This is a genomic window from Tsukamurella asaccharolytica (assembly GCF_007858435.1).
GTDB classification, from domain to species: domain Bacteria; phylum Actinomycetota; class Actinomycetes; order Mycobacteriales; family Mycobacteriaceae; genus Tsukamurella; species Tsukamurella asaccharolytica.
This window is the reverse complement of sequence record NZ_VIGW01000003.1, coordinates 403,078-459,195: the sequence shown is the minus strand read 5'-3', so window position 1 is coordinate 459,195 and position 56,118 is coordinate 403,078. Positions and strand designations below refer to the sequence as shown.

General features: G+C 70.9%; 55 protein-coding genes and 1 pseudogene (2 of these 56 cut by a window edge). 31 read left to right on the top strand and 25 right to left on the bottom strand.

Annotated elements, in window-relative coordinates:
• Positions 1-857 carry the 3' end of a bifunctional acetate--CoA ligase family protein/GNAT family N-acetyltransferase gene (locus FK529_RS08440; RefSeq protein ID WP_146560518.1) on the top strand. The gene continues 1,855 nt to the left of window position 1, outside the view, so 857 of the gene's 2,712 nt are visible here — the last part of the coding sequence; its start codon lies off the left edge, out of view; the stop codon is at positions 855-857.
• A 34-nt stretch (positions 858-891) separates the two neighbouring features.
• On the opposite strand, the gene FK529_RS08435 is transcribed toward FK529_RS08440, so the two are convergent.
• From FK529_RS08435 to FK529_RS08425, 3 genes are all read right to left on the bottom strand, one after another.
• The gene (locus FK529_RS08435) at positions 892-1,893 is read right to left on the bottom strand and encodes a sigma-70 family RNA polymerase sigma factor (protein ID WP_231702997.1); all 1,002 of its coding nucleotides are present in this window, start codon (positions 1,891-1,893) and stop codon (positions 892-894) included.
• A gap of 112 nt (positions 1,894-2,005) precedes the next feature.
• On the bottom strand, positions 2,006-3,484 hold the full coding sequence (locus FK529_RS08430; protein ID WP_146560517.1) for a DUF7782 domain-containing protein: 1,479 nt from the start codon (positions 3,482-3,484) through the stop codon (positions 2,006-2,008).
• On the bottom strand, positions 3,485-3,820 hold the full coding sequence (locus FK529_RS08425) for a DUF3099 domain-containing protein (protein WP_146560516.1): 336 nt from the start codon (positions 3,818-3,820) through the stop codon (positions 3,485-3,487). It lies immediately after the preceding gene.
• A 38-nt stretch (positions 3,821-3,858) separates the two neighbouring features.
• On the opposite strand from FK529_RS08425, the gene FK529_RS08420 reads away from it, so the two are divergent.
• Complete coding sequence (locus tag FK529_RS08420) at positions 3,859-4,095, top strand: DUF3039 domain-containing protein (RefSeq protein WP_068525069.1); 237 nt, start codon at positions 3,859-3,861, stop codon at positions 4,093-4,095.
• A 4-nt stretch (positions 4,096-4,099) separates the two neighbouring features.
• Here FK529_RS08420 and FK529_RS08415 read toward each other — a convergent pair whose 3' ends face one another.
• Positions 4,100-5,374, bottom strand: coding sequence for a YihY/virulence factor BrkB family protein (locus FK529_RS08415; protein WP_231702996.1), 1,275 nt, complete (start codon positions 5,372-5,374; stop codon positions 4,100-4,102).
• Between the two features lie 151 nt (positions 5,375-5,525).
• Here FK529_RS08415 and FK529_RS08410 point away from each other — a divergent pair, with 151 nt between their 5' ends.
• Entirely contained in the window at positions 5,526-7,217 is a 1,692-nt protein-coding gene (locus FK529_RS08410) for a DEAD/DEAH box helicase (protein WP_146560514.1), read from the top strand.
• A 94-nt stretch (positions 7,218-7,311) separates the two neighbouring features.
• On the opposite strand, the gene FK529_RS08405 is transcribed toward FK529_RS08410, so the two are convergent.
• Positions 7,312-7,527 carry a DUF7455 domain-containing protein gene (locus tag FK529_RS08405; protein ID WP_146560513.1) on the bottom strand — a complete coding sequence of 72 codons (216 nt, stop codon included), beginning with the start codon at positions 7,525-7,527 and terminating at the stop codon, positions 7,312-7,314.
• Positions 7,528-7,719: 192 nt separating this feature from the next.
• Between FK529_RS08405 and FK529_RS08400 the strand changes: the two genes are divergently transcribed.
• The 3 genes from FK529_RS08400 (at position 7,720) to FK529_RS08385 (ending at position 11,630) form a co-directional block, all read left to right on the top strand.
• A complete protein-coding gene (locus tag FK529_RS08400; RefSeq protein WP_231702995.1) occupies positions 7,720-8,604 on the top strand; it encodes an EamA family transporter in 885 nt (294 codons plus the stop codon).
• A 258-nt stretch (positions 8,605-8,862) separates the two neighbouring features.
• Entirely contained in the window at positions 8,863-10,872 is a 2,010-nt protein-coding gene (locus FK529_RS08395) for a M13 family metallopeptidase (protein ID WP_166436398.1), read from the top strand.
• Positions 10,873-11,210: 338 nt separating this feature from the next.
• A complete protein-coding gene (locus FK529_RS08385; protein ID WP_146560511.1) occupies positions 11,211-11,630 on the top strand; it encodes a TA system VapC family ribonuclease toxin in 420 nt (139 codons plus the stop codon).
• A 134-nt stretch (positions 11,631-11,764) separates the two neighbouring features.
• Here the strand turns inward: FK529_RS08385 and FK529_RS08380 are convergent, their stop codons facing one another.
• Complete coding sequence (locus tag FK529_RS08380; RefSeq protein WP_146560510.1) at positions 11,765-12,922, bottom strand: acyl-CoA dehydrogenase family protein; 1,158 nt, start codon at positions 12,920-12,922, stop codon at positions 11,765-11,767.
• Between the two features lie 19 nt (positions 12,923-12,941).
• Positions 12,942-13,574, bottom strand: a complete 633-nt coding sequence (locus FK529_RS08375) for a TetR/AcrR family transcriptional regulator (protein ID WP_146560509.1) — start codon at positions 13,572-13,574, stop codon at positions 12,942-12,944.
• A gap of 167 nt (positions 13,575-13,741) precedes the next feature.
• On the opposite strand from FK529_RS08375, the gene FK529_RS08370 reads away from it, so the two are divergent.
• The 11 genes and pseudogenes from FK529_RS08370 (at position 13,742) to FK529_RS20815 (ending at position 23,988) form a co-directional block, all read left to right on the top strand.
• Positions 13,742-14,959, top strand: coding sequence for an acetyl-CoA C-acetyltransferase (locus FK529_RS08370; protein ID WP_146560508.1), 1,218 nt, complete (start codon positions 13,742-13,744; stop codon positions 14,957-14,959).
• 197 nt (positions 14,960-15,156) lie between these two features.
• Positions 15,157-15,909, top strand: coding sequence for an SDR family oxidoreductase (locus FK529_RS08365; protein WP_146560507.1), 753 nt, complete (start codon positions 15,157-15,159; stop codon positions 15,907-15,909).
• A gap of 4 nt (positions 15,910-15,913) precedes the next feature.
• Positions 15,914-16,720: an SDR family NAD(P)-dependent oxidoreductase gene (locus tag FK529_RS08360; RefSeq protein ID WP_146560506.1), complete on the top strand. Its 807-nt coding sequence runs from the start codon at positions 15,914-15,916 to the stop codon at positions 16,718-16,720.
• The gene (locus FK529_RS08355) at positions 16,717-17,706 is read left to right on the top strand and encodes an NADPH:quinone oxidoreductase family protein (RefSeq protein ID WP_146560505.1); all 990 of its coding nucleotides are present in this window, start codon (positions 16,717-16,719) and stop codon (positions 17,704-17,706) included. The genes FK529_RS08360 and FK529_RS08355 overlap by 4 nt, the downstream gene beginning before the upstream one ends.
• The gene (locus FK529_RS08350; RefSeq protein WP_146560504.1) at positions 17,703-18,413 is read left to right on the top strand and encodes an HAD family hydrolase; all 711 of its coding nucleotides are present in this window, start codon (positions 17,703-17,705) and stop codon (positions 18,411-18,413) included. Before FK529_RS08355 ends, FK529_RS08350 begins: the two co-directional genes overlap by 4 nt.
• A gap of 11 nt (positions 18,414-18,424) precedes the next feature.
• On the top strand, positions 18,425-19,177 hold the full coding sequence (locus tag FK529_RS08345) for an SDR family oxidoreductase (protein WP_146560503.1): 753 nt from the start codon (positions 18,425-18,427) through the stop codon (positions 19,175-19,177).
• A 25-nt stretch (positions 19,178-19,202) separates the two neighbouring features.
• Complete coding sequence (locus tag FK529_RS08340) at positions 19,203-19,655, top strand: MaoC family dehydratase (protein WP_146560502.1); 453 nt, start codon at positions 19,203-19,205, stop codon at positions 19,653-19,655.
• Positions 19,655-20,671 (top strand): phosphotransferase family protein, encoded by a 1,017-nt coding sequence (locus FK529_RS08335; RefSeq protein WP_146560501.1) that lies wholly within the window; start codon positions 19,655-19,657, stop codon positions 20,669-20,671. Before FK529_RS08340 ends, FK529_RS08335 begins: the two co-directional genes overlap by 1 nt.
• A gap of 1 nt (position 20,672) precedes the next feature.
• A complete protein-coding gene (locus tag FK529_RS08330) occupies positions 20,673-21,905 on the top strand; it encodes an acyl-CoA dehydrogenase family protein (protein WP_146560500.1) in 1,233 nt (410 codons plus the stop codon).
• 319 nt (positions 21,906-22,224) lie between these two features.
• Positions 22,225-22,995, top strand: a complete 771-nt coding sequence (locus FK529_RS08325; protein WP_146560499.1) for an SDR family NAD(P)-dependent oxidoreductase — start codon at positions 22,225-22,227, stop codon at positions 22,993-22,995.
• A 127-nt stretch (positions 22,996-23,122) separates the two neighbouring features.
• Positions 23,123-23,988 (top strand): annotated as a pseudogene (locus tag FK529_RS20815) (enoyl-CoA hydratase-related protein).
• Positions 23,989-23,995: 7 nt separating this feature from the next.
• Here FK529_RS20815 and FK529_RS20700 read toward each other — a convergent pair.
• The 7 genes from FK529_RS20700 to FK529_RS08290 all read right to left on the bottom strand — a co-directional run bounded on the left by FK529_RS20700 (position 23,996) and on the right by FK529_RS08290 (position 31,333).
• Positions 23,996-24,130 (bottom strand): hypothetical protein, encoded by a 135-nt coding sequence (locus tag FK529_RS20700; protein WP_269432085.1) that lies wholly within the window; start codon positions 24,128-24,130, stop codon positions 23,996-23,998.
• 117 nt (positions 24,131-24,247) lie between these two features.
• On the bottom strand, positions 24,248-24,802 hold the full coding sequence (locus FK529_RS08315; protein WP_146560498.1) for a CoA transferase: 555 nt from the start codon (positions 24,800-24,802) through the stop codon (positions 24,248-24,250).
• A gap of 118 nt (positions 24,803-24,920) precedes the next feature.
• Entirely contained in the window at positions 24,921-26,228 is a 1,308-nt protein-coding gene (locus FK529_RS08310) for an MFS transporter (RefSeq protein ID WP_231702994.1), read from the bottom strand.
• 67 nt (positions 26,229-26,295) lie between these two features.
• On the bottom strand, positions 26,296-27,216 hold the full coding sequence (locus FK529_RS08305) for an SMP-30/gluconolactonase/LRE family protein (protein ID WP_146560497.1): 921 nt from the start codon (positions 27,214-27,216) through the stop codon (positions 26,296-26,298).
• A 14-nt stretch (positions 27,217-27,230) separates the two neighbouring features.
• On the bottom strand, positions 27,231-28,730 hold the full coding sequence (locus FK529_RS08300) for a CoA transferase (protein ID WP_231702993.1): 1,500 nt from the start codon (positions 28,728-28,730) through the stop codon (positions 27,231-27,233).
• Between the two features lie 4 nt (positions 28,731-28,734).
• Complete coding sequence (locus tag FK529_RS08295) at positions 28,735-29,622, bottom strand: 3-hydroxyacyl-CoA dehydrogenase NAD-binding domain-containing protein (RefSeq protein WP_146560496.1); 888 nt, start codon at positions 29,620-29,622, stop codon at positions 28,735-28,737.
• Positions 29,623-29,677: 55 nt separating this feature from the next.
• Positions 29,678-31,333: a long-chain fatty acid--CoA ligase gene (locus tag FK529_RS08290; RefSeq protein ID WP_146560495.1), complete on the bottom strand. Its 1,656-nt coding sequence runs from the start codon at positions 31,331-31,333 to the stop codon at positions 29,678-29,680.
• A 256-nt stretch (positions 31,334-31,589) separates the two neighbouring features.
• On the opposite strand from FK529_RS08290, the gene FK529_RS20550 reads away from it, so the two are divergent.
• Genes FK529_RS20550 through FK529_RS08275 form a run of 3 tightly spaced genes read left to right on the top strand, consistent with a single transcriptional unit; the run spans position 31,590 to position 36,438 of the window.
• Positions 31,590-33,077: a crotonase/enoyl-CoA hydratase family protein gene (locus FK529_RS20550; RefSeq protein ID WP_158635079.1), complete on the top strand. Its 1,488-nt coding sequence runs from the start codon at positions 31,590-31,592 to the stop codon at positions 33,075-33,077.
• Positions 33,074-33,265 (top strand): AMP-binding enzyme, encoded by a 192-nt coding sequence (locus tag FK529_RS08280; RefSeq protein WP_146560493.1) that lies wholly within the window; start codon positions 33,074-33,076, stop codon positions 33,263-33,265. Before FK529_RS20550 ends, FK529_RS08280 begins: the two co-directional genes overlap by 4 nt.
• Positions 33,262-36,438: an acetyl-CoA carboxylase family protein gene (locus FK529_RS08275; protein WP_146560492.1), complete on the top strand. Its 3,177-nt coding sequence runs from the start codon at positions 33,262-33,264 to the stop codon at positions 36,436-36,438. The genes FK529_RS08280 and FK529_RS08275 overlap by 4 nt, the downstream gene beginning before the upstream one ends.
• A gap of 227 nt (positions 36,439-36,665) precedes the next feature.
• Here FK529_RS08275 and FK529_RS08270 read toward each other — a convergent pair whose 3' ends face one another.
• Complete coding sequence (locus FK529_RS08270) at positions 36,666-37,304, bottom strand: response regulator (RefSeq protein ID WP_146560491.1); 639 nt, start codon at positions 37,302-37,304, stop codon at positions 36,666-36,668.
• Complete coding sequence (locus FK529_RS08265) at positions 37,301-38,419, bottom strand: sensor histidine kinase (protein ID WP_146560490.1); 1,119 nt, start codon at positions 38,417-38,419, stop codon at positions 37,301-37,303. Before FK529_RS08265 ends, FK529_RS08270 begins: the two co-directional genes overlap by 4 nt.
• A 108-nt stretch (positions 38,420-38,527) precedes the next feature.
• On the opposite strand from FK529_RS08265, the gene FK529_RS08260 reads away from it, so the two are divergent.
• Entirely contained in the window at positions 38,528-39,085 is a 558-nt protein-coding gene (locus tag FK529_RS08260; RefSeq protein WP_146560489.1) for a hypothetical protein, read from the top strand.
• A gap of 25 nt (positions 39,086-39,110) precedes the next feature.
• Here the strand turns inward: FK529_RS08260 and FK529_RS08255 are convergent, their stop codons facing one another.
• Positions 39,111-40,565: an RNA polymerase sigma factor gene (locus tag FK529_RS08255; protein WP_146560488.1), complete on the bottom strand. Its 1,455-nt coding sequence runs from the start codon at positions 40,563-40,565 to the stop codon at positions 39,111-39,113.
• Positions 40,566-40,784: 219 nt separating this feature from the next.
• Positions 40,785-41,528, bottom strand: a complete 744-nt coding sequence (gene ppgK / locus FK529_RS08250) for a polyphosphate--glucose phosphotransferase (RefSeq protein ID WP_146560487.1) — start codon at positions 41,526-41,528, stop codon at positions 40,785-40,787.
• A 98-nt stretch (positions 41,529-41,626) separates the two neighbouring features.
• Between ppgK and FK529_RS08245 the strand changes: the two genes are divergently transcribed.
• Positions 41,627-42,490 (top strand): inositol monophosphatase family protein, encoded by an 864-nt coding sequence (locus tag FK529_RS08245; protein ID WP_438947181.1) that lies wholly within the window; start codon positions 41,627-41,629, stop codon positions 42,488-42,490.
• Between the two features lie 13 nt (positions 42,491-42,503).
• Here the strand turns inward: FK529_RS08245 and cei are convergent, their stop codons facing one another.
• Positions 42,504-43,238 carry an envelope integrity protein Cei gene (gene cei / locus FK529_RS08240; protein WP_158635078.1) on the bottom strand — a complete coding sequence of 245 codons (735 nt, stop codon included), beginning with the start codon at positions 43,236-43,238 and terminating at the stop codon, positions 42,504-42,506.
• Positions 43,239-43,504: 266 nt separating this feature from the next.
• Here cei and FK529_RS08235 point away from each other — a divergent pair, with 266 nt between their 5' ends.
• Entirely contained in the window at positions 43,505-43,804 is a 300-nt protein-coding gene (locus tag FK529_RS08235) for a DUF4193 domain-containing protein (protein ID WP_068525100.1), read from the top strand.
• 29 nt (positions 43,805-43,833) lie between these two features.
• Here FK529_RS08235 and FK529_RS08230 read toward each other — a convergent pair whose 3' ends face one another.
• Entirely contained in the window at positions 43,834-44,325 is a 492-nt protein-coding gene (locus tag FK529_RS08230) for a DUF3093 domain-containing protein (RefSeq protein ID WP_166436390.1), read from the bottom strand.
• 23 nt (positions 44,326-44,348) lie between these two features.
• Between FK529_RS08230 and dut the strand changes: the two genes are divergently transcribed.
• Together dut and FK529_RS08220 are read left to right on the top strand one after the other, a co-directional pair.
• Entirely contained in the window at positions 44,349-44,810 is a 462-nt protein-coding gene (gene dut / locus FK529_RS08225) for a dUTP diphosphatase (RefSeq protein ID WP_146560484.1), read from the top strand.
• A 62-nt stretch (positions 44,811-44,872) separates the two neighbouring features.
• A complete protein-coding gene (locus tag FK529_RS08220) occupies positions 44,873-45,694 on the top strand; it encodes a DUF3710 domain-containing protein (RefSeq protein ID WP_146560483.1) in 822 nt (273 codons plus the stop codon).
• On the opposite strand, the gene FK529_RS08215 is transcribed toward FK529_RS08220, so the two are convergent.
• Positions 45,678-46,376: an alpha/beta fold hydrolase gene (locus FK529_RS08215; RefSeq protein WP_146560482.1), complete on the bottom strand. Its 699-nt coding sequence runs from the start codon at positions 46,374-46,376 to the stop codon at positions 45,678-45,680. The genes FK529_RS08220 and FK529_RS08215 overlap by 17 nt on opposite strands.
• 81 nt (positions 46,377-46,457) lie before the next feature.
• Between FK529_RS08215 and FK529_RS08210 the strand changes: the two genes are divergently transcribed.
• From FK529_RS08210 to dxs, 3 genes are all read left to right on the top strand, one after another.
• The gene (locus FK529_RS08210) at positions 46,458-47,150 is read left to right on the top strand and encodes a DUF3159 domain-containing protein (protein WP_158635077.1); all 693 of its coding nucleotides are present in this window, start codon (positions 46,458-46,460) and stop codon (positions 47,148-47,150) included.
• Positions 47,134-48,348, top strand: coding sequence for a class I SAM-dependent RNA methyltransferase (locus FK529_RS08205; RefSeq protein WP_146560480.1), 1,215 nt, complete (start codon positions 47,134-47,136; stop codon positions 48,346-48,348). The genes FK529_RS08210 and FK529_RS08205 overlap by 17 nt, the downstream gene beginning before the upstream one ends.
• A gap of 66 nt (positions 48,349-48,414) precedes the next feature.
• Positions 48,415-50,349 carry a 1-deoxy-D-xylulose-5-phosphate synthase gene (gene dxs / locus FK529_RS08200; protein WP_146560479.1) on the top strand — a complete coding sequence of 645 codons (1,935 nt, stop codon included), beginning with the start codon at positions 48,415-48,417 and terminating at the stop codon, positions 50,347-50,349.
• Positions 50,350-50,361: 12 nt separating this feature from the next.
• On the opposite strand, the gene FK529_RS08195 is transcribed toward dxs, so the two are convergent.
• Both FK529_RS08195 and FK529_RS08190 read right to left on the bottom strand, forming a co-directional pair.
• Entirely contained in the window at positions 50,362-51,582 is a 1,221-nt protein-coding gene (locus FK529_RS08195) for an HRDC domain-containing protein (RefSeq protein ID WP_146560478.1), read from the bottom strand.
• Positions 51,583-51,590: 8 nt separating this feature from the next.
• Complete coding sequence (locus FK529_RS08190; RefSeq protein ID WP_146560477.1) at positions 51,591-52,208, bottom strand: DUF3000 domain-containing protein; 618 nt, start codon at positions 52,206-52,208, stop codon at positions 51,591-51,593.
• Between the two features lie 95 nt (positions 52,209-52,303).
• On the opposite strand from FK529_RS08190, the gene hemE reads away from it, so the two are divergent.
• From hemE to hemQ, 3 genes are read left to right on the top strand one after another with little or no spacing between them, the layout of a single operon-like run.
• Positions 52,304-53,365 (top strand): uroporphyrinogen decarboxylase, encoded by a 1,062-nt coding sequence (hemE, locus tag FK529_RS08185; protein ID WP_146560476.1) that lies wholly within the window; start codon positions 52,304-52,306, stop codon positions 53,363-53,365.
• Entirely contained in the window at positions 53,362-54,627 is a 1,266-nt protein-coding gene (gene hemG / locus FK529_RS08180; RefSeq protein WP_146560475.1) for a protoporphyrinogen oxidase, read from the top strand. The genes hemE and hemG overlap by 4 nt, the downstream gene beginning before the upstream one ends.
• Positions 54,628-54,660: 33 nt before the next feature.
• Complete coding sequence (hemQ, locus tag FK529_RS08175) at positions 54,661-55,362, top strand: hydrogen peroxide-dependent heme synthase (protein WP_146560474.1); 702 nt, start codon at positions 54,661-54,663, stop codon at positions 55,360-55,362.
• 119 nt (positions 55,363-55,481) lie between these two features.
• On the opposite strand, the gene msrB is transcribed toward hemQ, so the two are convergent.
• Positions 55,482-55,910, bottom strand: coding sequence for a peptide-methionine (R)-S-oxide reductase MsrB (msrB, locus tag FK529_RS08170; RefSeq protein WP_146560473.1), 429 nt, complete (start codon positions 55,908-55,910; stop codon positions 55,482-55,484).
• Positions 55,911-55,919: 9 nt separating this feature from the next.
• Positions 55,920-56,118 carry the 3' portion of a glycosyltransferase family 87 protein gene (locus FK529_RS08165; protein WP_146560662.1) on the bottom strand. It continues 1,037 nt past the right edge of the window, so the window shows 199 of its 1,236 coding nt (coding positions 1,038-1,236); the start codon falls outside the window, past its right edge; it ends in the stop codon at positions 55,920-55,922.

Sequence of the window (56,118 nt, the reverse complement as noted above, 5' to 3'; positions counted from 1 at the left end):
GGGGATCCGTCCCGTCCTACGCCGAGCCCGAGCGAGCCGCCCGGGTGCTGGCCCACGGCTGGCGGTACGCGCAGTGGCGCGCCCGCCCCGTCTCCGACACCGCGCGACCCGACGGCACCGATGTGGAGACCGCGCGCACCCGCGTGCGCGAGTGGCTGCCCAGCGGCGACGCCGGCGCGAGCACCGTCACCCTGAGCTTCGAACAGAGCGCGGAGCTGTTGGGGCTCTACGGGGTCGGCGTGGTGGCGTTCGACGTGGCGTCCACCCCGGAGGAGGCCGTGGCCGCCGCGACCCGCCTCGGATACCCGGTCGCGGTCAAGGCCATGGGGGAGCGCTGGCGCCTCCGCGCCGACCTCGCCGCGGTCCGTCTGGACCTCGCCGGCCCGCAGGCCGTGGCCGACGCCTTCGTCGAACTGGCGAACGCGACCGGGGAGTCGACGCTGCACGTGCAACGCATGGCGCACAAGGGGATCGGTTGCGCCGTGGGGTACGACAACGACCCGCGGATCGGGCCGCTGCTGTCCTTCGGCCTCAGCGGCGCGGTGCCCCAACTCCTGGGGGATCGCGCATACCGGCTTCTGCCGTTGACCAACGCCGCCGCGGCCGATCTGGTGACCGCCACCCGTTCCGCCCCGCTGCTCGACGGCTTCGCCGGCGAGTCCGGGGTGGATCGTGCGGCCCTCACCGAGGTGGTGACCCGGATCGCGGCCCTCGCCTACGAGGTGCCGGAGATCGCCTCGATCGACTGTCAGCCGATCCTCGCGACCACCGACGGCGCGTCGGTGCTCTCCGCGGTGATCCGCATCGGCCACGCGAACGAATTGCTGGCCCAACAGGCGGAACCGCGCCGGCTGTAACAGCCGACGCGGTTCCTTCGAGGGTGATTCGGGATCAGCTCGCGTACGCGCGGAGGCGATCGGCCCGCTCGCCGTTGCGGAGCTTGGTCATGACCTCGCGCTCGATCTGGCGCACGCGCTCGCGGGACAACCCGAAGAGCTTGCCGATCTGGTCGAGGGTGCGGGGCTGGCCGTCGTCGAGGCCGTAGCGCAGGCGGATGACCTGCTGCTCACGCTCATCGAGCGTCGCGAGCACCGACCGCACGTCGCTGTGCATCAGCCGCGAGATGACCGCGGATTCCGCCGAGGCGGCCTCGGCGTCCTCGATGAAGTCGCCCAGCGGCGCCTCTTCATCGGACCCGACGGGCATGTCCAGGCTCACCGGATCGCGCGAGTGATCCATCAGGTCGGCGATCTTCTCCGCCGGGATGCCCGACTCCTCGGCCAGTTCCGCGTCCGTGGCCTCGCGGCCCATCTGCTGGTGCAGCTCGCGGCGGATCCGGGCCAGCTTGTTCACCTGCTCCACGAGGTGGACGGGGAGCCGGATGGTGCGGGACTGATCGGCCATGCCGCGCGTGATGGCCTGGCGGATCCACCAGGTGGCGTACGTCGAGAACTTGAAGCCCTTGGCGTAGTCGAACTTCTCCATCGCGCGGATCAGGCCGAGGTTGCCTTCCTGGATGAGGTCCAGCAGCGGCATGCCGCGCCCGGTGTAGCGCTTGGCCAGCGAGACCACGAGGCGCAGGTTGGCCTCCAGCAGGTGCTGGCGGGCGGCCTGGCCGTCGCGCACGATGAAGGCCAGATCACGCTTCTTCGAGGCCGCCATGCGCTTCTTGGTGGCCAGCAGGTGCTGCGCGTACAGCCCCGCCTCGATGCGCTTGGCCAGATCGACCTCGTCCTCCGCGGTCAGCAGAGCGGTGCGGCCGATGCCGTTCAGGTACACGCGCACCAGATCCGCGGCGGGACTCTGCGCGTCGAGATCGGCCTCGGTCAGCGGGGGCCGCACCCGATCAGCGGGGCGGGCTGCTGTGCTAGCGGTGTTGACGCGGTGTGCCATGTGGCTGCCTCCTGTTCGCCGGTACATCTGGTTCAACGGACGACGGGCGCACAGAGTTCCCGTGCCCGGTTCCCCTGACCTGCGGAAACAGTGAGACGTTCTGAGAAGTTGCTTAGAGGAAGGTTACGAATCCGTGGCGGTGGAGATCGGCGAGCAATCGCCGGGCCGGATCGGCGAGGTCGTCTTCGCCGGTCGCGGCCTCGAGTAACAGCACGAGGTCCTCGGTGGTGAGGCCGCCGCTGCAGCCGGCGAGCAGGCGGGCACCTGCGTCGTCGAGCTCATGCACCCAGCGCGGCCCGGACATCCGGGTCACGCGGACCGCCACCTCGTCCCAGCCTTCGCCACCGGCCACCGAGACGCGCTCGAGCGCGACGTCGTCGCCGAGCAGCGGGCGGGCGGCGTCCAGGTCGGCGTCGTGCAGCCACGCCATGCGGGTGAAGTGCGCCGGCACCTCGTCGCCCAGGGGATCGTCGAACGGGTGGCTCAACTCCTCGCACACGACCTCCGACGGACCGTCGATCGTACGCAGGAAGACGTAGCCGAAGCCGATGCCCGTGACGCCGGCCTCCGTCAGATGCGCCAGCCAGCGGTCGGACTTCGCGCGCCCCTCACCGACGCGGGGGTCGAGCCCCTCGTCGCGCAGCCAGGTGCCCACGTACAGCGCCGGATCGGCGACGTCGCGCTGCAGGACCCACGCGGCGACGCCCTCGGCGGGCAGCCAGGACGCGACCCGCGCCTGCCAGGCCTCCTCCCCGCGATGCACCCAGGAGGCGAGCAGCGCGGCGGTGCCGCCGGGCGCGAGATGCTCGGGGACGCCCCGCACCACCAGCTCGGACGCCCCGTCGAGGTCGAGGCCCGAATCCCGGTACGTGTGGTCCACTCGGCCCTCGCCCACGACGAAGGGAGGATTCGCCAGCAGCAGGTCGAACCGCCGGCCCGCGACGGGCGCGAACCAGTCGCCGGTGAGCACCTGCACATCCACGCCGTTGAGCGCGGCCGAGGCGGAGGTGAAATCGGCCGCCCTCTCGCTGACGTCCGTCGCGGTGACGGCCTCCGCGAACCGGGTGGCGGCGCAGGCGTGCACGCCGCAGCCGGTGCCGAGGTCGAGGACGGTGCCCACCGGTTCCCGCGGCGTGGCCCGCAGCAGCGACTGCGAGGCGTGCCCCACGCCCAACACGTGCTCGCGGTGCTGCGGGTGCGGCCGCATGAGGCCGTCGAGGTCGGAGAGGAACCACTGCGGACCGTCGGATAGGTCCAGGGGGCGCAGGCCCAGCGCGGCGCGGACCCGGGACGGATCCTGCGGGTCGGGCTCGAGGAGGCCGACGCTCACCGCCTCATCGGCCGTGACCGGAGCCAGGGTCGCGTCCACCTCGGCGCGCGGGACGGGCGCGGTGGCGAGGAACAGGCGGATCATCACGTCGAGCGGCGTGGTGCCGGACGCCGCGGCCTCCACGGGGCCGGGCTCGCCGCGCGAGAGGCAGCCGTGGGCGTCACCGAGACGGTCGGCGACGGTGGCTTCCGAGAAGTCGGCGGCGGCCAACACGGGGCCGAGCCGACGGCACAGCGGCGTCAGCCCGGGGGAGAGCCGCACCTACTCGCCGCGCGTCGAGACGGTGGTGATCGGACTGCCCTGCAGGGCGAGGCGGTCGAGCTTGCGGCGGGTGAACCGGTCGGGCTCGCCCTTACGCCGCTTCGGCCGATCGTTCGCGCGGATCACGGCGATCCACGGGATCGGGATGGAAACGCCGAGCACGGCGAGCGCGATCATCCAGTTGCCGGTGGCGGAGTAGATCCACGCGGAGATGACGAGCGCGGGAATACGGATCGCCATGATCATCAGGTACCGGCGGACGCGCCGCCGGTGCTGCTCTTCGTACGAGTCCTCCGCGTCAGTGATGACGTAGGTGTCGTCGCCCTGGTTTCCCACGCTTCGATCGTCCCACTGCGGCTGGCAGAATGAAAGTCATGAGTACGAAGACCCTGGAGAAGCCGGATGTCGATGTCGACGCCGATACCGGTACCGACGACGACACTCCCAAGTTCTTCCACTACGTGCGGAAGAACAAGATCGCTGAATCGGCCGTGATGGGCAACTACGTCGTCGCGCTCTGCGGCGAGACCTTCCCGGTGACCAAGTCGGCGAAGCCCGGCTCGCCGGTGTGCCCCGAGTGCAAGAAGATCTACGACCGTATGAAGAAGTAGCCGCTCACCGCGGCTCGACCTCGCGCACGGGCCGCGTCGGCGGCACGCGCGGGGCGTCGGTCTCGACGGTGCGCCGCGGCGGCACCTCGGTCTCGACGGTGTGTCGAGGCGCCTCGTCCCTGGGCGCCTCCGGCCCCTCAGGCGGTTCGTCGTCGGATTCGGTCCGCTGACGCCGGCGGATCGGGTCCGTCGCGCGGCGCAGGCCCTCGGCGGCCGCCTTGCCGGGGTCGGGGATCCCGGCCTCCTTGATCTGCTCGACGACCCAGTCCCGCAGCTGGTCGGTGCGGATCTCCCGGGCGGGCCACCGGTCCTGGAGCGCCGCGTTGAACTCCGCGCCGACCATGACGGCGAAGCCGAGGAAGAACGTGAACAGCAGGAACGCGATCGGTGTGGCGAGCGCGCCGTACGAGATGCCCCGGCCGGACGCGATGAACGACAGATAGACGCGCAGGCCGGTCGACGCGACGAGGAAGATCAGGGCCGCGAGCGCCGCGCCCGGGACGTGCCGGTACCACGGCAACGGCCGCGGCAGCGCCTGCCGGTAGAGCAGCGCCAGCGCGCCGACCAGCATGAGCACGACGAACGGCAGGTAGCCGAAGTCGATGAGCTGCGCCACCGCCGGGTGCCACGAGGAGGGGATGTACCGGATGAGGAAGCTCGGCCCCAGCGCCACGAGCGGCAGGGTGAACACCGCGATGACCAGGAACTCGACGTAGAGCAGGAGCGCGAAGAAGCGCTGATGCACCGCATTGCGCACGGTGTGCTGGTCGTGGGCCATGCTGATGGAATCGACGTACGACGACAGCGCCGACGATCCGGCCCACAGCGCGATGATGAAGCCCACCGAGACCACGTCGCCGCGGCCCTGCTGCAGCACCCCGTCGACCATGGGACGGATGATCTCGTCCACCACGTTGGGCGTGAAGACGCGCAGGCCGAAGGAGATGAGCCGGTCGTGGATCACCCCGATGGTGTCGGGCCCGAACCAGTTCGCCACGTAGCCGACGAGGCCCATCAGGGCGAGCAGCAGGGGCGCCAGCGACAGGGTGGTCCAGAAGGCCGCCTGGGCGCTGTGTCCGACGATCGAGTCGTCCCAGGACTTGACCACGGTGCGCCACAGGACCTGGGGCATGCCGCGGACGACGCCCCACGCGCGGGCGGGGAAGCCGACACGCCGGGGCCGATCCAGGTCCTGGGTGTGGGGACCCGGATCGTGCGGCTCGGCGTGCTTCGCCGGGCCCGATTGCCGGCTTCCCGGCGTGCCGTGTGCGTCGTTCATCATGTTCAGTCTCGCGCACCGGCGCCGATCACGCCGGAACCGGGATCGCCGCGTGTTGCGAGTAGACTGCGTCAGGGTTCACGATCGACCCGCCCGCGCCGCGAATGCGCGCCGGACGGGCTTGTCTCGCGGTATAGGGGTGCGGTTCTCGATGGCGGTTTCACTTCGTGTCTGGCAGCGCCGTGCGCTCACGAAGTACCTGACCTCGAAGCCTCGGGATTTCCTCGCCGTCGCCACACCGGGCGCCGGTAAGACGACGTTCGCGCTGCGGGTCGCCGGCGAGCTGCTGGCCGACCGCACCGTCGAGCGGGTCACGGTGGTCGCGCCGACCGAGCATCTGAAGTACCAGTGGGCTGAGGCGGCCGCGCGCAACGGCATCAACCTCGACCCGAACTTCACCAACTCGGGCGGCAGCACCTCGTCGGACTTCGACGGGGTGGTCATCACGTACGCCCAGGTGGGCATGCACCCGTACAAGCATCACGCGCGGACCACGGCGTACAAGACCCTGGTCATCCTCGATGAGATCCATCACGCCGGCGACGCGAAGAGCTGGGGCGAGGGCGTGCGCGAGGCGTTCGAGCCGGCCACCCGGCGGCTCGCCCTCACGGGTACGCCGTTCCGCAGCGACGACAACCCCATCCCGTTCGTCACGTACGAGCCGGAGTTCGGCGGAGGGCAGCGGTCCAAGGCCGACCACGTCTACGGCTATTCGGACGCGCTCGCCGACGGCGTGGTCCGCCCCGTCGTCTTCCTGGCGTACTCGGGGCAGGCGAGCTGGCGCACGAGCGCGGGCGAGGAGTTCACCGCCCGGCTGGGCGAGCCGCTGAGCAGGGAGCAGACGGCGCGTGCCTGGCGCACCGCGCTCGACCCGCACGGCGATTGGATTCCCGCGGTGCTGCACGCCGCGAACACGCGGCTCGACCAGCTGCGCCACGCGATGCCCGATGCGGGCGGCCTCGTCATCGCCAGCGATCAGTCGACGGCCCGCGACTACGCCGAGCTGCTCGAGGAGATCAGCGGCGAGAAGGTCACGGTCGTGCTGTCCGACGACCCGACGGCCTCGAAGCGGATCTCCGCGTTCTCCGAGGGAACGGACAAGTGGATGGTCGCCGTCCGCATGGTTTCCGAGGGCGTGGACGTCCCGCGCCTGGCGGTGGGCGTGTATGCGACGAGTGCCTCGACGCCGCTGTTCTTCGCCCAGGCGATCGGGCGCTTCGTGCGACTGCGCGTGCCGGGTGAGACCGCGAGTGTCTTCCTGCCGTCGGTACCGGTGCTGCTGGACCTGGCCGCGAAGCTCGAGGAGCAGCGCGACCACGTCCTGGGCAAGCCGCATCGCGAGTCCGACGGGCTCGAGGACGCGATGCTCATCGACGCGAACAAGCAGAAGGACGAGCCCGGCGAGGAGGAGAAGGCGTTCGTCTCACTGCACGCCGACGCCGAGCTGGACCAGCTCATCTACGACGGTTCCTCCTACGGCACCGCGACCCTCGCGGGCAGCGAGGAGGAAGCGGACTACCTGGGGCTGCCCGGGCTGCTGGACGCCGAGCAGATGCGTGCGCTCCTCAAGCAGCGGCAGAAGGACCAGGTGGACACCCGCACGGCCGTGGCGGAACGCCCCGCGCCGCCCCCCGAGGTCGAGGAGCGGGCGACCGCGGGCGCGCAACTCTCGGCGCTGCGCCGCGAGCTGAACTCGCTGGTCGCGATGCATCATCATCGGACCGGCAAGCCGCACGGCGTGGTGCACAACGAACTGCGCAGCAGGCTGGGCGGGCCCGTCACCGCAATGGCGTCCGCGGATCAGCTACGCGAGCGGATCGCCGCGCTGCGCACCTGGAAGTGACCCGGGCCCGCGGCGCACACCCGGGCAGAGACGGCGACGGCGCCGTGCACCCGGAAGTAGGGCGGGTGCACGGCGCCGTCGCGTCGATGGATACCTAGACCGAGACGGGCTCTCCCGCGACGGTGGCGCCCTGCGCCTCCAGCTTCGCGCGGTGCTCGGTGAAGTGATGCCCGCAGAAGAGCAGCTCGAAGCCCGACGGGAGTACCGCCCGGACCTGGGCGGCCGCCGAGCATCGATCGCAGCGGTCGGACGCCGTCAGGGGAGCGAAGGCATCGCCCGCGGGGGCCTCTGAAGTGACTGTGTTCGTCATGACTCCTCCGTTCCTCACGAACCGTTCTTACATCTCTGTATACGTCCGAGAGTACCCATTTGTTCCACCACACCGGGGAGGTGGGCGTCATGTTCTCCCAGGGTGAACATCGTCCGAGGCAGGAGAAGCCGCGGCGGGACCCGCAGGAAACGCGGGTGCGGGGCGCGGGGACCGTCCCCTAGGGTGAGGCGCGTGACACAGCTGATGATCCCGGCGATGTTCGTGATCGGGGCGATCAGCCAGTACGTCGGTGCCTCCCTCGGCGTCGGCCTGTTCGAGCAGCTCTCACCTGTCGCCGTTGCCTGGCTGCGCGGCGCCGGCGCCGGCCTCATCCTGCTGATCGCGCTGCGCCCGCGCCGCGCCGACTGGACCCGGGCGCGGCTGCGTTCCGCGGCGCTCTTCGGCACCGTGACCGTCGCCATGAACATGGCCTTCTACGAGGCCATCGACCACATCGACCTCGGCACGGCCGTCGCGATCGAGTTCCTCGGGCCGATTGCCGTGGCCGTCGCCGGGTCGCGGCGTGCCGTCGACCTGCTCGCGGCCGCCGCGGCCCTGGCCGGCGTGGTGTGCGTCGCGGGCGTCAACCTCGACGGCGCGACCGGAGGCGGTCTCGGCTCCGACGGCGCTATCGGCATCGCCTGCGCGTTGCTCGCCGCCGCGCTGTGGGCGGGGTACATCGTGCTCGGCAAGCGCGTCGCCGACGCCGGCGGCGGCATCGAGGGGCTCGGTGTCGGCCTGGCCGCGGGTGCCCTGGTGCTCGCGCTGCCGGGCCTGGGGCCCGACCTCGCAACGCGCCCCGACGCCTTCCTCAGCTGGGAGGTGTGGGTCCTCGGCCTGGGCCTCGGACTGCTCAGCTCGGTGGTCCCGTACGTGCTGGACCAGGTGGTCCTCACGCGCGTCGGCCGCGAGCGGTTCGCGCTGCTGCTCGCCCTGCTCCCGGTGACCGCCACCGGCGTCGGCGCGGTGATGCTGGGCCAGCGGCCGGGGTGGCTGGAGGCAGTCGGCATCGCGCTCGTCGTCTTCGCCATCGCGCTCACCTCGCGGCGGACGGCGACGCCCGACTCGGGTTGTTAGCGTGTCGCACCATCCGCTCCGCCGATGGGGTTAGATTCGGGTATGCAGACCGGTGATGCACAGTCTTCCGCCCATCCGCCCCGTCCGGACCGCGACCCGTTCGGCGCACCGTCGGGCGGGCTCGACCGCCGGCGGTTCCTCGCCGGTTTCGGCGTGCTCGCGGGCACCGCGGTGCTCGCCGCGTGCGGTGTGTCCTCGCCCGGGGGGAGCTCGCCGTCCTCCTCCGCGCAGCCCGCGCGACCGCTGACCGGGCCGGACATGAGCGGCGCCGCGCCGGGTGTGCGGCCGCAGGACGACTTGTTCCGGCACGTGAACGGCGCCTGGGCCGATGGCTACACGATCCCGGCGGACAAGGCCTCGTTCAACACTTTCACGGACCTGTCGGATCGCGCGCTGGACCAGCTCAAGGCCATCATCGAGAACATCAAGGATCCGCGGACGCGCAGCGACGAGGCGAACATCCGCGATGTCTACGACTCGTTCATGGATACGGGCCGGATCGATCGGGAGGGCGCGAATCCGATCAAGCCCGACCTCGAGGCGATCGACAAGGCCGCCGACAAGGCGGCCCTGCTCGATGTGATCGGCGCGCACCAGAAGCAGGGTGTGAGCGGTCTGGTCGGCTACTACGTCGACACCGACCAGAAGGACTCGTCGAAGTACGTGCTGAGCCTCGTGCAGTCCGGCATCGGCCTGCCCGACGAGGCCTACTACCGCGACCCGAAGTACGCCGCGGTGCGCGACAAGTACCGCGCCTATCTCGAGAAGACGGCCTCGCTCGCCGGCCTGTCCGACGCGCCCGGCGTGGCCGCGCGCGTGCTCGCCTTCGAGACGGCGGTCGCGAAGGGACACTGGGATCGGGTCCGCTCCCGCGACGCCACAGCGACCTACAACCCGTACCCGTGGTCCGAACTGGCGAGGCTCGCCCCCGGCTACGACTGGGACCGCTGGCAGCGGGCGGTGGGCATCAAGGCCGACGACGCGAAGAACGTCGTGGTCTCGCAGCCGAGCTCCCTGACGTCCGCGGCGAAGCTGTGGGCGGACACCGATCTCGGCACTCTCAAGGACCACGCCCGGATCCAGGTGGTGCGCGCCTATGCCGCGTATCTCTCCGAGCCCTTCGTCACGGCGAACTTCGAGTTCTATTCGAAGACGCTCAGCGGGGTCGAGCAGCAACGCGACCGCTGGAAGCGGGGCGTCGCGGTGGTCGAGGGCGCCCTCGGCGAGGCGCTCGGGAAGCTGTACGTCAAGAAGCACTTCCCGTCGGATGCCAAGCAGCAGGCCGAGCAACTCGTGAACAACTTGCGCAGCGCGTACCGCGCCAGCTTCGCGGACCTGGACTGGATGACCCCGGCGACCCGGCAAGCCGCGTCGGCCAAATTGGAGAAGATCCGCACCAAGATCGGCTATCCCGACCAGTGGCGCGACTACCGCGATCTCAAGACCGATCGCACGTCGATCGTCGCCAACGTCCGCGCGTCGGGCGAGTTCGAGAACGCCTATCAGCTGGCGAAACTCGCCAAGCCGGTGGACAAGGGTGAGTGGCTGATGACGCCGCAGACGGTGAACGCGTACTACAACCCCGGGATGAACGAGATCGTCTTCCCGGCCGCGATCCTGCAGTCGCCGTTCTTCTCGCCCGACGCGCAGGCCGCCGTCAATTACGGCGGTATCGGCGCCGTGATCGGGCACGAGATCGGCCACGCCTTCGACGACCAGGGCGCCAAGTACGACGGTGACGGCAACCTCAAGGACTGGTGGGAGCCCGCCGACCGGGCCGAGTTCGACAAGCGCACCAAGGCGCTCATCGCGCAGTACAACGCCCTGGTCCCGGCCGGCCTGCCGCCGACGAACACGGTCAACGGCGGGCTCACGGTGGGGGAGAACCTCGCCGACCTGGGCGGCCTGTCCATCGCGATCGCCGCCTACCGGATCGCCGTCGCGAACCGCGACGCCGGGACCGAGGCGGCCGCGCAGGCGAGCAGCGCGCCGTCGGCCGGCGGCGGATCGTCGGAGAGCATCGCGCCGAGCGCGGGGGCGGGCGCGGACCCGGACCTGACGCCGCTGTTCCTGAGCTGGGGCCGGATCTGGCGTAACAAGGCGCGCGAGGCCGCCGCGATCCAGTCTCTCGCCACGGATCCGCACGCGCCGAACGAGTTCCGCGCGAATCAGGTGGTCAAGAACGTGAGTGCCTTCGCCGCGACCTTCGGTGTCAAGCCCGGTGACAGGGAGTGGCTGGAGCCGCAGGAGCGCGTCAGGGTGTGGTGACGGGGCGAGCGCCACCATGTTCGTCGTGTGATCGCGCATGAGCTGTTCGCCCTGTCCATCTCGGCCCATTCTGCGATCGGTGTGTTGATGCTATGATGTGTTGATGCGAACGACCCTTGACTTGGACCCGGCGGTGCTCAGTGCCGCCCGAGCGAAGGCGGCCGCCGAGCATATTTCGCTGGGTAGGGCCGTTTCCGAGCTTGCGCTCTCCGGGCTCAGGGTTGCGCGCGTAACGCGTCGTGCCCCATCGGGCTTTCCTGTACTGTCCGGCGTTCCTGGACATCTGGTGACGGACGAACTGGTGACTTCCTATCGCGATGACGAGGCGGACGCGGGCGATGTTGCTTGACGTCAACGTGCTCCTCGCCTTGACCTGGGATCAGCATGTTCATCATGTGATCGCGCATGATCGGTTTGCCGAGCTGGATGCCTGGAGCACGTGTCCCGCCACCGAGGCGGGGTTGCTCCGGTTGCTTTTGACCGAGCACGTCGTGGGCCGGAAAGTGAGCGGCGGCGAGGCGCTCGGGCAGTTGGCGGCGATGCGTCAGGTGCGGGGTTGGGGATTCCTCGCTGACGCCGGTTCGCTTGCGGCGCCCGCGATAGACACCCGCGTGCTGATGGGGCGTCGGCAGGTGACCGACCTCCAGCTCGTCAATCTGGCGGCGTCCAACGGCACGGTGCTCGCGACGTTCGATGGAGCGATCGAGGGAGCACTGATGCCCGATGATCGGCGCTGGGTCAACGTCTGGACCGGTTGATACCGCGTTCGACGGAGTCTGTTCGAGACTGGGCAACGAGCCTGGAGAGCGTCAGTACACCGACGTTGCTGCCCCTGTTGGCGCCTCGGCGGCGGCACCGGCGATCGATGATGATCCGCCGCTGAGGCTTTCGCCTAGAGCCCCATGTCCTTGGCGATGATGGTCTTCATCACCTCGGAGGTGCCGCCGTAGATCCGGTTGACGCGGTTGTCGGCGTAGAGGCGCGCGATCGGGTACTCGTTGATGTACCCGTAGCCGCCGTGCAACTGCAGGCAGCGGTCGATCACGTCGGAGGCGGCCTCGGTGCAGAACAGCTTGAGCGAGGCGGCGTCCGCGGCGGTGAGCTGGCCCGCGTCGTGCAACTCGAGGCCGCGGTCCACGCTCGACTCCATCGCGTCGACCTTCGCCTTGCACGCGGCGAGCTCGAACTTGGTGTTCTGGAACGACGCGACGGACTTGCCGAAGATGGTGCGGTCCTGGGTGTAGGCCTGCGCGAAACGCACCGCGGCGGCGGCCTGCGAGTACGCTCCCACGGCGATCGACAGGCGCTCCTGCGGCAGGTTCTGGCCCAGGTAGGAGAAGCCCTTGTTCTCCTCGCCGAGGAGGTCCGCGGCGGGCACCTTGACGTCGGTGAACGAGAGCTCCGCCGTGTCGGAGGTACGCAGGCCGATCTTGTCGAGTTTGCGTCCCACGGCGTAGCCGTCGAGGGAGGTGTCCACGACGAAGAGGGAGATGCCGTGGCGCCGGTCCTCGGCGGTGGCCGGGGCCGTGCGCGCGCAGACGATCACGCGGTCGGCGTTGACGCCGCCGGTGATGAAGGTCTTCGCACCGTTGAGGACGTAGTGGCTGCCGTCCTCGGAACGCTTCGCGGTGGTCTTCATGCCCGCGAGATCGGAACCGGTGCCCGGCTCCGTCATGGCGATGGCGAACATGAGCTCGCCGGCGGCCATCCCGGGCAGCCAGCGCTGTTTCTGCTCGTCGGTGCCGAGGCCCGTCAGGTACGGCAGGCAGAGGGCGATGTGCACGCTGGAACCGCCGAAGGAGACGCCGGCGCGAGCCAGCTCCTCGCTGATCACGGCCTGGTACTTGAACGATTCGATGCCCGCGCCGCCGTACTCCTCGGGCACCTCGATGCCGAAGACACCCAGCTCCCCGAGCTTGGGGTAGAAGTCCTTGGGCACGATGCCGTTGGCGTACCACTCGTCGTAGTGCGGCACGACCTCCGCCTCGATGAAGGCGCGGAGGGTCTCGCGAAAGGCCTCGTGGTCGGCGGTGTAGACGGTGCGACGCATGGTGTTCTCCTCGGGTTCTCTAGTGCGGGGTGTCGGCGGAGTCGGTGGAGTCGGTGGTCCTCGCCCCGACGGTGCGCAGGGCGAGGTCGGCGTAGAAGTCGCCGATGCGATCGGGGGTGATCTCGCCGCCGTCGTGGTACCAGCGGCCGATGTCGATGCCGCTGGAGAGGACGGCGATGGTGGCCATCCGCGGGTCCGGGGTGTCGAAGGAGCCGTCGGCGACGCCGGCGTCCACGATCGCGCGCAGCCGGCGGGTGATCTCGCGGCGCAGCGTGCCGATCTCGGCGCGGTGCTCCGGGCTGAGCGCGTCGAGCTCGTAGTTGACCACGCGGACACTCGTATGCGACGACGCGTGGTGCGTCGCGAAGGCCCGCATCGTCGCGGCCAGGCGCACGGTGGGGGAGTGCGCGGGGTCGTCCACCGCGTCGATCGTCTCGATGATCCGCTCGTGCCCGACGCGCGAGAGGTGGTGCAGCAGCTGTTCCTTGGACTTGTAGTGCACGTACACGGCCGCGGGGCTCATGCCGGCGGCCGCGGCGATGTCCCTGGTGGTGGTGCCGTGGAAGCCGCGGTCGGCGAAGGCCTCCGCGGCCGCGGCCAGTAACCGCGCGCGGGTGGCGTCGGCGCGGGACGGTGCGTCGGCTTCGGTCATCGTGCCCTCCGGCGACACCGCGATGCGGAAGCTTCGCCGCGGTGTCTCTACTGTGAATGGGACCACAGCGAACGGTCGAATGACGACCGGCTCTCAGTGGTGCAGAATAAATGATACACCGCTAAGCGAGCGCTTAGTCAGTATTGGTTCAACTCGGAGGTCATTCCATGCCAGAAGCCGTCATCGTCTCCACTGCTCGCTCACCCATCGGGCGCGCTGCGAAGGGCTCGCTCAAGGACGCGCGGCCCGACGATCTCGCGGTCCAGATGGTGCAGGCCGCCCTGGCCAAGGTGCCGGGTCTCGATCCCCGCGAGATCGACGACCTCATGTTCGGTTGTGGCCAGCCCGCGGGCGAGTCCGGCTTCAACATCGCCCGCGTGATCGCTGTCGAGGCCGGCCTCGATCACCTCCCCGGCGTCACCGTCAACCGCTACTGCAGCTCGAGCCTGCAGACCAGCCGCATGGCCTTCCATGCGATCAAGGCCGGCGAGGGCGACGTCTTCATCTCCGGTGGCGTCGAGACCGTGAGCCGCTACATCAAGGGCAACGCCGACGGCCTGCCCGACACCAAGAACCCGATCTTCGACGACGCCCAGGCCCGCACCGCGACCTTCGCGGGCGGCGGCCAGACCTGGGTCGACCCGCGCGAGTCCGGCGTGCTGCCCGACGTCTACATCGCCATGGGCCAGACCGCGGAGAACGTCGCGCAGTTCAAGAACGTCAGCCGTCAGGACCAGGACGAATGGGGCGTGCGCAGCCAGAACCGTGCCGAGGCCGCTATCGCGTCGGGTTTCTGGGACAAGGACATCACCCCGGTCACGCTCGCCGACGGCACCGTCGTCGCCAAGGACGACGGTCCGCGCGCCGGGGTGACCTACGAGGGTATCGCCGGGCTCAAGCCGGTCTTCCGCCCGGACGGCACCGTCACGGCCGGCAACTGCTGCCCGCTCAACGATGGCGCGGCGGCCGTGGTGATCATGTCCGACACCAAGGCGAAGGCGCTCGGACTGACGCCGCTCGCGCGCATCGTCTCGACCGGCGTGACCGGCCTGTCGCCCGAGATCATGGGCCTCGGCCCCGTCGAAGCCTCGAAGCAGGCGCTGCAGCGCGCCGGCCTGTCGATCGGCGACATCGACCTCATGGAGGTCAACGAGGCCTTTGCGGCGCAGGTGATCCCGTCGGTGCGCGCCCTGGGCATCGACGCCGACAAGGTCAACGTCAACGGCGGGGCGATCGCCGTCGGGCACCCCTTCGGCATGACCGGTGCGCGGATCACCAGCACGCTCATCAACTCGCTGCAGTGGCACGACAAGCAGTTCGGCCTCGAGACCATGTGCGTCGGCGGCGGCCAGGGCATGGCGATGATCATCGAGCGGCTCAGCTGACCCGTGACCGCCCACGGAGCGGTCCGCGCGCCTCGGCGTGCGGGCCGCTTCGTCGTTCTCGAGGTCCGGGAGTTGTAACCTCCTTACTGTGATGAGGGTCACAGAGGTTCGCCCCTGAATGGATCCTCTTTCGGCGCGGTGTGTCGTAGGCTACAAAATAAGCGAGCGCTTAGTCAGGTTCTAGGAAGGTGTGAAGTATGACCCGATTCGCCGGGAAGACCGCGATCGTCACGGGAGCGAGCCGCGGGATCGGCCTCGCCGTCGCGCAGCGGCTGGTGGCCGACGGCGCGAAGGTCGTCATCACGGCGCGCAAGCAGGAGGCGCTCGACGCCGCCGTCGCCGAGTTGGGTGGCCCGGACGTGGCGGCGGCCGTCGCCGGCTCGGGGGACGACGAGGCGCACCAGGATCAGGTGATCGCCACCGCGATCGAGACCTTCGGCCGCGCCGACTTCTTCGTCAACAACACCGGCATCAACCCGGTCTACGGCCCGCTGATGGATATCGACCTCGCCGCCGCGCGCAAGATCCTCGAGGTCAACGTGCTCTCGACGCTGTCCTGGACCAAGAAGGTCCACGCCGCGTGGCTCAAGGAGCACGGCGGCGCCATCGTCAACGTCGGCTCCGTCGCCGGGCTGCGTCCCGCGCCCGGCATCGGCTTCTACGGCGTCTCGAAGGCCGCCGTGATCCACCTGACCGAGGAGCTGGCCGTCGAGCTCGGCCCGGACATCCGGGTCAACGCCGTCGCGCCGGCCGTGGTCAAGACCCGCTTCGCCGCGGCCCTCTACGAGGGGCGCGAGGAGCAGATCTCGACTGCGTACCCGCTCAAGCGCCTCGGCGTCCCGGACGACATCGGCTCGGTCGTCGCCTTCCTGCTCTCGGAAGACGCAGCCTGGATGACCGGCCAGACGCTCACCGTCGACGGTGGCGTCCTGCTCACCGGCGGGGTCTAGGCCGGTGGCGGCCTTCGATCCGAAGGACAAGGGCGTCGTCGTCACGGGCGCGGGCAACGGCATCGGCGAGGCACTCGCCCGCGAGCTCGCCGCGCGGGGGGCGCGCGTCGTCGTCGCGGACCTCGATGCCGACGGTGCCGCGCGCACCGCCGGCGAGATCACCGCCGCGGGCGGCGCCGCGTACGCCGCGCCGGGCGACGCGGCCTCCGAGGAGGGCGTCGCCGCGCTCGTCGCGACGGCGCGCCGCGAGCTCGGCACGATCGACGCCTGGTACGCCAACGCGGGCGTCGACCGCGGCCGCGGCCTCGACACAGCCGAATCCGACTGGGCGCTGTCGCTGGAGGTCAACGTGCTGGCGCACGTGCGCGCCGCCCGGTTGCTCGTCCCCGACTGGGTCGCGGCCGGCAGTGGCCGGTTCGTGGTCACCGCCTCCGCAGCGGGCCTGCTCACCATGCTCGGCGCGCCCGCGTACTCGGTGACCAAGCACGCCGCCGTCGCCTTCGCCGAGTGGCTCTCCGCGACCTACCGCCACCGCGGCGTCGTGGTCCAGGCGATCTGCCCTCAGGGCGTGCGCACCCGCATGTTGGAGCAGTCGGGCGATCTGGAGGAGCTGCTCAGTCACGACTCCGCGCTCACCCCCGAGCAGGTGGCGACGCAGGCGGTCGACGCGCTTGCCGGCGACGAGTTCCTCATCCTCCCGCACCCCGAGGTCGCGAGGTATTACGCCACGCGCGCGGGTGCCACCGACACCTGGCTGCACGGCATGAACAAGCTGCAGCAGCGGCTGGAGACGAAGGAGGCCGACCGATGAGGGCCTGGCAGGTACCCGAACTGGGGGAGCCGCTCGCGGTGGTCCGCGAGGCCGATCTTCCGGTCCCCGAACCGAGCCCGGGGCAGGTCGTCGTGCGCACGCTCGCGACGGCGGCGAACTTCCCCGACGTCCTCCTGTGCCGCGGGCTGTACCAGGTGAAGCCCGATCTGCCGTTCACCCCCGGCGTCGAGCTGTGCGGCGAGGTCGTCGCTCTCGGCGAGGGCGTCGAGGGCTTCACGGTGGGGCAGCGCGTCCTGGGCGCTTCCGCTCTTCCCCACGGCGGCTTCGCGGAGTACGCGGCTCTCACTGCGGCGCAGGCCTTCCCGGCGCCGGCGTCGCTCGATGACGCGCAGGCCTCGTCGCTGTTCATCGGCTACCAGACAGGGTGGTTCGGGCTGCACCGCCGCGCACACCTGCAGGCCGGCGAGACCCTCCTCGTGCACGCCGCCGCCGGCGGCGTCGGCAGCGCCGCCGTCCAGCTCGGCAAGGCCGCCGGGGCCAGGGTGATCGGCGTCGTCGGTGGGCCGGAGAAGGCCGAAGTCGCTCGCGCGCTGGGCGCCGATGTCGTGATCGATCGGCACACCCAGGATTTCGTCGAGGTGGTCAAGGCCGAGACCGACGGCCGCGGCGCCGACGTCATCTACGACCCGGTCGGCGGCGAGACCTACCAGCGTTCCACCAAGTGCATCGCCTTCGAGGGCCGGATCCTCATCATCGGTTTCGCCGGCGGCACCATCCAAAAGGCCGCCCTCAATCACGCGCTGATCAAGAACTATTCGATCGTCGGCCTGCACTGGGGTCTGTACAACAGGTACGACCCGTCCGCCGTGCAGCAGTGCCACGCGGAGCTCACGAGCCTCGCCGACCAGGGGGTGGTGAATCCCCTCGTCAGTGAGCGCCTCGCGTTCGACGCCGTCCCCGACGGCCTGCAGCGCCTCGGCGACGGCACCACAGTGGGCCGCGTTGTCTACCAGGCGGACCGATGACGAGCGCACCGTCGGACCCGGCGCGACGGGGCGCGGACAGCCCGGCCGACCGAGAGGTGGACGCCGTCCTGTTCGACTACGGCGGCGTCCTCACCCGGCCGATGCGCCGCAGCATCGAAGCATGGATCGCCGACGAGGGCATCGAACCGGCCAGCTTCACCGCCACGCTCAAGGCCTGGCTCGGCCGCGACGCCGCCGCGGGCAGCCCGATCCACCGCCTGGAGACCGGGGAGTTGCCCGAGGCGGAGTTCGACGCCGAGTTCGCCGCGGCGCTGCGCACCACGACCGGCGCACCGGTGAGCCCCGACGGTGTGCTGCGCCGGATGTTCGCCCGGATCGAGGAGGACCCCGCGATGTGGGAGCTCGCCGCTGATCTGCGGGCGGCGGGCGTGCCCGTGGCGATCGTCTCCAACAGCTGGGGCGGCGGGAACCTCTACCCGCGTGAGCGCCTCGCAGCCCTGTTCGCGCCGGTGATCATCTCGGAGGAGGTGGGGGTGCGTAAGCCCGACCCGGCCATCTTCCGGCTCGCGCTCGACCCCCTTGACGTCCCGCCCGAGCGGGCCGCGTTCATCGACGACGCGACGCCGAACATCAACGGCGCCGCCGCCCTCGGCATCCGCGCCGTGCACCACACCGACCCCGCCACCACCCGTTCGGCCCTGCGGAAACTCGTTCCCGCCCTGGCCGATACGTCCGTCCACCCCTGAAGGAGCACATCATGACCCAGCGCATCGCCATCGTGACCGGAGCCGCCCGAGGCATCGGTGCCGAGGTGGCCCGCCGCCTCGCCTCCGACGGGCACGCCGTCGCCGTCCTCGACCTCGACGAGGCCGCCTGCCGAGTGGTCGCCGACGAGATCACCGCCGCCGGCGGCCGCGCCATCGGCGTGGGTGTCGACGTCTCCGACGAGGAGAAGGTCGGCGCCGCCGTCACCCGCGTCGCCGAGGAACTCGGACCGCCCACCATCCTGGTCAATAACGCGGGCATCATCCGTGACAACCTGCTGTTCAAGATGACCGTCTCCGACTGGGATTCGGTCATGGGTGTGCACTTGCGCGGCGCCTTCCTCATGTCGCGCGAGGTGCAGAAGTACCAGACCCAGGAGAAGTGGGGCCGCATCGTCAACCTCTCGTCGACGTCGGCGCTGGGTAATCGCGGCCAGGCCAACTACTCGGCGGCGAAGGCAGGTATGCAGGGCCTGACCAAGACGCTCGCCCTCGAGCTCGGCCGCTTCGGCGTGACCGCGAATGCGATCGCCCCCGGATTCATCGCCACCGACATGACCGCTGCGACCGCCGAGCGGATCGGCGTCTCCTTCGAGGACTTCAAGGCCGCTGCGGCCAAGGAGATCCCGGTGCAGCGCGTGGGCCTGCCCGCCGACATCGCGCACACCGCGAGCTTCTTCGCCAGCGAGGGTGCCGGCTTCGTCTCCGGGCAGGTCGTGTACGTCGCGGGCGGGCCGAAGGACTAGGACCGGACAGGCGAGGGACGAGAACATGCGCGTACTCAACGGACTCGAGGAGCTTCAGGCCGCAGTAGGGGAGCACCTCGGCTACAGCGACTGGGTCGAGATCGACCAGAAGCGGATCGACCTCTTCGCGGACGCCACTGGCGATCACCAGTGGATCCACGTGGATCCGGAGAAGGCCAAATCCGGGCCGTTCGGCTCGACCATCGCCCACGGCTATCTGACCCTGTCCCTCATCCCGATGCTGGTGTGGCAGATCTACACCGTCGAGGGCACGACGATGGGCGTCAACTACGGCAGCAACAAGGTCCGATTCCCGGCGCCGGTGCCCGTCGGCTCCCGCGTCCGGGCCGGAGTCGAACTGGTCTCGGTGACCCCGGGCGGTGGCGGGCAGCAGGTCGTGGCGCGCGTGACCATCGAGCGCGAGGGCGGCGACCGCCCCGCGTGCGTCGCCGAGACCGTCTCCGTGGTGGTCTTCTGATGGCGGAGCAGCACCCGGGCCTCGACCTCGACATCCTCGGCACCTGGCTCCCGCAGCACGTGCCGGGGGCGGGCCCGCACATCGAGGCGGTCCTCCTCGCTGGCGGCAAGTCCAACCTCACGTACCGCATCTCCGACGGTGCCTCATCCTGGATCCTGCGCCGGCCGCCCGTCGGCAAGCTCTTGCCGTCGGCGCACGACATGGGCCGCGAGTACCGGATGATGTCGGCGCTCGGAGGAACCGCCGTGCCGGTCCCGGTGATGTACGCCTACTGCGACGACCCCGAGGTGCTCGGGGCGCCGTTCTACGTGATGAGCGAGATCGACGGGGTGCCGTACCGCCGCGCGACCGAGCTCGAGGCGCTCGGTGTCGAGCGCACGCGGGCCATCTCCGAGCGGCTGGTCGACACCCTCGTCGATCTGCACCACGTCGACCCCGCGAGCGTCGGCCTCGCCGACTTCGGTCGCCCCGAGGGCTTCCTGGGTCGGCAGGTGCAGCGCTGGCGGAAGCAGTTCGCCGCCGCGCACACCCGCGACCTGCCGCAGGTCGACGAGCTGTTCGCCGCGCTCGAGGCACGGGTACCGGCGGACTCGGCGCCGGGCATCGTGCACGGCGACTACCGTCTGGACAATGTGCTCGTCTCTCCGCGGGACGAGCCTGCCGCGGTCGTCGACTGGGAGCTGGCGACCATCGGCGACTCGCTGACAGACCTCGCGCTGATGGTGGTCTACGGGCGCCTGGCAAAGATCTCCGCCGACACGGTCAGCGATGTGAGCGAGGCACCCGGCTACCTCGACGAGCAGCAGATCATCGACCGTTACGCCGCCGGATCGAGCCGGGACCTCGGCGATTTCGGCTTCTACATCGCCCTCTCCTGCTTCAAGCTCGCAGGCATCGTCGAGGGCATCCACTACCGCTACGTCAACGGGCAGACCGTGGGCGAGGGCTTCGCCGAGGCCGGCCAGGCAGTGAACCCGCTGCTGGACGCCGGACTCGACGCTCTGAAGGAGAACTGACATGGATTTCGCGTACGACGCCAAGACCACCGAACTGATCGGGCAGGTCAACGATTTCATGGACAGCCACGTCTACCCGGCGGAGGAGACCTTCCACCGCCAGCTGGCGGAGCTGGACGACCGCTGGGCCTGGGATAGCGTCCCGATCCTGGCGGAGCTCCGCGCGGAGGCCCGCCGCCGGGGCTTCTGGAACTTCTTCCTCCCCGGCGAGGGAGGCGGCGGGCTGACTAACCTGCAGTACGCGCCCCTCGCCGAGATCTCCGGCCGCAGCCTGCATCTCGCGCCGGCGGTGTTCAATTGCGCCGCCCCGGACACGGGCAACATGGAGGTGCTGAACGAGTTCGGCACGCCCGCGCAGAAGGAACAGTGGCTCACGCCGCTCATGAACGGTGAGATCCGCTCGGCCTTCGCCATGACCGAACCCGACGTAGCCAGCTCCGACGCCACCAACATCGGCCTCTCGATCGTCCGGGACGGCGACGACTACGTGATCAACGGCCGCAAGTGGTGGATCACCGGCGCCATGAACCCCAACTGCCAGATCTTCATCGTCATGGGCAAGACCGCGCCCGATGCCGAGCGTCACCGCCAGCAGTCGCAGATCCTCGTGCCCCGCGACACTCCGGGCCTCGAGGTGCTGCGCGGTATGCAGGTGTTCGGCTACGAGGACAACAACCACGGCGGCCACGCGGAGCTGCGCTTCACCGACGTGAGGGTGCCCGCGAGCAACCTGATCGGCGACGAGGGCGACGGCTTCGCCATCGCGCAGGCCCGCCTCGGGCCCGGCCGCATCCACCACTGCATGCGCTCGATCGGCGTCGCCGAGCGGGCCGTCGAGATGATGTGCGAGCGCGTCGCGAACCGCACCGCCTTCGGCAAGCCGCTCTCCGAGCAGGGCGTGATCCGGGACTGGATCGCCGAATCCCGCGTACGGATCGAGCAGCTGCGTCTGCTGGTGCTCAAGACCGCGTGGCTGATGGACACCGTAGGCAACCGCGGCGCCCACACGGAGATCCAGGCGATCAAGATCGCCACCCCGCAGACGGTGCAGTGGATCCTCGACAAGGCCATCCAGGCGCACGGCGCGGGCGGTCTGTCGCAGGACTTCTCGCTCGCCGAGGCCTACGCCGGCATCCGCACCCTGCGGTTCGCCGACGGGCCGGATGAGGTACACAAGAATTCCCTCGCACGCGCGGAGCTGAGGAAGCGCGCGGCTGCGAAGCCGGCCGAGTAGTGGCCGCGGCCCGGAGGAACTCGAGGCGCGGATCGAGCGACATTCTGCTGAAATGATGCATGCACTGATATCCGAAGGTGGGCACATCGTGAAGATGCTCGGAGCGCGGCCCTGTGTGACCGAGCGGTCGATTCGGTGTCGTCGAACTCGTGATGGACGAGGACCGCGTCTTCGCCATCTTCTCTGCGCTGGGCTTCACCGGCGAGGCGTTGCGCGGTCACATCCGGGGACGGGACGGGGAACTGGGCGACCTCGTCCTGCTCCCCCATCACCTCCGTGACCGACTCCCTGCGACATCATCTACACGGAAGGACATTCCATGAGCGAGATCTTCGACCTGTTCCGGCTGGACGGCAGGGTCGCCGTCGTCACCGGCGCGTCCAGCGGACTCGGTGTCGGCTTCGCGCAGGTCCTCGCGCAAGCGGGCGCCGATGTGGTTCTCGCCGCGCGCCGGTTGGAGCTCCTCGAGCGCACTCGCGAGCTCGTCGAAGCGGAGGGATGCCGCGCGCTCGCGGTGGCGTGCGACGTCTCCGACCCAGAGGCGTGCAACATCGTGATCGCGCGCGCGATGGAGGAGTTCGGCCGGGTCGACGTGCTCGTCAACAACGCCGGTATCGCCGCCTCCGTTCCGGCGACCCGCGAGCTCCCCGAAGACTTCCGCCGGGTGATCGACGTCAATCTCAACGGCACGTACTGGATGGCACAGGCCGCGGGTCGCGTAATGGGCCCGGGCAGTTCGATCATCAACATCGCGAGCATCCTCGGAATCACGAGCGTGCTGATGCCGCAGGCGGCGTACTCCGCGAGTAAGGCGGCGGTCATCGGACTGACACGGGATCTTGCCCAGCAGTGGGGCTCCCGCAAGGGGATCCGAGTCAACGCCCTCGCGCCGGGCTACTTCCAGTCCGAGATGACCGACGAGATGCTGGCGGACGGGGTTCTGGACCGGTACGTCGTGCCGCGCACCCTGATGGGACGCCTCGGCAAGGAGGGGGAGCTGAACCCGGCGCTGCTGTTCCTGGCGTCCGACGCGAGCACCTACGTCACGGGTATCACGCTGCCGGTCGACGGTGGGGTGCTGACCAATTGAGCAGCACCACAGTGGTATCGATCGATCGCGTGCGCGCACCCGGGCGGGCGCTACTGGCGTCGGAATCCGCCGGGGCGGTGTGGGAGACCGGACGGTGTCGAAGTGACTCCAGAGGGAGGAGACGTAAATGACGGTCAACGACACGGTGGTGGTGGAGCGCGACGGTGCGGTGGTCACCCTCACGCTGAACCGGCCCGAAGCGATGAACTCGGTGAACGCGGAGCTCGCCACGGCACTCGGTACCGCGCTGACCGAGGCGGATGCGGACACCACCGTGGCCGCCGTCATCGTCACGGGTGCCGGCGACCGCGCCTTTTGCGCCGGCGCCGACCTCAAGGCGTTGTCGCGGGGCGAGTCCATCGTCGCCGAGGGGCATCCGGAGTGGGGTTTCGGCGGGTTCGTTCGCAACGCGGTGCCCGTGCCCGTGATCGCCGCGGTGAACGGGTTCGCGCTCGGCGGTGGCACGGAACTGGTCCTCGCCTGCGATCTGGCTGTCGCCGCCGAGTCGGCGGTGTTCGGGCTTCCCGAGGTCAGCCGCGGAATCATCGCCGCGGGCGGCGGAGCGATTCGGCTCGGTACAGCCTGCCCCCGAAGGTGGCGCACGAGCTCCTGTTCACGGGGCGGAAGATCGACGCGCGGCGCGCGCTCGAACTCGACCTGGTGAACCGGGTCGTCGGCGCGGGCGCCGTTCTGGCCGCGGCCCGGGAGCTGGCGAGGGAGATCGCGGCCAACGCCCCGCTCGCTATCCGGGCCACGAAGCGGCTCGCGCGGTCGATCGCCGACGGCGCCTACTCCTCGGAGGCGGACGCGAGGGAGCGCAGCAGCGCGGAGTCCGTCGCGATCCGCGCGACCGACGACGCCGCCGAGGGTACCCTGGCGTTCGCGCAGAAGCGCCCGCCGCAGTGGACCGGCAGCTGGCGCGCCCACCGCACGACGAAGCGAGCCGGCTGCGACGTCGCGGGATTGGGCTTTCCCTCTCCGACGATGCGGTGACTGGCAGTTACACCACCACGCCGGTGAGGAAGAACTCGTTGACCTCGACGATGCTGTCCACCAAGCGGATCGGGCGGCTCTCGGTCCCTGGAGTGGGGGCGAACAGCAGGAAGAAGATGCCCTGCTGCTCGAACGGCAGCACGGGCGATGCCGGAGCGCTGCACCTCCGTCTCGTGATTGTGGAGCCGGGTCTCGGTCCAGTTCCGTCCACTCGACGGGCCAGCGTGGTGTCGCGAGCCCGCGCGCATTGAGGATCCGCTTAGCTCCGGTCCGGCAACTGGCCGAACACCTCGTCGGTGCTTTGTCCCGGGAGTTCTGCGTGGCGGCGGATATAGACCGGCGTCGCTGAGTACTCGAGCGGGTTGCTCACCACGCGGATCCGCCCTTCGGAGGGGTGCTCCACCTCGGTGATCAGCCCCATCTCCCGGACGTACGGGTCGTGGGGGAGCTCGGCGATGTCGGTCACCACCCCGTACGGCATGTCGTTGTCCGTCAGGAACTCCTCCCACTCTGCGAGGGTGAGGCGAGCAGAGTGCGCGAGCACCGTCTCGAGCCCACCGCAGAAGGTCGGGCGGTCCAGCACCGTGCCGTCCCATACCGGATCGTCCGCGTCCGGGTGCCCCACGGCGCGCAGCAGCCGACGGACGTCGTGGTAGGTGTACGCGACGGCCGCGACGGCCCGGCCGTCCTTGGTGGCGAGCGCGCGGTGCGTGGCCTCGAAGCTCAGGGGATTGCCGGCTGGGCCCTCCGCGGGGACGAACACCTCGCCGGCGAGGTGCTCGATCGTGTTGAGCGCCACCAACGCGTCGGCCATGCGGCGCCGATCTCGATCTGCGCCCGCCGGGCCGGATCCGTCGCGGATTCGTCGTCGGTGTTGAACGCCGTCACAGGTACATCGTTCGGTCGTCGTGGTGCATCGGTGGTCATGTCGGTCAGTCCGTGATTCCGCGCAGGCGGGCCTTATCGCGCTTCGGGTTGGCGATGGCCAGTGCGATCAGTGCCCCGACCAGGCACATCGCGCCGAACGCCTGGAACGCGAGAGGGTAGCCAGCGACCTTGCTGGAGGCCGATTCGACGATCCGCCCGGCAAGGTAGGGGCCGTACATGCCGCCGATGGACTGTAGCCCCAGGAAGATTCCGAGCATGGCGGCGACCTGACGCGGGGGCACGATGTCCGACAGCGCGGCGTTGAACAGCGGCAGCACGGTCACGCCCAGCCCGTATCCGATCGACACCCAGGCCACCGCGAGGTACCGCTGGTCGATGTAGGGCAGCGTCAGCAGCGCGACGGCGCACAAGACCAGGCCCAGGGTCGGAACGATGATGCGCAGCAGCCGCGTGCTGGACCCTCGCTGCACCAGGCGGTCCGAGAACATCGTCATCCCGACCAGGGTGATGATGCTCGCCACCGAAGGCAAACCGAACATCGTTCCGGCCTCGACCTTCGAGAAGCCCAGCGCTTGGTTGAAGTACGAGGGGAGGAAGGTCAGCACGGACGCGACGACGGCGTAGATCGGCATGCTGGCCAGCCACGCGCCGATGAACGTCCCCGAGGTGAGGACCTTGATCCAGGGTACGGTGGGCTCGTCGTCGACGACCGTGATGGCGGTCTTCTTCGCCTCGCCGCCGTACGGCCCCAGCTTCCACGTCGGCAGCCAGACGAGCACCCAGACCAGGCCCGCCACGGCGAGGGTGATGAACGCCGAACGCCATCCGAAGGCCCCGATCATGAGGGCGAGGGCGGGCGCGATGAATAGCTTGGCGACGGATGCGGACATCGTCACGACGGCGGACGGGAGGCCGCGCTTCTCCATCGGGTGCCAGGAGTAGATGGCGGTGTGCACCAGTGGTGCGGACGGTCCCTCCAGCAGCCCGAGGAGCATCCTCGTCACGAGCAGCACGACGAACGTCGCCGATAGCACGATGGGCAGCATCACGAACGACCAACTGATCGCCAGCGCGGCGAGGGACCAGCGGAGCGCCATGGACCGGTTGATGAGCCCGGCACACCAGTTGCCGAGCAGGAACGGGACGTAAAAGGCGCTGCCGATCAACCCGAGCTGGGTCGTGGTGATGATGCCCTCGTCGGTCAGGTACGGGGCGACGAGACCGAGGACGGCCTTGTCGCTCCAGTTGATGACGTAGAGGCAGACGACGAGGCCGGTGAATCCCCAGGCGGCCCTCCTTGATTCGCTGCCGGGCTTGATGATGGGGGACTTGTTCGTCTCGGTCGTGGACACGAAGATTCTCCTTCGGGAGTGCCACTCGGGCGGGCGACCGGAGAACTCCGTCCGGTCGGATGTCGGATCAGGACGCGCTCTCGGGGGAGCGCCACAGTGCGAGGCCGGTGACGGGTTCGCCGAGCCGGGCCAGGACGCGGTCGTCGCGCCCGGTGGTACCGGGGAGACCGATCGCGCGGATGTCGCCGTCCAGGGCGGACACGTAGGCCAGCCCGGCTTCGTCGTCGATCGCGAGGCCGATCGCCTCGTGGAATCCCGACGCCAGGATCTCCGGGGTGGCGCCACGGTCGCCCGCGGCCGTTAGCGGGGCCCGGTTGAGCGTGTTACCCCCGGCCGCGGGATCGCCGCGGTCCGTCCAGTACAGGTGGTCCCCGTGGATCTCGAGGTCGATGGGCTCGGGCAGGCCGTCCCAGACGACCTCGATACCGGAGTGATCGAGCGGGGTGGCCCCGTCGAGGGCGGGCAGCCCGACGCGCAGGATACGGCCCCGTCCACCTTTCGACGGGCCCTTCTGCGTCCAGTACACGTGCCAGCGTTCCGCGTCCACGGCGACGCCGACGCACTCGTTCTCCCAGCCCGGCACTCGATCGAAGGCGACGACGTCCTCGAGCCCGGCGCCGTCGAGCCGGGCCCGCGAAACGCGGCACCCCTCCCTGTCGCTCCAGTACAGGTATCCGGCGCCGTCCGTGGTGAGTTGCTTTCCGGTGGTGATGGAACCGGCGGGCAGCACGTCGGCGAGGCCGCTGCCGTCGATCGAGCAGCGGTGCACTCCGCCGCTCCTGGCCGAGTAGTCGCGGCCCTTCTCGCCGGGGATGTCGGGATCGACCCGTGGTTCACCCATCGTGGTCCAGTACAGGACTCCGTCGACGACGACGATGCCGTCCGGTGCGGGCCCGGCCGCGTCGGTCACGGTGGTCACCGAGCCGTCCGCCGTGTCGATGGCGACGATACGGCGCGATCGCAGGAGGAGCGCGAGCAGTGACGTCATGGCGGAGGTCCTTCCTAACGCCACGCGGGCGGGTGCGAGCCGCGGGGGATCAATGGATTCGTGTAGTGCCCCGGCGTTCGGGACATCCGGATCTGTTCGGTGACCCCCTGATAGCGGCCCAGAGCGGTGTCCACCGTGAACGTCTCCGGCTCGAGGTGCTCGTGGCCCGGTGCCCGGCCGGCCACCTCGGCCGAATAGGACTTGTCGAAGAACCCGAGCTCGGCCATCCACAGGGCGGTCCTAGTCAGCGACACGCTGACGCGGTACGAGCCGCCCTCCACCGCGCGCAACATGAGGGCGTGCAGGATGCCGAGTTGCAGGAACCACGAGGTGATGTAGTCGTTGACCACGGGCACCGCGGGCAGCGACGGAACGCCGTTCTCGCCCTCGTTGATCAGGACGCCCGCGAGCGCTCCGGCGGTCTGGTCGAAGCCGACGCGGTCGGCCCACGGCCCGGTGCGCCCGTTGAGGTCCACGGTGGCGTGGATGAGTCCGGGGCGCTCGGCGCACGCGGCCTCGGCGTCCAGGCCGCGTCGTACCAGGTAGTCGGGCCGTCGGTTGGCGATAAACACGTCCGCGCCACGGAGGAGCCCCTTCATCGTGGCATCGCCCGCGGGGGTCTTGATGTCCAGCGTCGTCGATCGCATCCCGACGTTGGAGGTGATGTAGAGCATCGGGTTCTCGAACTCGTTCGGATCCCAGACGTTGAGCACGTCGGCGCCGTGTAGCGCCAGTGCGCGTCCCACCCCGGCGCCTGCGATGATGTGCGCGCGACCGAGCACCCGGATCCCGTCGAGCGGAGTGCGGGGGTCGGGCGCGAAGGGCTCGGGCTCGCTGTCCCCGATCTTCTCAACCACCACCGGTGGCTGGGTGCGCAGCACCTGCCGGTACTGCTCGGTCTCCATGAACTCCGCGGTCGTGCGGCACATCGGCATGATGACGCCGGCGGCGGCGCCCGCGTCCTCCAGGTCGAGCGCGTTCCAGCGCTTGATCGCGTCCGCGACCCGGTCGACGCGCTCGGGTACCTCGAGCAGGGCCGCGGCGTCGTTGCGCAGCCGCGGGTACGGCCCCATCGGGTGCATCCACCGGCCGTCGGCGGTCTCGTAGAAGCTGAACGTCGCGAACGCGTCGTCGACGCGAGCGGGATCCTTGGGGGCGTATCCGTTAAGCAGTTCCCACCGGTTCTCGAAGAATGGACACAGGCGTCGCGGGGCGACGCGCAGGTCCATCGCGATGTCCTGGCCGAGCCCGCCGCGCAGCTGCCAGATCTTGGCGATGGCGACGGACTTGGCCGCGAGGGCGATCGATGTGCCGCCGGCCAGCCGCAGGCTGCCGGGGAGGATCGGGTCGCGCCCGGTGAACTCGACGGTGCCGCCGCAGTCCGACTCGGTGAGGCCGACGGTGTCGAGGAGCTCGCCGAGATATCCGTGAATGTCGAAGTCGTCGTCGGTCGCGGGTGCCGCGCGCAGCCGGTCGTCGAGTTGTCGAGCGGCGGCTTCGTTGGTCTTCAGCACGGTGTCAGCACTCCTCTGCGATAGTCTTTTCGTCCGCGGCCTCAAGCGCGTCGAGCACGGCCCGCGTGCGCCGATCGCGGCGCTCGGAGAGGCGTTCCCAATTCGCCTGTCCCGTGCCGTACACGGCCTCGACGGCGTCGCACACCGGCCCCATCGCGTCCTTGTCCGGGGTGCCGAGATCGAACGTCATCGCCGGCCCGATGTGCTCGATGATGTGCCGCATTCCACCCGGGCCGCCGCCCAGGGTGCGACTCTCGAAGGGTCCGATCGTCGCCCAGCGGAGGCCGAGCGACGCCTTGACCATCTCGTCCAGCTCGCCGGGACCGATCACACCCTGTTGCACCAGATAGGACGCCTGCTCGTTGAGCGCGCGCTGCAGGCGGTTGCCAACGAAACCGGGGATCTCCTTCTTGAGCTTGATGGGGAGCTTCCCGAGCTCGAGGAACACGTTGTACGTACGGTCCACGGTCTCCTGCGACGTGGCCGGCGACGGGACGATCTCGACCAGTGGGATCAGTTCCGGGGGATTGAACGGGTGGGCGACGACAATGCGGTCCGCGGCGGGGTTTCCCTCGCTGAACGACGACGGGAGCAGCGAGGACGTGGAAGAGGCGAGCACCACGTCGTCGCGCGTGCTGGCGGCGAGTGTTGCGAAGATCTGCTTCTTCAGCGGAACCCGTTCCGGTCCGGCCTCCTGGACGAAGTCGGCTCCGGTGGCCGCCTCGGCGAGGTTGGAGAAGCCCGTCACCGGTAGGCCCGCGAGATCGCGCTCGACGATCTGCTGAAGATCGGGGCGGGGGTCGTTCAGACGGACTTGCCAGCCGGCGTTCGCGAAGAGCCGGGCGAAGGACACGCCGATGACTCCGGCGCCGATGATGGTGGCAGTGGGCATGGGGCAGAACCTCGTTCGCTTCGGTTTCGGGTGAGAATCGGCTCGGGCGGTGGGATCAGTTCGCGGCGACGTCGGGGCAGTAGGCCACCGGATACGCGCCGTTCGCGTACTCGTCGCGGATGCGCTTCTTGTCGAACTTGCCGACCGACGTCTTCGGGACCTCGGTGACGAACGCCCACCGTTCAGGGATCTGCCACTTGGGAATCAGGTCGGCGAGGAACGCGCGCTGCGCACCGACGTCGGCGTGCGCGGGATCCTTGACCACGGCCAGCACGAACGGACGCTCGTCCCACTTCGCATCGGGCACCCCGATGGCCACAGCTTCCACGACTGTGGGATTGCTCATCACCGTGTTCTCCAGCTCGACGGAGGAGATCCACTCGCCGCCGGTCTTGATCAGGTCCTTGGTGCGGTCGACGATCGTCATGTAGCCCTCGGGGCTGATGACCGAAACGTCGCCGGTTCGCAGCCACCCCTCGTCGAACTTCGACGGTGCCGCCACGTTCCCCTCGGGCGAGTAGTACGCCCCGGTGATCCACGGGCCACGCACCTGCAGTTCACCGCTCGAGGTGCCGTCGTGCGGGAGCGGCTCGCCGTTGCCGTCGACGATCCTCGCTTCGACGGGCGCCGGGAAGCGGCCCTGGGTGACGCGGTACGCGAAGGTCGCGTCCACGTCGACGCAGCCGGCCGGTGGCCGGGCGATCGTGCCGAGCGGGGAGGTCTCGGTCATGCCCCAGCCGTGGGTGAGCCGGACGCCGAACCCGTCGAAGCGCTTGATCATCGCGGGCGGCAGCGCGGCGCCGCCCACCACGACCTCCTTCAGGTGCGAGATGTCCTGCGGGGCGACGTCCAGGCGTGCGGCCACGCTCTGCCAGATCGTCGGGACCGCAACGGAATGCGTGGGGGCCGCTACGGCCATGATGGCGAGGAGAGGTTCGGCCTGGAGGAAGCGGTCGGGCATCACGAGGCTCGCGCCGCAGATCATCGCGGTGTAGGGGAGTCCCCAGCTCATCACGTGGAACATCGGCACGATCACCAGAACGCGGTTGTGATTGGACAGCCCGAAGCCGATCGTGGACGTGCCGACCAGGGAGTGCAGGTAGATGCTCCGGTGGCTGTAGACCACGCCCTTCGGGTCGCCCGTGGTTCCGGAGGTGTAACACATGACCGCCGGGTCGCTCTCGTCGATGGACGGCCAGTCGAAGACGGTGGGACGGCCGGCGATGAGGTCGTCGAACGCGTGGACCTGAACCCGGCCCGCGGGGCCGAACGTCTCGACCGGGCCGTTGACCACGACGACGTGCTCGACGCCGGGGGTCTGAGCGACGTACTCCGCCAACTGCGGCGCGACCGAAGCGTCGACGAAGATCACCTTGTCGTCGGCGTGGTCGATGATGAACACCGCCTGTTCGGCGGACAGGCGGAGATTGAGGGTGTGCAGGACTGCGCCCATGGCGGGCACGGCTGCGTAGATCGCCTGGTGCTCGTTGTTGTTCCACATGAAGGTCGCCACGCGATCCCCGCGCCGGACCCCGAGTGCGGCGAGCGCGTGTGCCAGCCGGGCCGCGATGTCTCCGATCTCGGCGAAGGTGTTGGTGCGCAGTTCGTTTCCGGTCCAGGTCGCGACGGTCGCCTCGGGGAAGGCCCTCCGGCTGTGCTCCACGAGCCTCGTGATGGTGAGATCACCGTTCTGCATGGTCGACGTGATCATGTGTGGCCTCCAATACGGGGAACGCTGAGGTGCGCTCGGGCCGATCTCGGTGGCCGAGTGCCCCGTGTCGAGCAGTCTCCACCAGATTCGGATGGCGTGTGTGTCATTTGAATAAGATGATGCAAATAGGACCTGGTGGCCTGCGCGAGATTGTCGACGGCACCGGGGCGGAGTTCCCCCCCGCTGAACCGATCAAATGTGTCATCCTTCTGTCATGATGCGAGGTGGCGGCGAGGTCGGTCGAACTCAGTCTCGAGTGAATGGGGCGCGACCGGTCTCCGACGGGCAGCGCGAGGCGATCATCGCCCGCGCGCGGGAGACCTTCCTGCGGCACGAACGAGTGGAGATGAACGAGCTCGCCGAGCACGCGGGGGTGAACCGCAACACGCTGTTCCGGTGGTTCGGGGGGCGCGACCGGATCCTCGGCGAAGTGATCTGGTCCATCACAGAACCCACCCTCGACAGGTGCGCGCAGCGGGCGAAGGGAACCGGCGCGGTGCGCATCGCCAACGTGATGGGCGATTTCGCCGCCGCGGCCAACCGCGGCAAGGCGTTCGTGCCCTTCGTCCGGTCGGAACCCCAGCGTGCGATGCGCGTGATGACGACGCGCGCCGGCGGTGTGCACGGGCGGATCCTCGACTGGATCGTGTCGCTCGTCGACGCGGAGATCGAGGCGGGGCGGTTCCGGCCGGAACTCCCGGTCCACGACCTCGCCTACCTACTCCTACGGACCGCGGAGGCGTTCGTGTACTCGCCGGTGATCACCGGCGAGGAACCCGACGCGGAGAAGGTGCGCATGGCGGCCGCCGCATTGCTCGGAGTGGCTTCGGAATTCGTGGATCCGGCGCCGCGCGCCGGCGATGGTGCGGCGGGTGGCGCACCATCGTCCCGGCCGGAGGAAGCCGAGCCCGGCGCGTTGCCGGAGCAGCACTCGTCCGTCCAGGAGCGGGTGCGATGCTCGGTCGAGGGCGGCGTCGCTGACGTGCGGCTCGCGCGGGCGGAAAAGTTGAACGCCTTGGATGACGCGATGTTCGAGGCGCTCATCGCGACGGGCCAGAGGTTGGCCGCGGATCCGTCGGTGCGTGTCGTCGTGTTGTCGGGGGAGGGGCGGGCGTTCAGCGCCGGGATCGAGTTCGACCGGTTGCGTCAGATGCGCGACGGTTTCCAGCACGCGCCGAGCGCCCGGGGGCCGATCGGTCCGGCTTCCGCGACTGCGCAGCAGGCGGCGCACGTGTGGACAACGCTGCCGGTTCCGGTGGTCGCCGCCGTCCATGGTGTGGCTTTCGGCGGCGGCTTGCGGATTGCACTCGGAGCGGACGTTCGCATAGTCCATCCTTCAACAGAACTGTCATTGATGGAGGTGAAGGGGGGCATCGTCCCCGACATGACCGGCACGCAGTTGCTCGACGGACTGGTGCGCCGAGACGTCGCGAAAGAGCTGATCTACACCGGCCGGATCATCGACGGAACCGAAGCGGTGCAGATCGGTCTCGCTACCCGGTGCTCCGACGATCCGCACGGTGCTGCGGTCGAGCTCGCTCGTGAGATCGCGTCGAAGAACCCGTTCGCCCTGCGCCGGTCGAAGGTGCTGACGGAACTGGCCGGCCGCGTCTCGCTCGCGGATGGGTCAGCGGAGGAACAGGCGGCGATCGCGTCGCTCATCGGGACCGCCAATCAGAGCGAGGCGGTGTCGGCGAATTCGGAGGACCGAGCCCCGACGTTCGCGGACCCACCTACGGCATGACCGAGACGCACACCGCCGGCCCCGTCGACGTCGCGGAGCTGACGGCGTGGGCGCGGGAGAAAATGGCGGGCTACAGGGTGCCGGACTTCGTGGTCGTCGACGCGCTGCCGATGACGGCGACGGGCAAGGTGCGCAAGGGAGAGCTGTTCGAGCGGGCGGCCGCGTTCAACCAGGGGGAATCGAAGTGAAACTGCTCATCGCCAACAGGGGTGAGATCGCGCTGCGGATCATCCGCACCGCACGGGAGCTCGGAATTCCGACGGTGGCTGTGTACGCGGCGGACGACGCAGACACTCCGCACGTCGCCGCCGCGGACGACGCCGTCGCGCTCCCGGGCTCCGGCGCCGCGGCGTACCTGGACCGTGACGCGGTCGTCGCGGCCGCGACGAGCACTGGTGCCGACGCGGTGCATCCGGGCTACGGCTTTCTCGCGGAGAACGCCGACTTCGCCGCCGAGTGCGCGGCGGCGGATCTCGTCTTCGTCGGGCCCACGCAAGACGTGCTCCGGACGTTCGGCGACAAGGCCGCCGCGCGCGCCGCGGCCGTCGCCGCGGGCGTTCCGGTGCCCGCCGCCACTGCGGGCGGGGCGGACCTGGCCACCGTGCGCGCCTTCGCCGTCGGCCGCCCCGCCGGCGTGATGATCAAGGCCGTCGCCGGCGGCGGCGGCCGTGGCATGCGCGCCGTACTGCCCGGCGCCCGGTTCGAGGAGGAGCTCGAATCCGCATACCGCGCCTGCGTCTCCGAGGCCGAGCTCGGCTTCGGAGACGGCCGCGTCTTCGCCGAGGAACTGCAGACGGGCGCCCGGCACATCGAGGTCCAGGTCGTCGGCGACGGTGCCGACACCGCCGCGGTGGGCGACCGCGACTGCAGTGTGCAGCGCCGCAACCAGAAGGTCGTCGAGATCGCACCTGCGCCCGCACTGGACGACGAGCTGCGTGCCGCGCTGCACGGCCACGCCGCCCGGCTGTGCGCCGCCGCCGGCTACCGCGGGCTCGCGACCGTCGAGTTCCTGGTCCGCGACGGCGGAGCCGTCTTCCTCGAGGTCAATCCCCGGATCCAGGTGGAGCACACCGTCACCGAGGAGGTGACCGGCGTCGACCTCGTCGCCGCGCAGCTCGCGCTGGCAGAAGGGGCGCTGCTCGGCGACCTCGGCCTGCCGCCCGGTGTCGGCTGCCGCGACGGCGTCGTCACGGGGACACCCGCCGCGGCCCACTGGACCGCTGTGCAGACCCGCGTCAACCTCGAAGTGCCGCAGCGCGACGGCACCGTGCTGCCCACCGCCGGCACTCTCACCGGCTACACGCCTCCGGCCGGCCCCGGCGTCCGCGTCGACGACTACGGCCGCCCCGGGCTGACGATCTCCGCGCGGTACGACTCGCTGCTCGCGAAGGTGATCGTGCGTGCCGCCACCCCGGCGCGTGCCTACGCCAAGGCCGATGCGGCGCTGGGCGAGTTCGTGATCGACGGCCCCGGCACCAACCTCGCCCTGCTCCGCGCCGTACTGACCGATCCCGAGTTCCGGTCGGGCCACGTCGACACCGGGTACCTCGCGCGACGGATCGGCGACCTCGTTCCCGAGACCGCCGTCGCGGCAACGACGCCCGCCGTCGAGCTCGACGGGGACGTGCTCACCGCGACGCTGACCGGCACCGTCGTCGCGGTCGCGGGAGTCGGCGCCGCGGCCGACCCCGGGACCGCCCTAGTGGTGCTCGAGGCCATGAAGATGGAGCACGAGCAGACGCTGCCGGTGAGCGTCACCGTCGGCGACGTGCTGGTGCGGCCCGGGGAGACGGTGACCGCGGGTACCCCGCTCCTGACGTACGCCGCCGCCGACGGCGCGGCGGCGGCCGGCGACTCGGCTGATGCCCTCGATCTCGACCGGCCCCGCGCGGATCTCGATGAGGTGCGGGAACGGCACCGCGTGACTCTCGACGAGGGCCGGCCCGACGCCGTCGCCAAGCGGCGGAGGATCGGCCGGCGCACCGCCCGCGAGAACATCGACGACCTCGTGGATGCGGGCAGCTTCACCGAGTACGGCGCACTGCTCCTGCCCGCGCAGCGGGCGCGCCGCTCCGAGGAGGAGCTCATCGCGACGGGCGCCGCGGACGGGCTCATCGGCGGGCTCGCGACGATCGATGGTGCCGAAGCGATGGTGGTCTCGTACGACTATACCGTACTCGCCGGGACGCAGGGATGGCGCAACCACGCCAAGACCGACCGCCTGATCGACGTCGCGGAGCGTCGCGGGGTACCGATCGTATTGTTCGCAGAGGGCGGCGGTGGCCGCCCCGGCGACACCGACCTCGACATCGTGGCGGGCCTCGACGTGCCCACCTTCCGCTCGCTCGGCGCGTTGCGCGGCCGCGTCCCGCTCATCGCCGTCGTCTCGGGCCGGTGCTTCGCGGGCAACGCCGCGCTCGCCGGCATCTGCGACGTGATCATCGCGACCCCCGATGCCAACCTCGGCATGGGCGGACCGGCGATGATCTCCGGCGGCGGGCTCGGCGAGTTCCCGCCCGAGGCCATCGGCCCCATCGACGTGCAGCGCCGCAACGGGGTCGTGCACGTCGTCGCTGACGACGAGGCCGACGCCGTCGACCGGGCGCGCCGGTACCTTGGCTACTTCGCCGGCGCCGTCGACGAGTGGACCGCGCCGGATCCGCGCGCCACCCGCCACGTGGTGCCGGAGAACCGGATGCGCGCGTACGACGTCCGCGCCGCGATCACCGCGATCGTGGACGAGGACTCCACGCTGGAACTTCGCCGCGACTACGGTGTCGGCGTCATCACCGCGCTAGTGCGGGTCCATGGAAAGCCGTACGCGCTCATCGCCAACAGCACCCGGCATCTGGGCGGCGCGATCGACGGCGAGGCCGCGGACAAGCTCGCGGACTTCCTCGAACTCGCCCAGGCCCATCGGCTCCCGGTGATCTCGCTGTGCGATACCCCGGGCTTCATGGTCGGCCCTGAGGCCGAGGAGCAGGCCACAGTCCGCCGGTTCTCCCGGCTGTTCGTGCTCGGCGCCCGGCTCACCGTGCCGCTCGGCGTGATCGTGCTCCGCAAGGGCTACGGGCTCGGCGCGATGGCGATGACCGGCGGCAGTTTCCACGCCCCGCAGTTCACCGTTGCCTGGCCGACGGGCGAGATCGGCGGCATGGGCCTAGAAGGCGCGGTGCGGCTGGGCTTCAGCAAGGAGCTCGCGGCGGCGCCCGACGAGGCCGCCCGCGCGGAGCTGTTCGACCAGTTGCTCGGGGTCGCGTATCAGCGCGGACGGGCGCTGCACGCCGCTACCACGTTCGAGCTGGATGACGTGATCGACCCCGCCACCACCCGAGACTGGATCAGTACCCTCACCCGGTGAGGGGGAGGGTACTGAGCCTCCAGCGCCACGGTGAGCGACGCCGACGTGCATCATAAGAGCATCAGCGTGGACGGGCCGTTGAAGTCGGCGGCCAGGGTGCCGAGCGAGGCGGCCGGACCGACCACGGCCGCGACGCGCGCAGGATCGGTGCCCATGGTCTCTCCTCGGGGGCCGCCTTTCTGGAACGGATCCATCACACAACCTCAAAGAGTGTTCAGGTCAAGTCTTCAGGTGAGACCGGCCTGCGCGGCGACGACCGCAGCCTGCACGCGCGACTGCACGCCGAGCTTCATCAGCACGCGGGAGACGTGGGTCTTCACCGTCGCCTCCCCGATGTCGAGCCGACGCGCGATCTGCTGGTTCGACAGGCCCTCGCCGAGCCCCGCCAGCACGTCGCGCTCCCGGTCGGTGAGGGCGCGGAGGTCGACCGCGGCGTGCTCGACGCCGGGCCGCGGGATCGCCGCGATCACCGCGCGGGTCACCTTCGGGTCGAGGACGGCATCGCCCGCCGCGACGGCCAGGACGGCGCGGATCAGCTCGTCGCCGCCCGCCGACTTGAGCAGGAAGCCACTGGCCCCGGCGTTGAGCGCGCCCAGCACATACTCGTCGAGGTCGAACGTGGTCAGCACCAGCACCGCGCTGTCGGTCTCCGCCACGACGGACTCCGTCGCCGCGAGGCCGTCGACCCGCGGCATGCGCACGTCCATCACGACCACGTCGGGTCTCAGTGCGCGCGCCTGCCGCAGGGCAGCGGCACCGTCGGCCGCCTCGCCGATCACCCGCACCTCGCCGGTCGATTCGAGCAGCAGGCGCAGGCCCGCCCGGACCGCCGCGTGGTCGTCCGCCAGGACGACGGTGGCGGTCACCGGGGCACCGCCAACGGGATCGTCGCCCGGACCACCCAGGTGCCGTTGTGCGGGCCCGCCGTCGCCGTGCCGCCGATCGACTCCGCGCGGAAGGCGATGTTGCGCAGGCCGTCCCCGGCGCCCTCGGACCACCCCGCGCGGGGTAGGGGATTGGTGGCGGTCATGGTCAGGGCCTCCTGGTCGGTGTGGACGGCGACCTCCAGCTCCGCGCCGGGGGCGTGTTTGGTGGCGTTCGTGATGACCTCCCCGAGGATCCGCGTGAGGGTGGCCTCCACGGCGGTGGGCAGCGCACCGTCGGGCAGGCCGAGCCGGATGGTCACGCCCGCCGCGCGCGCGGTCTCGATGAGGGGCTCCAGGGATTCGAGGGTGGTGCGGACGGCGGCGTCGTCGGGGGAGGTGAGGAGGTTGATCGTGGCCCGCATCTCCTCGAGGGCTGCGAGGCTGCCCGCCCGGATCGATTGCAGTACCGCCGGATTCTCGGGTGTGCGCTGCGCGGCGTCCGCAAGGATCGCGACCGCGGAGAGGTGCCCGGCGACGGTGTCGTGCAGCTCCCGCGCGAGGCGCCGGCGCTCGTCCGCGAGCGCGGCGGCGCGCCGGGACTCGCTCTCCTCGCGTTCGAGCTCGGCGAGCCGGCGGTAGGCGAGCACGGCACGGCCGTAGCCGATGGGAGACCAGAGTACCGCGATCAGCACGAGGGTCATGTAGATGCCGTATTTGACCCCGCCGAGCGCGGCGGCGCCGATGCCGAGTGTCACGGTGAGGACCAGGACCGTCCACGACACCACCTCGCGCAACCGATCGGAACCGGTGGCCACCGCGAGGTAGATGACGTCCGAGAGGGCGATCCACAGCACGACCGACGGTCCGAACGGGAAGTCCCACGCCGTGAGGGCGAGCATCAAGGCGAACGCGAGCGCCGGGCGGCGGCGGGCGAGGAGTTGGACGGTGAGCGCGCCGCAGAGAAGTCCGAACTTCACCTGCCACGGATAGAAGTCCTCGAACTCGCCGCGCACCGTCCAGCCGCCCGCCGCCCACAGCAGCACGCCCACGAGGGTGATGCCGATCGCCGGGACCGCGGCGTACTCCGACGTCCACGAGCGACCGAACGACTTCATGCGCCCATTGCAGCACACCGATCGGGGCGAAGGGTCCCCTGAAAGGGGGAGGGCCCGCCCGCCGCCAGGGGGACGACGGCGAGGCTTCCGCCCGGCAGAGTCGGTGGCATGGGAGAGCTGAACAATCCGGTGCTGTGGACGATCGCCGCGTGTGAGATCGGTTTCTGGGTCCTCGTCCTGGGCGGCCTGACGCTGCGGTACGTGCTGCGCGCCCGCCGGGCCGGGATGGTCGCGCTGGCGCTGGTGCCCGTGCTCGACGTGGTCCTGATCGCCGCCGTCGCGGTCGACCTGTACCGCGGGGGCGAGGTCGGTTTCGCGCACCGGCTCGCGGGCATCTACCTGGGCTGCACCGTGATGTTCGGGCACCGGATGATCACCTGGGCCGACGAGCGGTTCGCGCACCGCTTCGCCGGCGGCCCCGCCCCGCGGAAGGTGCCGAAGCTCGGGCCGGAGCGGACCCGCAAGGAGTGGTCGGACTTCGGCCGGTGGCTCGGGGCCGTCGCGATCACCGCTGCCGTCTCGCTCGGGCTGGGATACACCGTGGCCGACGCCACGCAGCGCGAGGCGCTCATGGGCGTCTTCGGCACCCTCGGCGTGATCACCGTGATCTGGCTGGTCACCGGTCCGCTGTGGGTGACGGGCCGCAGCGCGAGCACCGAGCGCTGAACGTGCGCTCGGCGCGGCCGCCGGTCTAGTCGAGATAGTCGCGGAGGACCTGCGAGCGCGACGGGTGCCGCAGCTTGCTCATCGTCTTCGACTCGATCTGGCGGATGCGCTCGCGCGTGACGCCGTACACCTGGCCGATCTCATCCAGGGTGCGCGGCTGGCCGTCGGTGAGGCCGAACCGCAGGCGGACCACGCCGGCCTCGCGCTCGGACAGCGTGTCGAGCACCGACTGGAGCTGGTCCTGCAGCAGGGTGAACGACACCGCGTCTACGGCGACCACGGCCTCCGAGTCCTCGATGAAGTCACCGAGCTGGCTGTCGCCCTCGTCGCCGATGGTCTGGTCGAGCGAGATCGGCTCACGCGCGTACTGCTGGATCTCCAGCACCTTCTCGGGCGTGATGTCCATCTCCTTGGCCAGTTCCTCCGGCGTGGGCTCGCGGCCCAGGTCCTGGAGCAGCTCGCGCTGGATGCGGCCCAGCTTGTTGATGACCTCCACCATGTGCACCGGGATACGGATGGTGCGGGCCTGGTCGGCCATGGCGCGGGTGATGGCCTGCCGGATCCACCAGGTGGCGTACGTGGAGAACTTGTAGCCCTTGGTGTAGTCGAACTTCTCGACCGCGCGGATCAGGCCGAGGTTGCCCTCCTGGATCAGGTCCAGGAAGGCCATGCCGCGGCCGGTGTACCGCTTTGCCAGCGAGACCACGAGGCGGAGGTTGGCCTCCAGCAGGTGGTTCTTCGCGCGGTTGCCGTCACGGGCGATCCAGTTCATGTCGCGCCGGATGCCGATCGCGGGCTTCTCGCCGCGCTCGAGCCAACGATTGATCTGCTGCTCGGCGAACAGGCCGGCCTCGATCCGCTTGGCGAGCTCGACCTCCTCCTCGGCGTTGAGGAGCGCGACCTTGCCGATCTGCTTGAGGTAGGCGCGCACCGAGTCCGCCGAGGCGGTCAGCTCGGCGTCCTTGCGGGCCTGGCGCAGTGCCTCGGACTCCTCCTCGTCCCAGACGAAGTCGCCCGAGGCCTTGTCCTGCTCGGACGGCTCCTCGTCCTCGGCGTCCGCCGGCGCGGGCTTGGTGACGGCGCTCTTGCCCTTCGCCTCGGTGGCGTCGTCCGCGGCGTCGTCGCCATCGGCGTCGAGCGCGACGTCCTCGTCGGACAGCTCGGTGGGATCGGGATCGCCGTCGAGCTCGGGCTCGACCTCGTCCTCGGCGCCACTCTCGGCACCGGCAGCCGACGCGTCCTTCTTGCCCGCGGCCTTCTTCGCCGTGCGCTTGGCCGGACCGGCGGCCTTCTTCGCGGCCTTCTTCGCCGGAGCCTTCTTGGCGGGGGCGGCCTTCTTCGCCGCGGCCTTCTTCGCGGGTGCCTTCTTGGCCGGAGCCTTCTTGGCGGTGGTCTTCTTGGCGGGGGTCTCCGCCGAGGTGGCCGAACCGTCCACGCCGTCTGCCGACGGTGCGCTGGAGCTGGTCTGCGTCGCTGCCACGTACGCCCTTTCCTACTGTGCCTGCGTGCGTCGGAACCACATCCCGGGGCGCGACAACAGCACGGGCCCGAAGCCGTGCGCGGCGTCGGTGATTGCTGATGCGTCCGGAGGCGAGGGGGTCCGGCGTCTGTTACGGCGTTTCGACGCCGATGACCCATTGTAACGATTCGGTAGCCCCGCCCGCATTCACCTGCGGTCAAAGCGCCCGAACCGGACAGTTCACCGGTGTCGCGATGCCATCGCAGCGCCGACGATGCCCGCCGTGTTCTGCAACTCGGCCGGAATCACCGGCGTTCTCACTTCGAGCAGCGGAACCCACTTGTCGGCCTTGCGGCTCACCCCGCCGCCCACGATGATCAGGTCCGGCCAGAGCAGCTTCTCGTACTCGCGGAAGACGAGGCTGACCTGTCCCGCCCACTTCTCGTAACTCCAGCCGCGGCGATCCTTCACGGAGCTGGCCGCGCGGTGCTCGGCCTCCTTACCCTCCACCTCGAGATGACCGAACTCCGTGTTGGGCACCAGGGTCCCGCGGTAGAGCAGTGCCGAGCCGATGCCGGTGCCCAGCGTCAGGAGCAGGATCACGCCGTCGAAGTCGCGGCCCGCGCCGTACCGGTCCTCGGCGAGCCCTGCCGCGTCCGCGTCGTTGAGCACCGTCACCGGGCGGTTCAGTGTCGAGCTGAAGAGCTCGCCCGCGTCAGTGCCCACCCAGGCCGAGTCGATGTTCGCGGCGCTGCGGACCGTGCCGTTCGTCACCACCGCCGGCACCGTGATGCCGGCGGGGCCGTCCCAGCCGAAGTGGCCGATCACCTCCCGCACCGCGCCGGCGCACGCGCCCGGCGTGGCGGGCTGCGGCGTGGGCACCTTGAAGCGCTCGCCGACGAGATCGCCCGTGTCCATGTCGACGATGCCGCCCTTGATGCCGCTGCCGCCGATGTCGACGCCGAACCCCAGATTCTCCGCCATTGCCTGCTCCGCATCCCTCGAAGTGCCGGACGTCACGTCCTCCGCCCGGGTGCCCCCGGCGCTGACAAAGTACCGCGGATTGTGGTTCTGTGGAGGGCGTGCAAGGTAACCGGTGGGAGTTGTCCGAGATCGCCGTCACCGTCGTCACGGAGGCGGCGCGCCGCGTCGCGGACCGCCGCGCGGAGGTGTTCGGCGCCAATGCTTTCGACGGTGCCGACGGGACGCGTCCGGAGGGGGTGACCACGAAGTCGACGCCCACGGATCCGGTGACCGTCGTCGACACCGAGACCGAACGCTTCGTGCGGGAACGGCTCGCGGAACTGCGGCCGGACGACACGGTCCTCGGTGAGGAGTTCGGCGGTGAACGGGGCGAGCCGGGCGCGGTCCGCTGGATCGTCGATCCGATCGACGGCACCGTCAACTTCCTCTACGGGGTGCCCGCGTACGCGGTCTCCCTCGGCGCCCAGATCGACGGCGTGTCCGTGGCGGGTGCGGTCGCCGACGTCGTGCACGGCACGGTGTACGCAGCCGCCCTGGGCGCCGGAGCGCGCGAGATCGCCGCGGACGGCACCGTCCGCGAGCTGCGTGCGAACCCGATCACCGACCCCGCATTGGCCCTCGTCGCGACCGGTTTCGGGTACGCCCGCGAGCGCCGCGAGAAGCAGGGCCGGGTGCTCGCGCAGCTGCTGCCCGCCGTGCGCGACGTGCGACGCATCGGCTCGGCCGCGCTCGACCTGTGCATGGTGGCCGCGGGACGTGCGGACGCGCACTTCGAGCACGGACTCAGCCCGTGGGACTGGGCCGCGGGCGCGCTCGTCGCGCAGGAGGCGGGCGCCGTCGTGATCGTGCCCGCTGCGGACTCCACCAGCGACGACGGCGCTCTGACTCTTGCGGCGGCGCCGGGGATCGCCGACGAATTGGTCGCCCTGCTGCGGGCGGCCGGGGGCCTGGAAAACCTGTAGCAGCCGGCGGAGGTCAGCGGTTGCAGGACTGGCTGTGGACCGCGGAGACCAGCGCGGGATTCGCCCCGCCGTCCGCCGCCCCCGAGGGTGCCGCGCGCAGGATGCGCAGGATCTCCTGCGCATCGGTGCTGGGCTCGAGGTCGGTGAAGAAGGTGCCGAGCACGAGGTCGACCGAGTTGTCGCGTCGCCCGTCGTTGATCAGCTCGGCGCACGGCGCGATGATCCACGCCGCCGCGGCCGCCGCCCTGCCCGTGTCGCCGAACCGCAGCTGCGCCTGGCAGGCCATCTCCGGATAGACCGGGTCGTTGCCGTACGCGCCGGAGGTGGGGGCGCTGAAGCCGTAGTCGGCGAGCTTGTTCAAGGTCGTCTCCGCCCGCCCGGCCTGCCCCGAGGCGTTGAGCACGCGGACCGTCGACGCGGCGAGGGGCGCGGGGCGGACCGCGACGAGGTCGTCGGGGGAGACCACCTCGAACCGCCCCGACGCGGGCGCGGGCGCCGGCGTCGTGGCACCGGCGCGCGCCGCGGCGCCGGCCGTCGTCGCGTTCGCCGAGGCCGATGGCGCCGGAGGTGGCGGGCACGAGACGGGAGCGGCGGTCTCCTCCTGGGAGGACATGGCGCGAGCCCAGGTCGCGATGGCGACCACGGCGAGAACGGCGATCACGATGAGGATCGGCAGCGTGTTGCGACGCCGGAACGGTTCGCCGTTCCGGTCGAATCGCCGGCCCGCGCCGGTGAGCTGGGAAACCACGGCCCCGACTGTACGGGAGGACGGCCGCAGCGCAGGGGAGGCGGCGCAGGAATCGCGGCGCCCCACCCCTCGGCCGCCGTGGGAATCAATTGAGCTCATCGTGCGTTAGAGGGGCAACGAGCGGTGGAATCAGCGACCGTCACGAAGAGTAGTGACAATCGATTCTCAGTGCGCTACACTCTGGCCGCTCGCGCGGCTAACAACGCGCCCGGCGGCCTCGGAAACCCCGAGGCTCGGGGCACGAGCAAGGATGGGGATGACACGGTATGGCAACTGATTACGACGCTCCACGGCGGTCCGAGGCGGACGAGATCTCGGAGGATTCGCTCGAAGAGCTCAAGGCCCGTCGCAACGAGGGTCAGTCCGGCACGGTGGATGTGGACGAGGGCGAGACCGCCGAATCGTTCGAGCTCCCCGGAGCCGACCTGTCGGGCGAGGAGCTGAGCGTCCGCGTAGTGCCCAAGCAGGCTGACGAGTTCACCTGTACCAGCTGCTTCCTGGTGTACCACCGCAGCCGGCTCGCCGATCCCGACGGCACCGAGCTGATCTGCATCGACTGCGCCTGACGGCGAACTTCTCCGCGGCGACCCGCTCGCTATCCGAGCGTGGTCGCAGCGGGGATGAGAGCGAGAATCTTCTCCGGACGCCGCGTGGACACCATCCAGTACGGCGTCGGATCGTCGGGATCGTCGAGGACCACGACGATCATCGTCTTGATCCACCCCTTGTGATATACGAACGCGGCGGGATCGAGCTGGCGGCCCAGGGCCGCGCTCTTCGCCTCCGGCGGAACCGCCGCGGCCCGGGTGATCAACTCCAGTGGCAGGTGGGCGTTGCCCGCCCACAGCTCCCCCTCGCGCACCGCGACGCTGCCGCGGCCCATCGACCAGAGCAGCACGGCGATCACCACGACGATCAGCACGAACGCGCCGATCATCCAATCGCCCCAGCGCGCGGCGAGCGTCACCTCGAAGCAGAGCAGGCCCGCCACGACCGCTCCCGCCAACCACCAGTACCACGGCACCGTGAGCCTCTCGAAGTAGGCGTTTCCCGGCCCCGAGGTCTTCACTGTTCGATCGTCCGACACGGCTTCAGCGTAGTCTGCATCCCATGGTGAGCCAGATTCCCCTACTGCGGCTCGACGAGGGCCTCCCCCTTCCCCAGCGCGCACATCCCGGCGACGCGGGCGTGGACCTGTACTCGACGATCGACGTGCGGATCGAACCCGGTGCCCGCACGCTCGTCGCCACCGGCGTGGCGATCGCGCTGCCGCACGGCACCGTCGGGCTGATCCACCCGCGATCCGGTCTCGCCGCGAAACACGGTCTCACCGTGGTCAATACGCCCGGAACCATCGACGCCGGCTATCGCGGCGAAATCGTCGTGTGCCTGCTCAACACCGATCGCGACACCGCCGTCGACATCAAGCGCGGCGACCGCATCGCCCAGCTGCTCGTCCAGCGGGTCGAGCTCCCCGACTTCGACGAGGTCTCATTCCTCGACGAGACGGTGCGCGGCGCCGGCGGCTACGGCTCGTCGGGCGGGCACGCCAGCCTCGAGACCTCGCACTAGCCCCGCCCTGTAGCACTCCCGAGCCCTCCCGCCCACCCTCGAAGAACCAAGGAGCACCGTCCATGGCCCTCGGCCGCCGCAAGTCCAAGCAGCGCAGCACCGCGAGCGTCGATCCGTACGCGACGATCGGGCAGCCCGAGCACCACACCGTGCCGGCGCCCGCGGACGAGGACGAGGTGCAGGAACTCGGCACCGGCGCCGGTCCGTACGACCTCAACTCCCTCGAGAGCGCCGAGGGTCTCGACGACGGCCGCCTGGACCTGGGGTCGATCATCCTGGCCATGCCGCCCGAGGCGCAGCTGCAGGTCGAGATGAGCCCGGAGGGCGTCCCCGTCGGCGTGCACCTGGACACCCCGGTCGGCCGCATCACCCCCGGCGTCTTCGCGGCCCCCAAGTCGGGCGGGCAGTGGCGCGAGGTCGTCACCGAACTCGCCGACTCGCTCCGCGAGAACGGCGCCCAGGTCACGATCGACGACGGCCATTGGGGCCGCGAGGTCGTGGGGACCCAGCCCGACGGTGTGCTGCGGTTCATCGGCGTCGACGGTCCGCGGTGGATGGTCCGGATCGTCGTGGCCTCGCCGGCCGAGAGCGCCGAGCAGGCCGCGCAGCTCGCGCGGGCGATGCTCGCCGAGACGGTGGTCCGGCGCGGCACCGACCCGCGGCCCGCGCGTGATCACCTCGAGATCGAGCTCCCCGCCGAGCTCGTGCAGCAGTTGCAGCAGGCCATGGCCGAGCAGCAGGCGCAGCAGGAGCAGGCCGCAGCGGCGATCGCCGCGCAGGTCGCGCAGCGCGCCGCCGCCGACGGCCCCGCCGCCCTGCGGCAGAGCAATCAGGACCGGCTCACCCAGGGATCGGCGCTGACCCGACTCAAGAACCAGCAGTAAGGCCGTCGAGCCCCGCCCGGCCCAACACGGCCGGGTCGGGGCCGAGATCCGCCAGGTCGACCACCACCGCGGCGGCGCCGGGGATCGCCGAAGCCCAGGCGCGTGCCGTGGCGACCGGGTGGATCAGGTCGCCCTCGGCGCCGACGACGACGGTCCGCGCGCCCAGCCCGCCGAGCGCCGACTCGGTCGGCGCCGCGTACCCCGCGGCTTCGCGCAGGGCCGGGGCGAGGAAGTCGCCGTGCGCTGCCCACGACCGGCTCAGCTCCCGGGCCAGCCACGGCGGGCTCCCGGCCCGCATCCGCGCGATCGCCTCGGCCGGGCCCACCTCGTCGACCGTGTCCGCGGTCACCCGCGCCGAGACCGCCGCCGGTACCTCCGGCCCGGGCTTCCCGCACCACGGCGGCAGCGTGAGCACGAGGGTCACCTCGGCGTCGGGGTGCTCCAGCGCCCAGCTCGCGGCCACCGCGGAGCCCAGGGAGACCCCGCAGGCCAGCAGCGGACCGTCGGACGCGGCGGCGTCCAGCGCCGCGCGATACCCGGCCACCACCGACGGCGGCGCCGCGTCCACCGCCACGGCGCGTGCACACAGTGCGGTGAGCGGCGCGAACGCGCGGAGCGCGAAATCGGCGTCCGAGCCAGAGCCCGGCAGGAGAACGGCGGTGGTGTGCGCGGGGAGCGGCATGAGCCGAGCATGCCAGGGCCGCCCGGAGCGGCGGCACCGGACGCCCGGATCGAGGGAGGCCCGGCCACGTACTGTGTTCCTGTGACGGATGGTGCTGAGCAGGAGCCGGCGACGGCGGAGCAGAAGGCCCCCGAGCCTTCGATCAAGGACCAGGTGCTCGAGCAGATGGGCGGCTGGCAGGGCATGGTGTACTCCGCCCTGCCCGTGATGGCGTTCGTGCCCGGGAACGCGATCTGGGGGCTCACGGGCGGCGCGATCGCGGCCCTCGCGGTGGCCGCCCTCGTCGCCGTGGTCCGACTCGCCACCCGAACCTCCATCCAGCCCGCGATCTCGGGCTTCTTCGGCGTCGCGGTATGCGTGGTGATCGCGATGATCGTCGGTGGCAGCGGCAGGGGTTACTTCCTCTACGGCATCGTCATGCAGGCCGTCTTCGCCGTCGTCTTCGCGGTGTCCCTGATCGTGCGCCGGCCGCTCGTCGGGGTGCTGTGGCACCTGTTCGACGAGCGGAAGGACGACGGGGCCGGTGCGGACACGAAGGCCGCCGCCCACGACTGGCGGGCCGACCGGCGGCAGTTCCGCGTCTTCGCGTGGCTGACCGTCCTGTGGATCGGCATGTTCGTCGTGCGGTTCGCCGTCCAGTTCGCGCTGTACCAGAACGACGACGTGGGTGGTCTCGGCGTCGCGCGGATCGTCATGGGCTGGCCCATGTTCGCGGTCGGCCTGCTGCTCACCTTCCTCGTGGCCAGGAGGACGGTGCATGGTCGCACCGCATGACCTGCTCGAGCTGACCTGCGGCGCACCCGGGCACGGCGGCTTCGTGATCGCCCGGCACGAGGGCCGGGCGGTCTTCGTGCGCGGCGCGCTCCCCGGGGAGACGGTGCGCGCGCGGGTCACCGAGGTCAAGAAGTCCTACGCCCGGGCGAGCGCCGTCGAGGTCCTCGAGGCCTCGCCGCACCGCGTGCCCGAGGCCTGCGCCGCCGCCGCCGCGGGCGCCGGCTGCTGCGACCTGACCTTCGCCGACCCCGCCTACCAGCGCGAGCTCAAGGCGTCGGTGCTGCGCGAGCAGCTGCAGCGGATCGGCGGCTTCGCGCCCGACGCCTTCGGAGCGGGCCGGGACCCGGCCGTCGTTCCGGTGTCGGACGGCCCCGTCGCGGGCTGGCGGCACCGCGCGCGCCTCGTCGCCGACGGTGCCGGTCGCCTCGGCCAGCACGTGCACCGCGGCGACGCCGTGGTCGTCGCGCCCTGCGCGCAGCTGCCCGCCGCGCTCACCGAGCTCGCGGCGGACCTGCGCGCCGAGCCCGGCACGGAGGTGGCGCTCGTCCTCGACGACGCCGGCGCCGCGCACGCCGCGGTGCCCGCGCGCAGGGGACGGCCCGCGCAGGTCCTGGCCGGAGACGCCCTCGCCGAGTACCGGGTGGGCGCGCGGTCCTGGCGGATCCCCGTCGGCGGCTTCTGGCAGGCGCACCGGGACGCGGCGGCCCGGTACGCGCAGTCGGTCGCCGCCTACACGGGCCGGTACGGGGGCGAGCCGGGCCGGGCGTGGGATCTCTACGGGGGCGCGGGCGTGCTTGCCGGCGCGCTGGTCGACGAGGGTTTCGCGGTCGACGTGGTCGAGACCTCCGGCGGCGCGATCGCCGCGGGGAAGCAGACACTCGCGGGGGAGCCCGTCACCTTCCACCGCGGCGACGTGGCCTCCCGGCTCGGGGGACTGCCGTCGCCCTCGGTCGTGGTGCTCGACCCGCCCCGCACCGGTGCCGGTGCGGCGGTGATGGCCGCGATCGCCGCGACCGCGCCGCGGGCGATCGTGCACGTCGGCTGCGATCCGGCGGCGTTCGCCCGCGATGTGGGCGCGGCGTGCGAGAACGGCTACCGCCTCGCCGCGCTGGACGCGTGCGATGCCTTCCCCGGGACGCACCACCTGGAGGCCTTCGCGGTGCTCGTGCCGGGTCGCGAAGACCGGCGCGGCCGGTAACGTGAGACCGACCGGCGGCGCCGGTAAAGTGGAAAGGCACCTCTCACGGGAGTAGACACGAGGGATATGAACCTGCTGCGCACCATCGAGTCCCCACGGGACCTGCGTCGACTGGATCAGGACCAGCTCACCGAGCTGGCCGCTGAGATCCGGGACTTCCTCGTGGCGAAGGTCTCGGCGACGGGTGGTCACCTCGGACCGAACCTCGGCGTGGTCGAGCTGACCATGGCGATCCACCGCGTCTTCGACTCGCCGACCGATCCGGTGCTCTTCGACACGGGGCACCAGGCTTACGTGCACAAGATCCTCACGGGCCGGCGCGACGGCTTCGACACCCTGCGCCAGGCCGGCGGCCTTTCCGGATACCCGTGTCGCGCCGAGTCCGAGCACGACTGGGTCGAGTCCTCCCACGCCTCCGCCGCTCTGAGCTACGCCGATGGCCTCGCGAAGGCCTTCGCGCTCAAGGGGGAGCAGCGCACCGTCGTCGCCGTGGTCGGCGACGGCGCCCTCACCGGCGGCATGTGCTGGGAGGCGCTCAACAACATCGCGGCCTCGGACCGGCCCGTCGTCATCGTCGTCAACGACAACGGCCGCTCCTACGCGCCCACCATCGGCGGACTCGCCAACCGGCTCACGGGCCTGCGCACGCAGCCCGAGTACGAGCGACTGCTCGGTGAGGCCCGCGCCCGGCTGCGCCGCATGCCCGTCCTGGGCGAGCCCGCGTACTCGTTCCTGCACGGCATGAAGGCCGGCATCAAGGACATGGTGAGCCCGCAGGCGCTGTTCGCCGACCTCGGCCTCAAGTACATCGGCCCCATCGACGGGCACGACGAGGAGGCCCTCGAGGCCGCGCTGCGGCGCGCCAAGGACTTCGGCGGACCCGTGGTGGTGCACGCCCTCACCCGCAAGGGCAACGGCTACGAGCACGCCGAGAATCACGAGGCCGACCAGATGCACGGCATCGGCGTCATCGACCCCACCACCGGCCTCCCGGTCGCCGGCGCCGGCGGCACCCGCGACTGGACCTCCGTCTTCGCGGCGGAACTGGTCGCGCAGGGCGAGCAGCGGTCCGATGTCGTGGCGATCACCGGCGCCATGGCCGAGCCGACGGGGGTGGCCGACTTCGGCCGCAAGTTCCCCGATCGCATGTACGACGTGGGCATCGCGGAGCAGCACGCCCTGACCTCCGCCGCCGGCCTGGCGCTGGGCGGCATGCACCCCGTCGTGGCCCTGTACGCCACCTTCCTCAACCGCGCCTTCGACCAGCTGCTCATGGACGTCGCGCTGCTGCGGCAGGGCGTCACCGTGGTCCTCGACCGTTCCGGCGTCACCGGTCCCGACGGCGCCAGCCATCACGGCATGTGGGACCTGTCGCTCGCCGCGATCGTGCCGGGCCTGCGCGCGGCGGTGCCCCGGGACGCCGCGCGCCTGATCGAGGAGTTCGCGGAGGCCCTCGACGTCGACGACGCGCCGACCCTGATCCGGTACGGCAAGGGCGCGGTGCCCGCGGACCTCGAGGCCGTGCGCCGCCTGCCCGACGGAGTCGACGTCCTCGTCGAGGACGGTTCCAGCGGCGCGGATGTGCTCATCGTCGCGGTCGGCGCCTTCGCGCACACCGCGGTCGACGTCGCGGCGCGCCTGCGCAACCAGGGCATCTCCGCGACCGTCGTCGACCCGCGCTGGGTGCTACCGGTGCCGGCGTCGATCGTCGACCTGGCGCGCACGCACCACCTCGTCGTGACCCTCGAGGACAACGGCGTCGCCGGCGGCATCGGGGCGGCCGTGACCGCGGCGCTGCAGCGCGCGGACGTCGACGTGCCGACCCGTGTCCTCGGCATCGAGCAGAACTTCCTCGATCACGCGTCCCGCAGCGAGATCCTCACCGACCTGGGGCTCACCCCGTCGGAGATCGCCTTCCGCGTCACCGGCTGGGTCACCGCGTGCGCGCACGTGACCGTGCCCGTCGAGAAGGAGCCGGCCACGCCGGAACAGGTGCGCTGACCGCCGGCGCGGTCAGGCGGAGGCGAGCGCGTCCGCGACGGCGCTCGCCGTCAGTCGGCGCTGCCAGTTCCGCGCGCCCGTAGCGGCGAGGGCGACGTCGACGGCGTCGGAACCATGAGTCGTCCCGTCCCAGCACAGCTGCCGGACCGCGTCGGTCGGCAGGAGGTTCTCCACCGGCACCGCCACCTCGTCGGAGATCGCGGACAGCGCGGCCCGGACCTTCGTGAGGCGCTCGGCGGCCTCCGGGTTCGACTTCGCCCACCGGTTGGTGGCGGGCACCGCGTTGCGGGGGCCGTGCAGGGGCGGCAGCGCGGAGTCGGGGAGGGCGTTCGCCCGGTGGATCGCGCCGAGCCAGCGCTTCGCCGAGCGCCGCATCCGCGGCCCCCCGAACACCGGCAGGGCAGTCAGTTCCGCTTCCGTCGTAGGGTTCTTCGCGGCGGCGTTGACGATCGCGGCGTCCGGCAGGGTCCGCCCGGGCGCGACGTTGCGCTGTTCCGCCATCTCGTCGCGCGCGAGCCACAGCTCGCGGGCGCGGCCCAGCTGGCGCCGGTTGCGCAGGGTGCTCAGGCCGGAGAGGCGGCGCCACGGATCGGCTTTCGGGGGCGGGTCGGGCCGGGTGCGCTCGTACTCGAACTCCTCGAGCGCCCACTCCAGCTTCCCAGCGTCCTCGAGCCGCTCGTAGGCCTCGTCGCGCAGGTCCACCAGGACCTCCACGTCCAGCGCCGCGTAGTTGAGCCAGTCGTGGGGCAGGGGCCGGGTGCTCCAGTCGGCGGCGCCGTGGCCCTTCGCGAGGGCGTAGCCCGTGTACTCCGAGGTCATGGCCGCGAGGTTGACCCGCGGCGCGCCCAGCAGGCGGCCGGCGAGTTCGGTGTCGAAGAGCTCGTCGCATTCGAAGCCGTCGTCCCGCAGGCAGGGCAGGTCCTGGTCGGCGGCGTGCAGCACCCATTCGACGCCGCGCATCGCCTCGATCACCGGGGCCAGGCCCTCGGGCTCGTGGATCGGGTCGAGCAGGAACAGCCCGGACCCGGTGCGCTTGATCTGGATCAGGTAGGCGCGGGACGAGTAGGTGAAGCCCGACGCCCGCTCGGTGTCGACGGCGATGGGGCCGGTGCCCCGGCGCAGCGCCGCGGCGCACTCCGCGAACTCCTCGACGGTGGTGAGGGGCTCGGGGACGCCCTCGGCGGGTTCGGTGAGCGGAATGCCGGGGACCGGTTCCGTCGAGGCCTTGCCCACGGCGGCGCCTATACCGAGCCGAGCCGGGTGATGCCGGCGGGCGGCAGTCCGGCGGCGGTCTCGAGTACCGCGCAGAAGGCCTCGACGTGCCCCGACAGGTCCTCGCCGAGGGGCGTCCACGACGCCCGCAGTTCGAGCTGGTGCGCGCGCGGGGGACCCGCGATGTCGCCGTACCGCACGGACGCGGTCGCGGTGACGGTGCCGCCGAGCGCGGTCACCTCCTGGTCGCGTTCGGCGAGCGCGTCGGTCAGCCAGCTCCAGGCGACCTCGGGGAGGAGCGGGTCGGAGGCCAGGGACTCGTCCACATCGGACTGCACGTAGGCGACGAGCCGCATGAGGCCGTTCCACGCCTCGTGGCCGTGGGGGTCGTGGAGCAGGATCAGGCGGCCGAAGGTCTCGCCGTCGGAGTGCTCGGGCACGACGTCGGTCTCGGGCGCGCGGACCTCGGCGCCGAGGGCGTAGCTGTACGGGGCGAGACGCTGTGGCGGCCGGATGCTGCCGATCTCGATCTCGGGGCGGACCGTCGCCGTGTGGAGGGACTCGACCGCCGCACGGAAGGACTCCGGCTCGGCGCCGCGCGCTCCCGCACCGCCCGCCGCTTCGTCACCCGTTCCTGGTTGGCTCACAAATCGTGACCGTAGCCGCTCCGGAGGCGCCGAAGGCGGAGGCGCGCCGCAGGCCGCGGCCTGCCGGCGCTGCGGTCATGACATGATCGTCGACGATGAGTAACGAGGATCGATCGACGACGGGGTACCCGCTCCTCGAGGCTGCGGCGGGGCGCACACCGGAGCGGCGCCCGGTGTGGTTCATGCGACAGGCCGGGCGCTCGCTGCCCGAGTACCGCAAGGCGCGCGAGGGCATCGGCATGCTGCAGTCCTGCTTCCGGCCGGACCTGGTGTGCGAGATCACGCTGCAGCCCGTGCGGCGGCACCGCACCGACGCCGCGATCCTGTTCTCCGACATCGTGGTCCCGCTCAAGGCGGCGGGGATCGACCTCGACATCGTCAGCGGGATCGGGCCGGTCATCGAGCAACCGGTCCGGGACGCCGCCGCCGTGGCCGCCCTGCCGCGCCTCGACGCGGCCCAGGTCGAGCCGGTCGCGGAGGCCGTGCGACTGCTGCGGAGCGAGCTGCCCGCGGGCGTCGCGCTGATCGGCTTCTCCGGCGCCCCGTTCACCCTGGCGTCGTACCTGGTCGAGGGCGGCCCCAGCCGCAACCACGAGCGCACCAAGGCGCTCATGTACAGCCGGCCCGACACCTGGCACGCGCTGCTCGACGCGCTCGCCGACATCGCGATCACGTTCCTGCGGGTGCAGGCCGACGCCGGCGCCCAGGCCTTCCAGCTCTTCGACTCCTGGGCCGGTGTGCTCTCGCTCGCGGACTACCGGCAGTACGTCCAACCGCACTCCGCGCGGGTGTTCGCCGCGCTGCGCGAGAGCGCTCCGGCGCTGCCCGCCTTCCACTTCGGCGTCGGCACGGGCGAGCTGCTCGGCGCCATGGGCGCGGCCGGCGCCGACGTCGTGGGCGTCGACTGGCGCGTCCCGCTCGACGTGGCCGCGGGCCGCGTCGGTCCCGGCAAGGCGCTGCAGGGCAACCTGGACCCGGCCACCCTCATGGCCGACCGTGACACCGTCGACGCGCAGGTCCGGCGCGTCGTCGCCGACGCCGACGCCGCCGTCGCCGCGGGCGCCACGGGGCACGTCTTCAATCTCGGCCACGGCGTGCTGCCCACGACGGATCCCGATGCGCTCACACGTGTGGTCGAGTTGGTGCACGGACTATGAGCAACGTCGCGGTCGTCGGAGCGGGCATCTCGGGTCTCGTCGCCGCGCTGCGCCTGCAGCAGGCGGGGGCGCGCGTCACCGTCTTCGAATCGGGCAATCGCGTGGGCGGCAAGCTGCGCTCCGAGATCATCGGCGACGTGCGTCTCGATGTGGGCGCCGAGGCCTTCGTGCGCCGCCGGCCCGAGGTGATCGACCTCGCGACCGAGCTGGGCCTCGCCGACCAACTCGTCGAGCCCGCCGGGCGTCGCCCGGCGCTGTTCGCCGACGGCGCCCTGCGCGGCGGATTCGGCCGCACCGTCATGGGCATCCCGGGCGACGCCGACGAGGTGCGGATCCCGCTGCGCTGGAAACAGGGTGGCGACGCGTCGATCGGCGCTCTGGTCCGCTCGCGCCTCGGCGACGAGGTGGTGGAGCGCAGCGTCGATCCGATGGTGTCGGGGGTCTTCGCCGCCCACGCCGACGACGTCTCCGTCCGCGCCGCACTCCCCGCGCTGGCCGCCCGCCTCGATGAGGGCGCCGCGTCGCTCGGCGAGGCCGTCCGCGGCGTCCTCGGCGAGCCCGACGACAGTCCTGTTTTCGGCGCCCTCCGTGGCGGCTACCAGCAGCTGCTCGACGCCCTCGCCGAGCGGCTCGGCGACCGCATCGTGCTCGGTGCTCCCGTGCCGGAGGTGCGCCCCGGCTGGAGCCTGCGCGGCTCGATGTTCGACGCCGTCGTCCTCGCCGTGCCCGCGCCGCAGGTGGGCCGCCTCGTGGGGCTGAGCCTGCCGGAGCTGGGCGCGGCCGCGGGCACGATACCGGCGGCCAGCTCGGCGCTCGTGACGCTGCGGCTGCCCGAGGACACCGAGCTGCCGGACCTGTCCGGCGTTCTGGTGGCGAGTCGTGAGCAGGTCAGCGCGAAGGCGGTGACGCTGTCGGGCCGCAAGTGGCGCCACCTGCCCGGCGGCACGGTGCGCCTGTCCTTCGGCCGCCTCGGCGTCAGCCGGATCGTCGACGACGTCGACGCCGGCTTGGTCGCGGCGGCGCGGGAGGACCTGGCGAACGTGCTCGGCGTCACCGTCGAGCCGACCGCCGCGCACGTGCAGCGCTGGTACGAGGGCATCCCCGTCTACCTGCCCGGCCACCGCGACACCCTCGCCGCGATCGAGGCGGCCACCCCGAAGGGACTGGCCCTCGCGGGGGCGTACTTCGACGGTGTCGGGGTGCCCGCGTGCATCGCCCGCGCGGAGGCCGCCGCGGCGCGCGTCCTCGCCGACCTGTCCTGAGGCCGTCCCGCGCGCGCGACTACGATCGGCACCATGGCCAAACTGGATTACGCAGCGCTCAATTCGACCGTCCGCTACCTCATGTTCTCGGTGTTCGCGATCACGCCGGGGGAGTTGGGCGACGACGAGCAGCGGGCCTCGGCGGCCACCGAGGCCGAGGCCTTCCTCGCCACGATCCAGGAGGGCGACCTGGTGGTGCGCGGCGTCTACAACGTTGCGGGGATGCGCGCCGACGCCGACTTCATGATCTGGTGGCACGCCGAGAAACTCGAGGACCTGCAGGCCGCGTACAACGACTTCCGGCGTAGCACGGCGCTGGGCCGTGCGAGTGACCCGGTGTGGTCGAGCACCGCGCTGCACCGCCCCGCGGAGTTCAACAAGAGCCACATCCCCGCGTTCCTCGCGGGGGAGGACCCGGGCGCGTACATCTGCGTCTACCCCTTCGTCCGCAGCCTCGAGTGGTATCTCCTGCCCGACGAGGAGCGCCGCACGATGCTCGCCGACCACGGGCGCGCAGCGCGCGGCTACCCGGACGTCCGCGCGAATACCGTGCCCGCCTTCGCCCTCGGCGATTACGAGTGGCTGCTCGCCTTCGAGGCACCCGAGATGCACCGCATCGTCGACCTGATGCGCGACCTGCGCGCCACCGAGGCGCGCCGGCACACGCGCGAGGAGACGCCTTTCTTCTCCGGGCCGCGCGTGGGGGTGCGCGAGCTCGTCACGGCCCTCCCTTAACGGATGGGCTGGGGGCGGTGGTGGGGCGGCCCCCGCCCACTAGGCTTCGCGCGCTCGCCTAACGGCTCGCACGCTGCAGAATCGTTCGCGGGGGCCGCCCCACCACCGCCGCGAGCAGCTCAGGAAGCGTCGTCGGGCTCCAGGCGCATGGAGATGCTGTTGATGCAGTAGCGGAGGTCGGTGGGGGTGTCGTAGCCCTCGCCCTCGAAGACGTGGCCGAGGTGGCTGCCGCAGTTGGCGCACAGCACCTCGACGCGGCGCATGCCCAGCGAGGTGTCGACGCGCTCAATGACCTTCTCGCCCGCCAGCGGCGAGAAGAACGAGGGCCAGCCGCAGTGCGAGTCGAACTTGGCGTCCGAGCGGAAGAGTTCCTCGCCGCACGCGCGGCAGCGGTAGACCCCGGACGTCTTCGTGTCGGTGTACTCGCCGGTGAACGGCGCCTCGGTCCCCGCCTGCCGGAGCACGCGGAACTCGGGCTCGGAGAGGCGCTGCCGCCACTCCGAATCGCTCAGCTGCAGTTTGGGCTTGGGAGAACCGGCCTCACTCATGCCTCCAAGTTAACCCCGAGCGGCGGATGGTGCCAGCTCGTGCTTCCCGGGCTCCTCGTCGGGCGGGAGCGGCCGGTCGATTCCTTCGTCGAGCCGGTTCTCGGCCTTCGCGTCGAGGTAGCGGAAGAGGAGCACGCAGAACGGCACGATGACGAGCAGCGACCAGCCGAGGGTGCACTTGAGATAGGCGAGCGATCTCCCGAACGCG

Coding starts and splice junctions, on each gene's coding strand:
- FK529_RS08435 (WP_231702997.1), bottom strand. CDS start 1,893: ATGGCACACCGCGTCAACACCGCTAGCACAGCAGCCCGCCCCGCTGAT.
- FK529_RS08420 (WP_068525069.1), top strand. CDS start 3,859: ATGAGTACGAAGACCCTGGAGAAGCCGGATGTCGATGTCGACGCCGAT.
- FK529_RS08415 (WP_231702996.1), bottom strand. CDS start 5,374: ATGAACGACGCACACGGCACGCCGGGAAGCCGGCAATCGGGCCCGGCG.
- FK529_RS08410 (WP_146560514.1), top strand. CDS start 5,526: ATGGCGGTTTCACTTCGTGTCTGGCAGCGCCGTGCGCTCACGAAGTAC.
- FK529_RS08405 (WP_146560513.1), bottom strand. CDS start 7,527: ATGACGAACACAGTCACTTCAGAGGCCCCCGCGGGCGATGCCTTCGCT.
- FK529_RS08395 (WP_166436398.1), top strand. CDS start 8,863: ATGAGCGGCGCCGCGCCGGGTGTGCGGCCGCAGGACGACTTGTTCCGG.
- FK529_RS08385 (WP_146560511.1), top strand. CDS start 11,211: ATGTTGCTTGACGTCAACGTGCTCCTCGCCTTGACCTGGGATCAGCAT.
- FK529_RS08380 (WP_146560510.1), bottom strand. CDS start 12,922: ATGCGTCGCACCGTCTACACCGCCGACCACGAGGCCTTTCGCGAGACC.
- FK529_RS08375 (WP_146560509.1), bottom strand. CDS start 13,574: ATGACCGAAGCCGACGCACCGTCCCGCGCCGACGCCACCCGCGCGCGG.
- FK529_RS08370 (WP_146560508.1), top strand. CDS start 13,742: ATGCCAGAAGCCGTCATCGTCTCCACTGCTCGCTCACCCATCGGGCGC.
- FK529_RS08365 (WP_146560507.1), top strand. CDS start 15,157: ATGACCCGATTCGCCGGGAAGACCGCGATCGTCACGGGAGCGAGCCGC.
- FK529_RS08355 (WP_146560505.1), top strand. CDS start 16,717: ATGAGGGCCTGGCAGGTACCCGAACTGGGGGAGCCGCTCGCGGTGGTC.
- FK529_RS08350 (WP_146560504.1), top strand. CDS start 17,703: ATGACGAGCGCACCGTCGGACCCGGCGCGACGGGGCGCGGACAGCCCG.
- FK529_RS08345 (WP_146560503.1), top strand. CDS start 18,425: ATGACCCAGCGCATCGCCATCGTGACCGGAGCCGCCCGAGGCATCGGT.
- FK529_RS08340 (WP_146560502.1), top strand. CDS start 19,203: ATGCGCGTACTCAACGGACTCGAGGAGCTTCAGGCCGCAGTAGGGGAG.
- FK529_RS08335 (WP_146560501.1), top strand. CDS start 19,655: ATGGCGGAGCAGCACCCGGGCCTCGACCTCGACATCCTCGGCACCTGG.
- FK529_RS08330 (WP_146560500.1), top strand. CDS start 20,673: ATGGATTTCGCGTACGACGCCAAGACCACCGAACTGATCGGGCAGGTC.
- FK529_RS08325 (WP_146560499.1), top strand. CDS start 22,225: ATGAGCGAGATCTTCGACCTGTTCCGGCTGGACGGCAGGGTCGCCGTC.
- FK529_RS08315 (WP_146560498.1), bottom strand. CDS start 24,802: ATGGCCGACGCGTTGGTGGCGCTCAACACGATCGAGCACCTCGCCGGC.
- FK529_RS08305 (WP_146560497.1), bottom strand. CDS start 27,216: ATGACGTCACTGCTCGCGCTCCTCCTGCGATCGCGCCGTATCGTCGCC.
- FK529_RS08295 (WP_146560496.1), bottom strand. CDS start 29,622: ATGCCCACTGCCACCATCATCGGCGCCGGAGTCATCGGCGTGTCCTTC.
- FK529_RS08290 (WP_146560495.1), bottom strand. CDS start 31,333: ATGATCACGTCGACCATGCAGAACGGTGATCTCACCATCACGAGGCTC.
- FK529_RS08280 (WP_146560493.1), top strand. CDS start 33,074: ATGACCGAGACGCACACCGCCGGCCCCGTCGACGTCGCGGAGCTGACG.
- FK529_RS08265 (WP_146560490.1), bottom strand. CDS start 38,419: ATGAAGTCGTTCGGTCGCTCGTGGACGTCGGAGTACGCCGCGGTCCCG.
- FK529_RS08260 (WP_146560489.1), top strand. CDS start 38,528: ATGGGAGAGCTGAACAATCCGGTGCTGTGGACGATCGCCGCGTGTGAG.
- ppgK (WP_146560487.1), bottom strand. CDS start 41,528: ATGGCGGAGAATCTGGGGTTCGGCGTCGACATCGGCGGCAGCGGCATC.
- FK529_RS08235 (WP_068525100.1), top strand. CDS start 43,505: ATGGCAACTGATTACGACGCTCCACGGCGGTCCGAGGCGGACGAGATC.
- dut (WP_146560484.1), top strand. CDS start 44,349: ATGGTGAGCCAGATTCCCCTACTGCGGCTCGACGAGGGCCTCCCCCTT.
- FK529_RS08220 (WP_146560483.1), top strand. CDS start 44,873: ATGGCCCTCGGCCGCCGCAAGTCCAAGCAGCGCAGCACCGCGAGCGTC.
- FK529_RS08215 (WP_146560482.1), bottom strand. CDS start 46,376: ATGCCGCTCCCCGCGCACACCACCGCCGTTCTCCTGCCGGGCTCTGGC.
- FK529_RS08205 (WP_146560480.1), top strand. CDS start 47,134: ATGGTCGCACCGCATGACCTGCTCGAGCTGACCTGCGGCGCACCCGGG.
- dxs (WP_146560479.1), top strand. CDS start 48,415: ATGAACCTGCTGCGCACCATCGAGTCCCCACGGGACCTGCGTCGACTG.
- hemE (WP_146560476.1), top strand. CDS start 52,304: ATGAGTAACGAGGATCGATCGACGACGGGGTACCCGCTCCTCGAGGCT.
- hemG (WP_146560475.1), top strand. CDS start 53,362: ATGAGCAACGTCGCGGTCGTCGGAGCGGGCATCTCGGGTCTCGTCGCC.
- hemQ (WP_146560474.1), top strand. CDS start 54,661: ATGGCCAAACTGGATTACGCAGCGCTCAATTCGACCGTCCGCTACCTC.
- msrB (WP_146560473.1), bottom strand. CDS start 55,910: ATGAGTGAGGCCGGTTCTCCCAAGCCCAAACTGCAGCTGAGCGATTCG.